The organism is Actinocorallia longicatena (assembly GCF_039534125.1).
In the GTDB taxonomy this organism is placed as follows: Bacteria; Actinomycetota; Actinomycetes; order Streptosporangiales; family Streptosporangiaceae; genus Actinocorallia; species Actinocorallia longicatena.
Genome location: NZ_BAAAUV010000025.1, coordinates 56822 through 104907, shown reverse-complemented (window position 1 = coordinate 104907; position 48086 = coordinate 56822). Strand labels below are relative to the sequence as shown.

At 71.7% G+C, this 48086-nt stretch carries 52 protein-coding genes (1 of these 52 cut by a window edge); 43 read left to right on the top strand and 9 right to left on the bottom strand.

Annotated elements, in window-relative coordinates; translation table 11 throughout:
* Positions 1 to 59: 59 nt before the first annotated feature.
* From ABD785_RS33395 to ABD785_RS33325, 15 genes are all read left to right on the top strand, one after another.
* Positions 60 to 1760, top strand: a complete 1701-nt coding sequence (locus ABD785_RS33395; protein ID WP_486303552.1) for a peptidoglycan D,D-transpeptidase FtsI family protein — start codon at positions 60 to 62, stop codon at positions 1758 to 1760.
* Positions 1761 to 1829: 69 nt separating this feature from the next.
* Positions 1830 to 3326: a UDP-N-acetylmuramoyl-L-alanyl-D-glutamate--2,6-diaminopimelate ligase gene (locus tag ABD785_RS33390; protein ID WP_344836388.1), complete on the top strand. Its 1497-nt coding sequence runs from the start codon at positions 1830 to 1832 to the stop codon at positions 3324 to 3326.
* Complete coding sequence (locus tag ABD785_RS33385; protein WP_344836385.1) at positions 3323 to 4705, top strand: UDP-N-acetylmuramoyl-tripeptide--D-alanyl-D-alanine ligase; 1383 nt, start codon at positions 3323 to 3325, stop codon at positions 4703 to 4705. The genes ABD785_RS33390 and ABD785_RS33385 overlap by 4 nt, the downstream gene beginning before the upstream one ends.
* On the top strand, positions 4702 to 5772 hold the full coding sequence (mraY, locus tag ABD785_RS33380) for a phospho-N-acetylmuramoyl-pentapeptide-transferase (RefSeq protein WP_344836383.1): 1071 nt from the start codon (positions 4702 to 4704) through the stop codon (positions 5770 to 5772). The genes ABD785_RS33385 and mraY overlap by 4 nt, the downstream gene beginning before the upstream one ends.
* Positions 5773 to 5798: 26 nt before the next feature.
* A complete protein-coding gene (murD, locus tag ABD785_RS33375; protein ID WP_344836395.1) occupies positions 5799 to 7142 on the top strand; it encodes a UDP-N-acetylmuramoyl-L-alanine--D-glutamate ligase in 1344 nt (447 codons plus the stop codon).
* On the top strand, positions 7139 to 8398 hold the full coding sequence (ftsW, locus tag ABD785_RS33370; protein WP_344836380.1) for a putative lipid II flippase FtsW: 1260 nt from the start codon (positions 7139 to 7141) through the stop codon (positions 8396 to 8398). Before murD ends, ftsW begins: the two co-directional genes overlap by 4 nt.
* Positions 8399 to 8425: 27 nt before the next feature.
* Positions 8426 to 9514 carry an undecaprenyldiphospho-muramoylpentapeptide beta-N-acetylglucosaminyltransferase gene (murG, locus tag ABD785_RS33365; RefSeq protein ID WP_344836379.1) on the top strand — a complete coding sequence of 363 codons (1089 nt, stop codon included), beginning with the start codon at positions 8426 to 8428 and terminating at the stop codon, positions 9512 to 9514.
* 8 nt (positions 9515 to 9522) lie between these two features.
* Entirely contained in the window at positions 9523 to 10953 is a 1431-nt protein-coding gene (gene murC / locus ABD785_RS33360) for a UDP-N-acetylmuramate--L-alanine ligase (RefSeq protein WP_344836377.1), read from the top strand.
* A 78-nt stretch (positions 10954 to 11031) separates the two neighbouring features.
* Positions 11032 to 11808 (top strand): cell division protein FtsQ/DivIB, encoded by a 777-nt coding sequence (locus tag ABD785_RS33355; RefSeq protein WP_344836374.1) that lies wholly within the window; start codon positions 11032 to 11034, stop codon positions 11806 to 11808.
* A gap of 192 nt (positions 11809 to 12000) precedes the next feature.
* Positions 12001 to 13281, top strand: a complete 1281-nt coding sequence (gene ftsZ, locus ABD785_RS33350) for a cell division protein FtsZ (protein WP_344836371.1) — start codon at positions 12001 to 12003, stop codon at positions 13279 to 13281.
* A gap of 8 nt (positions 13282 to 13289) precedes the next feature.
* Positions 13290 to 14000, top strand: a complete 711-nt coding sequence (locus ABD785_RS33345; protein WP_344836369.1) for a YggS family pyridoxal phosphate-dependent enzyme — start codon at positions 13290 to 13292, stop codon at positions 13998 to 14000.
* Between the two features lie 39 nt (positions 14001 to 14039).
* The gene (locus ABD785_RS33340; protein ID WP_344836367.1) at positions 14040 to 14534 is read left to right on the top strand and encodes a cell division protein SepF; all 495 of its coding nucleotides are present in this window, start codon (positions 14040 to 14042) and stop codon (positions 14532 to 14534) included.
* Between the two features lie 15 nt (positions 14535 to 14549).
* Complete coding sequence (locus ABD785_RS33335) at positions 14550 to 14861, top strand: YggT family protein (RefSeq protein ID WP_344836364.1); 312 nt, start codon at positions 14550 to 14552, stop codon at positions 14859 to 14861.
* A gap of 72 nt (positions 14862 to 14933) precedes the next feature.
* Positions 14934 to 15827, top strand: a complete 894-nt coding sequence (locus ABD785_RS33330) for a DivIVA domain-containing protein (RefSeq protein WP_344836362.1) — start codon at positions 14934 to 14936, stop codon at positions 15825 to 15827.
* A gap of 215 nt (positions 15828 to 16042) precedes the next feature.
* Entirely contained in the window at positions 16043 to 17446 is a 1404-nt protein-coding gene (locus ABD785_RS33325; RefSeq protein ID WP_344836359.1) for an ATP synthase subunit c family protein, read from the top strand.
* A 73-nt stretch (positions 17447 to 17519) separates the two neighbouring features.
* Here ABD785_RS33325 and ABD785_RS33320 read toward each other — a convergent pair whose 3' ends face one another.
* Positions 17520 to 18134, bottom strand: a complete 615-nt coding sequence (locus ABD785_RS33320; RefSeq protein WP_344836356.1) for a DUF1707 SHOCT-like domain-containing protein — start codon at positions 18132 to 18134, stop codon at positions 17520 to 17522.
* A 156-nt stretch (positions 18135 to 18290) separates the two neighbouring features.
* On the opposite strand from ABD785_RS33320, the gene ABD785_RS33315 reads away from it, so the two are divergent.
* Complete coding sequence (locus tag ABD785_RS33315; RefSeq protein WP_344836354.1) at positions 18291 to 18701, top strand: ribonuclease domain-containing protein; 411 nt, start codon at positions 18291 to 18293, stop codon at positions 18699 to 18701.
* A 70-nt stretch (positions 18702 to 18771) separates the two neighbouring features.
* Here ABD785_RS33315 and ileS read toward each other — a convergent pair whose 3' ends face one another.
* The gene (gene ileS / locus ABD785_RS33310; RefSeq protein ID WP_344836351.1) at positions 18772 to 21921 is read right to left on the bottom strand and encodes an isoleucine--tRNA ligase; all 3150 of its coding nucleotides are present in this window, start codon (positions 21919 to 21921) and stop codon (positions 18772 to 18774) included.
* A gap of 265 nt (positions 21922 to 22186) precedes the next feature.
* Between ileS and ABD785_RS33305 the strand changes: the two genes are divergently transcribed.
* The 5 genes from ABD785_RS33305 to ABD785_RS33285 all read left to right on the top strand — a co-directional run bounded on the left by ABD785_RS33305 (position 22187) and on the right by ABD785_RS33285 (position 24850).
* Positions 22187 to 22459: a DUF167 domain-containing protein gene (locus tag ABD785_RS33305; protein ID WP_344836348.1), complete on the top strand. Its 273-nt coding sequence runs from the start codon at positions 22187 to 22189 to the stop codon at positions 22457 to 22459.
* 77 nt (positions 22460 to 22536) lie between these two features.
* Complete coding sequence (locus ABD785_RS33300; protein WP_344836346.1) at positions 22537 to 22956, top strand: TraR/DksA family transcriptional regulator; 420 nt, start codon at positions 22537 to 22539, stop codon at positions 22954 to 22956.
* A gap of 68 nt (positions 22957 to 23024) precedes the next feature.
* Entirely contained in the window at positions 23025 to 23510 is a 486-nt protein-coding gene (gene lspA / locus ABD785_RS33295; protein WP_344836343.1) for a signal peptidase II, read from the top strand.
* Positions 23503 to 24432 carry an RluA family pseudouridine synthase gene (locus tag ABD785_RS33290; RefSeq protein ID WP_344836341.1) on the top strand — a complete coding sequence of 310 codons (930 nt, stop codon included), beginning with the start codon at positions 23503 to 23505 and terminating at the stop codon, positions 24430 to 24432. The genes lspA and ABD785_RS33290 overlap by 8 nt, the downstream gene beginning before the upstream one ends.
* Before the next feature lie 40 nt (positions 24433 to 24472).
* Positions 24473 to 24850, top strand: coding sequence for a GNAT family N-acetyltransferase (locus ABD785_RS33285; RefSeq protein WP_344836338.1), 378 nt, complete (start codon positions 24473 to 24475; stop codon positions 24848 to 24850).
* Here ABD785_RS33285 and ABD785_RS33280 read toward each other — a convergent pair.
* Positions 24806 to 25456: a TetR/AcrR family transcriptional regulator gene (locus ABD785_RS33280; protein WP_344836335.1), complete on the bottom strand. Its 651-nt coding sequence runs from the start codon at positions 25454 to 25456 to the stop codon at positions 24806 to 24808. The two genes, ABD785_RS33285 and ABD785_RS33280, sit on opposite strands and share 45 nt — an antisense overlap.
* Before the next feature lie 67 nt (positions 25457 to 25523).
* Here ABD785_RS33280 and ABD785_RS33275 point away from each other — a divergent pair, with 67 nt between their 5' ends.
* Positions 25524 to 26378 (top strand): MBL fold metallo-hydrolase, encoded by an 855-nt coding sequence (locus tag ABD785_RS33275; protein WP_344836333.1) that lies wholly within the window; start codon positions 25524 to 25526, stop codon positions 26376 to 26378.
* Here the strand turns inward: ABD785_RS33275 and ABD785_RS33270 are convergent.
* Positions 26353 to 26874, bottom strand: coding sequence for a DUF1269 domain-containing protein (locus ABD785_RS33270; protein ID WP_344836330.1), 522 nt, complete (start codon positions 26872 to 26874; stop codon positions 26353 to 26355). The two genes, ABD785_RS33275 and ABD785_RS33270, sit on opposite strands and share 26 nt — an antisense overlap.
* A gap of 28 nt (positions 26875 to 26902) precedes the next feature.
* Between ABD785_RS33270 and ABD785_RS33265 the strand changes: the two genes are divergently transcribed.
* From ABD785_RS33265 to ABD785_RS33215, 11 genes are all read left to right on the top strand, one after another.
* Positions 26903 to 27226 carry a chorismate mutase gene (locus tag ABD785_RS33265; RefSeq protein WP_344836327.1) on the top strand — a complete coding sequence of 108 codons (324 nt, stop codon included), beginning with the start codon at positions 26903 to 26905 and terminating at the stop codon, positions 27224 to 27226.
* Positions 27227 to 27270: 44 nt separating this feature from the next.
* The gene (locus ABD785_RS33260) at positions 27271 to 27558 is read left to right on the top strand and encodes a DUF6401 family natural product biosynthesis protein (protein ID WP_344836324.1); all 288 of its coding nucleotides are present in this window, start codon (positions 27271 to 27273) and stop codon (positions 27556 to 27558) included.
* 9 nt (positions 27559 to 27567) lie between these two features.
* Positions 27568 to 28059: a Cys-tRNA(Pro) deacylase gene (gene ybaK / locus ABD785_RS33255; RefSeq protein ID WP_344836321.1), complete on the top strand. Its 492-nt coding sequence runs from the start codon at positions 27568 to 27570 to the stop codon at positions 28057 to 28059.
* Positions 28060 to 28674: 615 nt separating this feature from the next.
* Positions 28675 to 29370 (top strand): DUF6882 domain-containing protein, encoded by a 696-nt coding sequence (locus ABD785_RS33250; RefSeq protein WP_344836318.1) that lies wholly within the window; start codon positions 28675 to 28677, stop codon positions 29368 to 29370.
* 312 nt (positions 29371 to 29682) lie between these two features.
* On the top strand, positions 29683 to 30990 hold the full coding sequence (gene hisD / locus ABD785_RS33245) for a histidinol dehydrogenase (RefSeq protein WP_344836315.1): 1308 nt from the start codon (positions 29683 to 29685) through the stop codon (positions 30988 to 30990).
* Positions 30987 to 32072 (top strand): histidinol-phosphate transaminase, encoded by a 1086-nt coding sequence (locus ABD785_RS33240; RefSeq protein WP_344836312.1) that lies wholly within the window; start codon positions 30987 to 30989, stop codon positions 32070 to 32072. Before hisD ends, ABD785_RS33240 begins: the two co-directional genes overlap by 4 nt.
* Positions 32069 to 32662 (top strand): imidazoleglycerol-phosphate dehydratase HisB, encoded by a 594-nt coding sequence (gene hisB / locus ABD785_RS33235; RefSeq protein WP_344836310.1) that lies wholly within the window; start codon positions 32069 to 32071, stop codon positions 32660 to 32662. Before ABD785_RS33240 ends, hisB begins: the two co-directional genes overlap by 4 nt.
* 67 nt (positions 32663 to 32729) lie before the next feature.
* Positions 32730 to 32870 (top strand): hypothetical protein, encoded by a 141-nt coding sequence (locus ABD785_RS33230; RefSeq protein WP_344836308.1) that lies wholly within the window; start codon positions 32730 to 32732, stop codon positions 32868 to 32870.
* Between the two features lie 4 nt (positions 32871 to 32874).
* Positions 32875 to 33504, top strand: coding sequence for an imidazole glycerol phosphate synthase subunit HisH (gene hisH, locus ABD785_RS33225; RefSeq protein WP_344836305.1), 630 nt, complete (start codon positions 32875 to 32877; stop codon positions 33502 to 33504).
* Between the two features lie 65 nt (positions 33505 to 33569).
* Complete coding sequence (locus ABD785_RS33220) at positions 33570 to 34343, top strand: polysaccharide deacetylase family protein (protein ID WP_344836304.1); 774 nt, start codon at positions 33570 to 33572, stop codon at positions 34341 to 34343.
* Between the two features lie 22 nt (positions 34344 to 34365).
* Entirely contained in the window at positions 34366 to 34683 is a 318-nt protein-coding gene (locus ABD785_RS33215) for a hypothetical protein (RefSeq protein WP_344836301.1), read from the top strand.
* 48 nt (positions 34684 to 34731) lie between these two features.
* Here ABD785_RS33215 and ABD785_RS33210 read toward each other — a convergent pair whose 3' ends face one another.
* The 3 genes from ABD785_RS33210 to ABD785_RS33200 all read right to left on the bottom strand — a co-directional run bounded on the left by ABD785_RS33210 (position 34732) and on the right by ABD785_RS33200 (position 37950).
* The gene (locus ABD785_RS33210) at positions 34732 to 34986 is read right to left on the bottom strand and encodes a hypothetical protein (RefSeq protein ID WP_344836299.1); all 255 of its coding nucleotides are present in this window, start codon (positions 34984 to 34986) and stop codon (positions 34732 to 34734) included.
* Between the two features lie 35 nt (positions 34987 to 35021).
* Positions 35022 to 36833, bottom strand: coding sequence for a glycoside hydrolase family 15 protein (locus tag ABD785_RS33205; RefSeq protein WP_344836297.1), 1812 nt, complete (start codon positions 36831 to 36833; stop codon positions 35022 to 35024).
* Between the two features lie 76 nt (positions 36834 to 36909).
* Complete coding sequence (locus ABD785_RS33200) at positions 36910 to 37950, bottom strand: NAD(P)-binding domain-containing protein (RefSeq protein ID WP_344836294.1); 1041 nt, start codon at positions 37948 to 37950, stop codon at positions 36910 to 36912.
* 127 nt (positions 37951 to 38077) lie between these two features.
* Between ABD785_RS33200 and priA the strand changes: the two genes are divergently transcribed.
* The 4 genes from priA (at position 38078) to ABD785_RS33180 (ending at position 40848) form a co-directional block, all read left to right on the top strand.
* Entirely contained in the window at positions 38078 to 38797 is a 720-nt protein-coding gene (gene priA, locus ABD785_RS33195; RefSeq protein ID WP_344836291.1) for a bifunctional 1-(5-phosphoribosyl)-5-((5-phosphoribosylamino)methylideneamino)imidazole-4-carboxamide isomerase/phosphoribosylanthranilate isomerase PriA, read from the top strand.
* On the top strand, positions 38794 to 39186 hold the full coding sequence (locus ABD785_RS33190; protein ID WP_344836288.1) for a RidA family protein: 393 nt from the start codon (positions 38794 to 38796) through the stop codon (positions 39184 to 39186). The genes priA and ABD785_RS33190 overlap by 4 nt, the downstream gene beginning before the upstream one ends.
* Positions 39183 to 39953, top strand: coding sequence for an imidazole glycerol phosphate synthase subunit HisF (gene hisF, locus ABD785_RS33185; protein ID WP_344836285.1), 771 nt, complete (start codon positions 39183 to 39185; stop codon positions 39951 to 39953). Before ABD785_RS33190 ends, hisF begins: the two co-directional genes overlap by 4 nt.
* 61 nt (positions 39954 to 40014) lie before the next feature.
* Positions 40015 to 40848: an ATP-grasp domain-containing protein gene (locus ABD785_RS33180; RefSeq protein ID WP_344836283.1), complete on the top strand. Its 834-nt coding sequence runs from the start codon at positions 40015 to 40017 to the stop codon at positions 40846 to 40848.
* Here ABD785_RS33180 and ABD785_RS33175 read toward each other — a convergent pair.
* Together ABD785_RS33175 and ABD785_RS33170 are read right to left on the bottom strand one after the other, a co-directional pair.
* Positions 40835 to 41158 (bottom strand): hypothetical protein, encoded by a 324-nt coding sequence (locus ABD785_RS33175; RefSeq protein ID WP_344836280.1) that lies wholly within the window; start codon positions 41156 to 41158, stop codon positions 40835 to 40837. The two genes, ABD785_RS33180 and ABD785_RS33175, sit on opposite strands and share 14 nt — an antisense overlap.
* Before the next feature lie 95 nt (positions 41159 to 41253).
* Entirely contained in the window at positions 41254 to 42495 is a 1242-nt protein-coding gene (locus ABD785_RS33170) for a hypothetical protein (RefSeq protein ID WP_344836277.1), read from the bottom strand.
* A 212-nt stretch (positions 42496 to 42707) separates the two neighbouring features.
* Between ABD785_RS33170 and ABD785_RS33165 the strand changes: the two genes are divergently transcribed.
* From ABD785_RS33165 to ABD785_RS33140, 6 genes are all read left to right on the top strand, one after another.
* Positions 42708 to 44408 (top strand): ABC transporter ATP-binding protein, encoded by a 1701-nt coding sequence (locus tag ABD785_RS33165; protein WP_344836393.1) that lies wholly within the window; start codon positions 42708 to 42710, stop codon positions 44406 to 44408.
* Positions 44405 to 46195, top strand: a complete 1791-nt coding sequence (locus ABD785_RS33160) for an ABC transporter ATP-binding protein (RefSeq protein ID WP_344836274.1) — start codon at positions 44405 to 44407, stop codon at positions 46193 to 46195. Before ABD785_RS33165 ends, ABD785_RS33160 begins: the two co-directional genes overlap by 4 nt.
* 394 nt (positions 46196 to 46589) lie before the next feature.
* Positions 46590 to 46796, top strand: coding sequence for a cold-shock protein (locus ABD785_RS33155; protein WP_106398542.1), 207 nt, complete (start codon positions 46590 to 46592; stop codon positions 46794 to 46796).
* 79 nt (positions 46797 to 46875) lie between these two features.
* Complete coding sequence (gene hisI, locus ABD785_RS33150; protein ID WP_344836271.1) at positions 46876 to 47268, top strand: phosphoribosyl-AMP cyclohydrolase; 393 nt, start codon at positions 46876 to 46878, stop codon at positions 47266 to 47268.
* Complete coding sequence (locus ABD785_RS33145; protein WP_344836269.1) at positions 47265 to 47903, top strand: Trp biosynthesis-associated membrane protein; 639 nt, start codon at positions 47265 to 47267, stop codon at positions 47901 to 47903. The genes hisI and ABD785_RS33145 overlap by 4 nt, the downstream gene beginning before the upstream one ends.
* Positions 47842 to 48086 carry the 5' portion of a winged helix-turn-helix transcriptional regulator gene (locus ABD785_RS33140; protein WP_344836267.1) on the top strand. The gene runs 535 nt beyond the window's last position, so the window shows 245 of its 780 coding nt (coding positions 1–245); the start codon lies at positions 47842 to 47844; the stop codon falls past the right edge of the window. The genes ABD785_RS33145 and ABD785_RS33140 overlap by 62 nt, the downstream gene beginning before the upstream one ends.

Genomic DNA, 48086 nt, shown 5'->3' with positions numbered 1-48086 from the left:
CCCGCCCGCCCCGCCGCCCCCCGCCCCGGCGCCGCCCGGCGCTGCGGCTGTCGGACCCGATGAAGCGGCTCAACGCCGGGCTGCTGATCATCGCCTTCATCCTCTCGCTGTTCGCCGGACGGCTCGTGCAGCTCCAGGCCATCAAGGGCAAGGAGTACTCCGAGGCGGCGATCAAGATGCGGATGCGCGACATCGACCTGCCCGCCCGCCGCGGAATGATCATCGACGCCACCGGCGCGCCCCTCGCGATGACCCAGGACGCCTTCGGGATCTTCGCCGACCCCACGCGGATCGTGGCGGCCAGGCGCGACGAGATCGCCGCCCGGCTGGCGAGCGTCCTCGGGCTGAACCCCGCGGACGTCCTCAAGAACCTGACCCGCCCGAACACGATGTACGCCGAGCTGGCCCACCGGGTCGCGCCCGAGCAGGCCAAGCTGATCATGTCATTCAAGTACGCGGGGATCGGCACCGTCCCCGAGTCGCGGCGCGTCTACCCCGCCAACGCGGTGGCCTCCAACCTCATCGGCTTCGTCAACCAGGCGGGCGACGGCGGCAGCGGCCTGGAGTACCAGGAGAACAAGCTCCTCAAGGGCGCCGACGGCCACCAGCTCGTCGAGATCGGCCGCGACGGCCAGCACATCCCGATGGGCGACGGGCAGACCAAGAAGGCCGTCGCGGGCCAGGGCATCCAGCTGACGATCAACCAGGACATCCAGTGGAAGGCCGAGGAGCTGCTCGCCGCCGAGGTCAAGAAGGACAAGGCCGACTGGGGCACCGCGGTCGTGATGACGCCGACCGGGCAGGTCCTGGCGATGGCCTCCACCCCGACCTTCGACCCCAACCGCTACTCCAGGGCCTCCCTCGACGCCCTGAAGAACCGGGTGGTCCAGGAGCCGTTCGAACCCGGCAGCACCGGCAAGATCGTCACCGCGGCGGCCCTGCTGGAGCGGGGGCTCGTCACGCCGGAGTCGGTCTTCACCGTGCCCTACTGCCTGTACAAGTTCACCGAGAAGTTCTGCGACTCCCACCCGCACAAGACCCAGCGGCTGACGTTCTCGGGGATCCTCTCGGAGTCCAGCAACACCGGGACGATGCTGGCCAGCGAGCGGCTGTCGCAGGACGACATCTACGGCTTCCTGCGCGCGTTCGGCTTCGGGGAGAAGACCGGTATCGACCTTCCCGGCGAGACCGCCGGGCTGCTCAACCCGCCGGACAAGTGGAGCGGCACCGACCGCTGGCCGATCTCCTTCGGCCAGACGATCTCCGTGTCGTCGCTCCAGATGGCGAGCGTCTACGCGACCATCGCCAACGGCGGGATGCGCGTCCCGCCGACCGTGATCGCCGGGACCTACGACGGCCAGGGCAAGTTCCAGCCGGCGGCGCCCCCCGCGGCCCGCCAGGTGATCAGCCCGACCACCGCCCACGGGCTCACCTCGATGCTGGAGGCCGTGGTCAACCAGGGCACCGGCAAGAGCGCCAAGCTGCCCGGCTACCGGGTGGCGGGGAAGACCGGGACCGCGGAGCGCTACGACGACAAGCTCCACCGCTACCACGGCTACACGGGCATGTTCGCCGGGTTCGCCCCGGCCGACGATCCGCAGGTCGTCGTTCAGGTTGTCGTGCACAACCCGCAGAAGGACTACTACGGTGGCGACGTGGCGGCGCCGGTCTTCAGGGAACTGATGAACTTCGCCCTGCAGACCCAGAAGGTCCCGCCCACGGGGGGCACCGCGCCACCCCTGAAGTTGACCGCCGACTGAATCGGGTAGCCAACCCGGACGCCTCCGGCGGCATCACACACAGCGATGTCGGTTCGAGAAAGTACAACGATGCGTCCTACGAGTAACCCCGCACGGCCTCTGGTGGGGCTCACGGAGCGGATGGGCCTGCCGCCGGCCTTCGGCGAGGTCACCGGGATCACCCACGACTCGCGCAAGGTGCGTCCGGGCGATCTCTACGTGGCGCTGTCCGGAGCGAACTTCCACGGCGCCTCGTTCGCGGGGCAGGCGGCCAGGGACGGCGCGACCGCGATCCTGACCGACGAGCGGGGCAGGGAACTGTCGGAGGCGACCGGCCTGCCGGTGCTGCTCGTCCCGGACGTGCGGGCGGCGATGGGCGAGGCGGCCGCCTACGTCTACGGCGACCCCGCCCGGCGGCTGCTGCTCGTCGGCGTGACCGGGACCAGCGGCAAGACCACCAACGCCTACCTGCTGGAGGCGGGTCTCGCGGGCGCGGGGCTGCCGTCCGGGGTGATCGGGACGGTCGAGACGCGCCTGGCGGGGGAGCGGCTGCCCTCCGCGCTGACCACGCCCGAGGCGACCGACCTGCACGCGATCTTCGCGACGGCCGTGGAACGCGGCGTCGGCGCGATGGCGATGGAGGTCTCCAGCCACGCGCTCTCCCAGCACCGGGTCGACGGGGCGGTCTTCGACGTCGCCCTGTTCACCAACCTGTCGCAGGACCACCTCGACTACCACCCGACGATGCAGGACTATTTCGCGGCGAAGGCGAAGCTGTTCACCGCGGCGCACAGCCGGATCGGCGTGGTCAACCTCGACGACGTCTACGGCAGGCAGCTCACGGAGGTCGCCGAGGTGCCCGTCACGACCTTCTCCGCCGCGGGCGACCGCGGCGCGGACTGGTGGGCCGAGGACGTGCGCCTGGGCGCCGACGGCAGCGTCTTCCGGGTCGTGGGCCCCGGCGGGATAGAGGCCGACGCCTCGGTCGCCATCCCCGGGCCGTTCAACGTCGCCAATGCCCTCGGCGTGATCGTCACCCTGGTCGAGGCCGGGATCCCGCTGCACAAGGCGGCGGCGGGCGTCGCCGGGGCCCCGGGCGTCCCCGGCCGGCTCGAGAAGATCGACGAGGGCCAGGACTTCGTGGCGCTGGTCGACTACGCGCACAAGCCGGGGGCCGTCGAGGCGATTCTCACGACGCTGCGGCCGGTCACCCGTGGGAAGCTGATCATCGTGGTGGGCTGCGGCGGCGATCGGGACAAGGGCAAGCGCCCGCTGATGGGCGAGGCCTCGGCCCGCCTGGCCGACGTGGTGGTGCTCACCAACGACAACCCGCGCTCCGAGGACGGCCTCGCGATCGTCGGCGCGATGATCGACGGGGTGCTCAAGGTGCCCGAGTCCGAGCGCGCCGAGGTGATCGTCCATCTGGACCGGGCCGCGGCGATCCGCGAGGCCGTCTCCCGCGCGGTGCCGGGCGACGTCCTGGTCGTCGCCGGCAAGGGCCATGAGCAGGGCCAGTACGTGCAGGGGAGGGTCATCCCCTTCGACGACCGCGAGAAGCTCGCGCAGACCATCCGGGACCTGTCTTGATCGAAATCAGCCTGAGTGAGATCGCCGATCTCACCGGCGGGATGCTGCACGGGCCCGACGCCCGGATCACGGGACCCGTCGTGATCGACTCGCGGGAGGCGGTCCCCGGGGCGCTGTTCGCCGCGTTCGCCGGGGAGAAGGCCGACGGCCACGACCACGCCCCGGGCGCGGTGGAGCGGGGCGCCGCGGGCGTGCTGGGGCAGCGGCCGCTGCCGGGGCTGTCCGTGGTGGTCGTCGACGACGTCCAGGCGGCCCTCGGGGAGCTGGCCAGGGGAGTGCTGAAGCGGCTGCCGAAGACGACCGTGATCGGGATCACCGGCTCCTCCGGCAAGACCTCGACCAAGGACCTCATCGCCCAGGTCCTGGAGCGGCACGGCGAGACCGTCGCGACCCGCGGGTCGTTCAACAACGAGATCGGCCATCCGCTCACCGCGCTGCGCGCCGAGGCCACCACCCGGCACCTGGTCCTGGAGATGGGCGCCCGTGGCGTCGGTCACATCGCCTATCTCACCAGGATCTCGCCGCCGGACATCGCGGTCGTGCTGAACGTCGGCACCGCCCACCTCGGGGAGTTCGGCAGCCAGGCGGTCGTGGCCGAGGCCAAGGGCGAGCTCGTCGAGGCGCTGACGCTCGAGGGCACGGCGGTCCTCAACGCCGACGATCCGCTGGTGCGCACGATGGCCGCCCGCACGTCCGGGCGGATCGTCCTGTTCGGCCGCAGCCCCGAGGCCGCCGTCAGGGCCGCGGAGGAGTGGTACGACGAGGAGGGCAGGGCCAGGTTCTCCCTGGTCACACCGGAGGGGACGCTTCCGGTGTCGCTGCGCCTGCACGGCGCGCACGCCGTCCTGAACGCCCTGGCCGCCGCGGCCGCCGCCCGCGAGGCGGGGATGCCGCTGCACGAGATCGTGGCGGCGCTGTCGGAGGCCGTCCCGGTCAGCCGGTGGCGGATGGAGGTCACCCGGCGCCCCGACGGCCTGACGGTGATCAACGACGCCTACAACGCGAATCCCGAGTCGATGCGGGCCGCCCTGGACGTCCTCGCCCGCATGTCGGAGGGGCGACGCGCCGTAGCCGTGCTCGGTCACATGGCGGAACTCGGTGCCGCTTCCGTTGCGGAACACGAGAAGATCGGACAACATGCCGCGCGGAGCGGTGTCGCCTGCCTGATCGCGGTCGGGCGGGCCGCGGCGCCCCTACTGGAGGGCGCGAAGCAGGTGGGGTCATGGAACGGAGAGTGCGTGCAGGTGGATGACGTCGGTACGGCGGTGACCGTGCTGGGCGAACGGCTGAGGACGCAGGACGTGGTCCTCCTCAAGGGCTCCCGCGTCGCGGGCCTCGAGCGCGTCGCCCGGGCACTCGTTGAGGAGCCGCAAGCGTGAACAACGTCATCATCGCCAGTGGACTGGCGCTGATCATCGGTCTGCTCGGCACCCCGGTGTGGATCCGGCTCGTGACCCGCCTGGGCTACGGCCAGATGATCCGCGAGGACGGTGTCAGCACCCACCAGAGCAAGCGCGGCACGCCCACCATGGGCGGGACGGTCATCGTGATCGGCTCGCTGCTCGGGTACGGGGCCGCGCATCTGATCACGTGGACGGTCCCGACCATCTCGGCGGGGCTCGTGCTGTTCCTCATGACGGGCCTGGGCGTCGTCGGCTTCGTCGACGACTACATCAAGGTCTTCAAGCAGCGCAGCCTCGGCCTGCGCAGCCGCGCCAAGGCGACGGGCATCGTCATCGTCGGCGTGATCTTCGCGGTCGGGTGCCTCCAGTTCCCGAACAACATGGAGGTCACCCCGGCCGAGCCGAGCCTGTCGTTCCTGCGGGACTTCGGGCCCCCGATCGGCCCGTACCTGTTCGTGCTGTGGGCGCTGATCCTCATCCAGGGCGTGTCCAACGGCGTGAACCTGACCGACGGCCTCGACGGCCTCGCGTCCGGAACCTGCGGCCTGGTCCTGGCCGCGTATGTGATCATCGGCAACTGGCAGTTCCGCCAGGGCTGCGCCGACACCCTCGTGCAGCACTGCTATGAGGTCCGCGACCCCCTCGACCTCGCGGTCGTCGCCGCCTCGGTGCTCGGCGCCTGCTTCGGCTTCCTGTGGTGGAACGCCCCTCCCGCCAAGATCTTCATGGGCGACACCGGCTCGCTGGCCCTCGGCGGCGTCCTGGTCGGCCTGGCCATCACCACCCGGACCCAGTTCCTGCTCGCCATCCTCGGCGGCATGATCGTCCTGATCACGATGTCGGTCATCCTCCAGGTCGGCTTCTTCAAGATCACCAGCCGGATGGGCACCCCCAAGCGCCTGTTCAAGATGGCCCCCCTTCAGCACCACTTCGAGCTGTCGGGGTGGGCGGAGACCACGATCGTGGTCCGGTTCTGGCTGATCTGCGGACTGTGCGTCGCGGCCGGGCTCGGGCTGTTCTACCTGGAGTGGGTGCCGAAGTAGTGGACGTCAAGGGCAAGCACATCGTCATGGCGGGGCTGGCCACGACGGGCCTCCCCATCGCCCGGATCCTGGTCGGGATGGGCGCCCGGGTGACCGGCGTCGACTCCCGGCCGGAGATCGACGGCGCCGGCGAGCTGCGCGCCCTCGGCGTGGAGCTGCTGCTGGGCGAGGGCGCCGTGCTCCCGCCCGACACCGACCTGGTCGTGATCACGCCGGGCTGGCGGCCCGGGACCCCGCTGCCGCTGGCCGCCGAGGCGATGGGCGTGGAGGTCATCGGCGACGCGGAACTGGCGTGGCGGCTGCGCGGCCCCGGCGCCGCCCCCTGGCTGGCGTTGACCGGGACCAACGGCAAGACGACGGTCGTCCGGATGCTCACCTCGATTCTCCGGACGGCCGGATACGACGCCGTCGCCGTCGGGAACGTGGGGGAGTCGCTGGTCGAGGCCGTCGTGGAGGGCCACGACGTCCTCGCGGTGGAGCTGTCGAGCTTCCAGCTCCACTGGTCCTCGACCCTCGCCCCGCACGCCGCGGTGATCCTCAACCTCGCGCCCGACCACCTCGACTGGCACGGGTCCATGGAGTCCTACGGTGAGGCGAAGGCGAAGATCTTCGGCGCGGGGACCGTCCGGATCTGCAACGCCGACGACCCGGCGACGGTCGCGCTCGCGGGGGAGGACGCCATCGGCTTCACGCTGCTGACGCCCGCCCCGGGCGAGTTCGGCGTCGTGGAGGACCTCCTGGTCGACCGGGCGCTCACCGCGGACCCCGTCCGCGAGGCCGACCAGATCGCGGAATTGCGGGACATCGTCCCGTTCGCCCCTCACAACGTCGCCAACGCCCTCGCCGCCGCCGCCCTGGCCCGGGCCTTCGGGGTGCCGTCCGAGGTGATCAGCGACGGCCTGAAGGCCTTCCAGCCCGATCCCCACCGGATCGCCACCGTCGCGACGGTCCGCGAGGTCACCTACGTCGACGACTCCAAGGCCACCAACCCGCACGCCGCAGCCGCCTCCCTCGCGGCCTTCGAGAACATCGTGTGGATCGCCGGCGGCCTGCTCAAGGGGGCCGACATCGACGCGCTCGTCCGCGACGCCGCCCCGCGGCTGCGCGCGGCCGTCCTGCTCGGCGCCGACCGGGCGCAGATCGCCGAAGCACTCGCGCGACACGCGCCGAATGTCCCGGTGGTCGACGTGGCCGCCACTGACACTGGTGCGATGGACCTCGTGGTGACCGAAGCGGCCCGGCTCGCACAGCCGGGTGACACCGTGCTGCTCGCCCCCGCAGGGGCGTCGATGGACATGTTCCGCAACTACGGCGCGCGCGGCGACGCGTTCGCCGCAGCCGTGGGCCGCCTGACCGCCGACGAGCGGTGACCGTCACCGAAGAGGCGGCCGAGGAGACGCGCTTCAGCCCCCGTGCGCAGATCGCCGGGATGCTGAGCCTCCTCGACCGCCCGCTGACCTCGTACTACCTGATCCTCGGCTGCTCGATGCTGCTGCTGGCGCTCGGGCTGACGATGGTGCTGTCGGCGTCGTACGTGATCCAGCTGAACCTGACGGGGTCCCCGTTCACCCTGCTGATCCGCCAGGCGACCTGGGTCGCGATCGGCATCCCGATGATGATCGTCACCGCGATGCTGCCGGTGAAGGCGTTCCGCGTGCTGGCCTACCCGATCCTGCTGCTGTCGGTTCTGGCGCTGGTCCTGGTGCTGGTCCCGGGGCTCGGCACCAACGTCAACGGCGCGACGCGCTGGATCGACTTCGGCGGCGGGCTGCGGCTGCAGCCGTCCGAGCCGGCCAAGCTCGGTCTCGTCCTGTGGGGCGCGGACCTGCTGGCCCGCAAGGAGAAGCTGCGGATGCTGACCGACTGGAAGCAGCTGCTGATCCCGCTGATGCCCGGCACCGCGGTCGTGGTCATGCTCGTCATGCTCGGCAACGACCTGGGCACCACCCTGGTGCTGTTCACGGTCTTCCTGGCGCTGCTGTGGATCGTCGGCACGCCCGGACGCCTGCTGCTCGGCATGACCGGCCTGATCCTGATGCTGACCTCGATCCTCATCGTGGTCGAGCCCTACCGGTTCAAGCGCCTCACCGGCTTCCTCGATCCCTCCGGCGACCCGCTCAACGGGAACTACCAGGGCAACCAGGGCGTCAAGGCGATCGGCTCCGGCGGCATCTTCGGGACGGGCCTCGGCGAGGGCCGCTTCAAGTGGCAGTACCTCCCGCACGGCGACACCGACTTCATCTTCGCGGTCGTCGGTGAGGAGCTCGGCCTCATCGGCACCCTGATGGTCCTCGGGATGTTCGGCCTGCTCGCCTACGCGGGCCTGCGGATCGCCCGGCGCGTCCGGGACCCGTTCATGCGCCTGGCCGCCGCCGGGACCACGGCCTGGATCGTGGTGCAAGCCATCGTGAACATCGGGGCCGTCATCCAAGTCCTACCCATTACCGGCATTCCGCTTCCGCTGGTGTCCTACGGAGGATCCGCGCTCATCCCGACCCTGCTCGGGCTGGGCATGCTCCTGGCTTTCGCCAAGCGCGAACCCGGAGCCCGCCAGGCACTCGCGGCACGCGGTCCCGGACCGGTGGCCCGGGCCCTAAGCTGGCTGGGTCTCGGCCGAGCCCGCTGAACCCCCCTTTCGAAAGGTGTGCGCGCAATGAGGGTTGTCCTAGCCGGTGGTGGTACCGCCGGTCACATCGAGCCGGCGCTCGCTCTCGCGGACGCGCTGCGCCGCCTGGACCCCTCCGTGCAGGTCACCTGCCTGGGAACGGAACGGGGCCTGGAGACCACCCTGGTCCCGCAGCGCGGCTACGAGCTGGCGCTCATCCCGCCGGTGCCGCTGCCCCGCACCCTGACCCCGCGGCTGCTGGCCGTTCCCGGACGGCTGAACGGCGCGATCAACGCCGCCGCGGCCGTCCTCGACCGGTCGGGCGCCGACATCCTCGTCGGCTTCGGCGGCTACGTCGCCACGCCCGGCTACCTCGCCGCCCGCAAGCGGCATGTGCCGATCATCGTCCACGAGGCCAACCCCAAGCCCGGCCTCGCCAACCGGCTCGGCGCGCGCTTCACCCAGCACGTCGCGGTCTCCCACCACGACTCGCCGCTCCCGAACGCCAAGTTCGTCGGCATCCCGATCCGCCAGCAGATCGCCCAGCTCGACCGCCTCGCCATCGGCGACAAGGCGCGCAGCTACTTCGGCCTCGACTCCGACCTGCCGACCCTGCTGGTCTTCGGCGGCTCCCAGGGCGCCCGGTCGATCAACCGCGCCGCCACCGCCGCCGCGCCCGCCTTCCGCGCCGCCGGGATCCAGGTCCTGCACATCGTCGGCCGGAAGAACACCGAGGAGGCCGCGCCCGGCCGTCCCGGAGACCCGCAGTACGTGACCATCCCCTACTGCGACCGGATGGACCTCGCCTACGCCGCCGCCGACATCGCGATGTGCCGCGCGGGCGCCATGACCTGCGCCGAGCTCAGCGCCGTCGGGCTGCCCGCCGTCTACGTGCCGCTGCCGATCGGCAACGGCGAGCAGGCGCTCAACGCCCGGCCCATCGTGGACGCCGGCGGCGGCCTGCTCGTCGACGACGGCGCCCTCACCCCCGAGTGGATCTCCCAGTACCTGCTGCCGATCCTGCGCGACGCCGACTCGGTGGCCCGCATGTCGGAGGCGGCCGCGGGGATGGGACGCCGCGACGCCGACGTCGCCCTCGCCCGTATGGTCTTCGAAGTCGTCCGCGCCGGAAGGTAAGTGTTTTCGTGAGCCTGGTCAGCCCCGTCGAGGTCGTTCCCGCAGCCCAGCTGGGCAGGGTGCATTTCATCGCGATCGGCGGCGCCGGCATGTCCGGCATCGCCCGCATCATGCTCAAGCGGGGCATCGAGGTCTCCGGAAGCGACGCCAAGGACTCCGACCTGCTCGCCCAGCTCGCCGGGCTCGGCGCCAAGGTCCACGTCGGGCACGACGCCGCCCACCTCGGCGACGCCGACACCGTGGTCGTCTCCACGGCGATCCGCGAGTCCAACCCCGAGCTCGCCGCGGCGCGCGCCCGGGGCCTGCGGATCCTGCACCGCTCCGCGGCGCTCGCCGCGCTGATGGCCGGCCGTCGCGCCGTCGCCGTCGCCGGGACGCACGGCAAGACCACGACCACCTCGATGCTGACGGTCGCCCTCCAGGAGGCCGGGCTCGACCCGTCCTACTGCATCGGCGGGCAGCTCGTCACGACCGGCCTCGGCGCCGACGAGGGGACGGGCGACGTCTTCGCGGCCGAGGCCGACGAGAGCGACGGCTCCTTCCTCATGTACGCCCCGCACGTCGCGGTGGTCACCAACATCGAGGCCGACCACCTCGACAACTACAGCGGGTTCGACGAGGTCAAGTCGAACTTCGCGAAGTTCGTCAGCCGGATCGAGCCGGGCGGCACCCTCGTGGCGGGCGTCGACGACCCGGTCGTCAGGGAGCTCGTGGACTCCGCCGGGTCCGCCGGGTCCGCCGGGTCCGTCGAGGATCTGGGAATCCTCACCTACGGAGAGGCCGAGGACGCCGCCGTGCGCGTCTCCGGCTTCGCCGCCAGGGGCCTCGGCTCGACCTTCACCCTCACCGCCGGGGGAACGGAGATCGAGGTCGCGCTGTCGGTGCCCGGCCGGCACAACATGCTCAACGCCGCCGCCGTCGTGGCCGTCGGGATCGCCCTCGGCGTGCCCGCAGCCGCCGTCGCGGAGGGCCTGCGGAAGTTCGGCGGCGCGCGCCGCCGCCTCGAGCTCAAGGGCGAGGCCGGGGGAGTGGAGGTCTTCGACAGCTACGCCCACCACCCGACCGAGCTCACCGCCGACCTCGCCGCCACCCGCGGCTATCTCGAGGAGTCCGGCCGGCGGCGGATCGTCGCGGTCTTCCAGCCGCACCTCTACAGCCGCACCCGCTTCTTCGCCGCCGAGTTCGCCCAGGCGCTGTCCGGAGCCGACGTCGCGATCGTCCTGGACGTCTACGGCGCCCGCGAGGACCCCGAGCCCGGCGTGACCGGCGAGCTCATCTCCTCGGCCGTCCCCGCGGGCCCCGAGGTCCACTACCTCCCCGACTTCGCCACGGCCGCGGAGCGCGTCGCAGGGCTGGCCCGCCCCGGGGACATCGTCATCACCGCGGGCGCGGGCGACGTCACGACCCTCGGGCCCCGGATCCTGGACCTGCTCGCCTGACGCGCCGCCCGACACGCCCGCCCGACACGCCCGCCCGACGTGCGCGGCGAACGGGGAGGGCGGGGGGAGGATCGGGGCATGGCGGAGACTGAGACACCCCCGGTCGTCACGGCGGCGGCGAAGGCCGCGCCCGAGCCCAAGTCCGAGCCCAAGTCAGGGTCCGGATCCCAGCGCGGACGCGACCGGTGGAAGGTCCTCTTCGTCATCCTGCTGATCCTCGGGCTCCTCGGCACGGCCGCCTGGGCCGTGCTCGGCTCCAAGCTCCTCGTCGTGCGCCAGGTCGAGGTGCACGGCACGCACCTGCTCGGGCGCGGGCAGGTGACCGACACCGCGAGGATCACCATCGGGACCCCGCTCGCCCGGATCGACACCGGCGCGGTCGAGCGGAGGGTCGCGGCCATCCGCCAGGTCGCGGACGTGACGGTGCGGCGCGGCTGGCCGACCTCCGTCGTCATCACGATTCGGGAACGGGTTCCGGTGGCCGTCGTGCAGAGCACGGCGGGGTTCTCACACCTCGACACCTCCGGTGTGACAGTTCTCACCTCGAAGAAGAGGGCGCCGGGCCTCCCGCTCCTCCTCGTCGCCCAGGCGGGTCCCGGAGACCCCTCGACGAAGGCGGCCCTCGGCGTCCTGGCGGGCCTCCCGCAGCGGCTGTCGTCACGGCTGGTGACCGTCGAGGCCCTCAGTCCCGAGAACGTCGTCCTGCGGCTGGGCGGGGGGATCAGTGTCGTCTGGGGGGCCGCGGAGCGCTCTCCGGAGAAGGTGAAGCTGCTCGACGCGCTCCTGGCGACCAAGGCCGGGCGCCTGGCCCGTTCCATCGACGTGTCCGCGCCGGGGGTCGTCACTACCAGATGACCTGCAACTTTCGCGAACCAGGGCAACGCGACGTGACTGCGACACGCCGATCCGGTTGCGGCGTTGTTAGTTGACCCTGATGCAGGCCAGCCCTACTGTCCCTAGCAGCCCTCAGGTTTACATAACTGTAAGCCTCAAGTAGAGGGTGAAGCTTTAAACACTCACAGCAAGCGAGCGGAAAGGCCCCTCGTCGTGGCAGCACCGCAGAACTACCTCGCGGTCATCAAAGTCGTCGGCATCGGCGGCGGCGGTGTCAACGCCGTCAACCGGATGATCGAAGAGGGGCTCAAGGGCGTCGAGTTCATCGCGATCAATACGGACGCCCAGGCGCTGTTGATGAGCGATGCAGACGTCAAGCTCGACGTCGGCCGGGAACTCACCCGCGGCCTCGGCGCGGGCGCCAACCCCGATGTCGGCCGGAAGGCCGCCGAAGACCACCGCGAGGAGATCGAGGAGGTCCTCAAGGGGGCCGACATGGTCTTCGTCACCGCGGGCGAAGGCGGCGGCACCGGCACCGGTGGCGCGCCGGTCGTGGCGAACATCGCCCGCGGCCTCGGCGCCCTCACCATCGGTGTGGTCACCCGCCCCTTCAGCTTCGAGGGCAAGCGCCGGGCCATGCAGGCCGAGGCGGGGATAGAGACCCTGCGCGACGAGGTCGACACCCTCATCGTGATCCCCAACGACCGGCTCCTGTCGATCTCCGACCGGCAGGTCAGCGTCCTGGACGCCTTCAAGGCGGCCGACCAGGTGCTCCTGTCCGGTGTCCAGGGCATCACCGACCTCATCACCACGCCCGGCCTGATCAACCTGGACTTCGCCGATGTGAAGTCGGTCATGTCCGGGGCCGGATCGGCCCTCATGGGCATCGGCTCCGCCCGCGGGGACGACCGGTCCGTCGCGGCGGCCGAGATGGCGATCTCCAGCCCGCTGCTGGAGGCCTCGATCGACGGCGCCCACGGTGTGCTGCTGTCGATCTCGGGCGGATCGGACCTCGGCCTGTTCGAGATCAACGAGGCGGCCCAGCTCGTCTCGAACGCCGCGGCCCCCGACGCCAACATCATCTTCGGTGCCGTGATCGACGACGCCCTCGGCGACGAGGTGCGCGTGACGGTCATCGCCGCGGGTTTCGACGAGATGCAGCCCACCGCGCCGGAGCCGGAGGTCAAACGGCTTCCGCCGCCCCCGCCGCCGCAGCGCCCGGTGACCCCGCCCGCCCCGCGCGCGGCGACGATCCAGGCCAGCGTGGTCAGCGAGGCCGCCGCGCCGCACCAGGCCGAGCCGGAGCACGTCGCCGAGGCACCGGAGCCCGAGCCCGCGGCGGAGCCGGTCGAGCACCCTAAGGTGCCGCAGCCGGCCAGCACGCCCGAGCCGTCTGTGGCGCCCCACCGTCTGTTCACCAGCGAGCAGACCCGGCGTCGTCCGGTCGTCTTCGACGAAGACGACGATCTCGACGTGCCCGACTTCCTGAAGTAAATGAGCTAGTGACCCGAGAAGAAGAACTCGCGACCAACCTCAAGGACGTCCGCGAGAAGATCGCCGACGCCTGCGAGCGGGCCGGCCGCGATCCGCAGGAGATCACTCTGGTCGCGGTGACCAAGACCTTCCCCGCTTCCGACGTCCGGCTCCTGGCCGGGCTCGGGATCACGGAGGTCGCCGAGAACCGCGACCAGGAGGCGGGCCCCAAGGCGGCCGAATGCCGTGACCTTCCGCTGAACTGGCATTTCGTGGGCAGGCTGCAGACCAACAAGGTGAAGTCGGCCCTGAAATACGCCGGCGTCGTGCACTCTGTGGACCGTCCGAAGCTGGTCTCCGCCCTGTCGGCGGAGGCCGTCGCGCGCGGCGGTCCGGTGGAGCCGGTGACGTGCCTGGTCCAGGTCTCCCTCGATCCGCCGGAGGCGGACGGGCGGGGCGGGGCGAGGCCGGAGGACGTCCCCGGGATCGCCGCGGAGATCGTCGAGGCTCCCGGCCTGGCGCTCGGCGGGATCATGGCGGTCGCTCCCCTCGGGGAGGACCCGGGTCCCGCCTTCGAACGCCTGGCCGAGCTCACAAAAGAATTGAGGGCCGCCCACCCGGATGCGACGATCATGTCGGCCGGGATGAGCGGTGATCTCGCCGAGGCGATCGCCTGTGGCGCGACACACGTACGGATCGGTACGGCGTTGCTCGGAGGCAGGCGGGCAATCGTCAGGTAATGTCCGAGCGGGCAGCGGACGTCTGGAACGGAGGGGCCCATGGCCAGCGCGATGCGCAAGATGGCGGTCTACCTCGGCCTCGTCGAGGACGACCGTTATGACGACATGTACGACGACTACGAGTACGAGGACGACGTCGTCGACCGTCGCCGTCTCGATCACCCGGACGACGATGGTGATCACCGTGCTTCGGTCCAGACCGTTGAGCCGCCGACGGTTCCGGTTCAGGAACGTCGTGAGATGGTAGTGCCGGATTTGGCGCGTATCACTACGCTTCATCCCAGGACCTACAACGAGGCCAGGACCATCGGAGAGCACTTCCGTGAGGGCACTCCGGTGATCATGAACCTCACCGAGATGGTCGACAGCGACGCCAAGCGTCTCGTCGACTTCGCGGCGGGTCTTGTGTTCGGGCTCCACGGGAGCATCGAGCGTGTTACCAACAAGGTGTTCCTGCTTTCCCCCGCCAACGTCGAGGTCACCGCCGAAGACAAGGCACGGATGGCAGAACGCGGATTCTTCAACCAAAGCTGACAGCCCCATGCGAGAGTGTCTGTGACAGTCGTTGGATCGATTCTGATCGTCGTCCTTTATCTGTTCCTGCTGATCCTGATCGGCAGGCTGATCCTGGACTACCTGAAGATGTACGCGGAGAGCACGTCCCGGCAGCCCTGGAAGCCGAAGGGGGTCGTCCTCGTGTTCGCCGAACCCATCTGGACGGTCACCGAGCCGATCCTGGTGCGGCTGAGGCGTATCTTCAAACCGTTGCGATTGGGTAACGTGAGTCTCGATCTGAGTTTCATGGTGCTCTTTCTGCTGGTCCTGATCTTGATCAGGGTGGTCAGTGGGTTGACATCATGATCACCTTCGTGACGGAGCTCTGATCGGATACCGTCCTTCGGGACAAACTCCAAGCGCGCCAAGGAGACCAACATGCCGCTGACACCCGCGGATGTGCGAAACAAGCAGTTCAGTACGACCAGGCTTCGACCGGGATACGACGAGGAAGAGGTCGACGCCTTCCTCGATGAGGTCGAAGCCGAGCTCGACCGTTTGATCCAGGAGAACGAGGAGCTTCGCGCCAAGCTCGCCGAGACCCTGCGCGGCAAGATCCCGGCCATGGCCGCCCCCATCGTGGAGCCCAAGCCGGAGATGGCCCCCCCGATGCCCGAGCCCATGCGGCCGGAGCCGGTCAGGGAGCCCGAGCCGCAGATGGGCCTGGGCCTGGCTCACGAGGAGCGCATCCAGCCGCGTCCGTCCACCGAGGACAACATGGACACCGCGGCCCGCGTTCTGGCCCTCGCCCAGCAGACCGCCGACCAGGCGATCGCCGACGCCCGCCGGGAGGCCGACGAGACCCTGGGACGGGCCCGTCGCGAGGCCGAGGAGATCCTGGGCAAGGCGCGCCGCCAGGCCGACCAGATCGTCTCCGAGGCCCGTTCGCGCGCCGAGCAGCTCGACCGCGACGCCCAGGAGCGTCACCGCCAGGTCATGGGCTCCCTCGTGCAGCAGCGCGAGGAACTGGAGCGCAAGGTCGACGACCTCCGCGCGTTCGAGCGCGAGTACCGCAGCCGCCTCAAGGCCTACCTCGAGGGCCAGCTGCGCGAGCTCGACGTCAACGCGACCGAGGGCTTCCCGACCGGACCGACCATCACCGGCCCGCAGCCCGTCGCCGTCGTCGCCCACGACAACCGCAACGGCCAGCAGCAGGCGCAGGTGTCCTCGGGCCCGACGCCGTTCCCGCCGCCGGGAGAGCCCGCTCCGCAGCACAGCGGCACGGGTGCCTTCCACTCTGTGGAGCCCCAGCAGCACGAGCGCCGGGTCTGACGGCCGCACCTCGGGCAGCCCGCGTCCTTCCGGGCTTCTCCCGCGAGATCATTTCGTCCTGCGGGACGGGTTTCCGGGCGAAGCATTTGGGATGGCGCGCACCTCGCTGACGACCGGGTCCGGCCGCAAGCGATAGGGTGCTGAATCGGCCGTGACGCCGCTCACCGAGGCGGCGCACAGGCCGGTCTGCTCGAAGCCGGGGAGAGGAAGATTTTGTGATCATCCTGAGTGGCCTGCTCGTAGTCGGCGCGATCGCCCTGCTGGTGGCGGGGATCGTGACGCAGGAGCAGGGAGTACTGGGCCTGACCGGTCTGCAGCTGATCTACGTGTCGATCGCTGTGAGCGTCGTCTCGGCCCTGTGCCTCGCCATCGGGGTGCTCATCCGGCGCAGGGAACTGTTCGGGACCGCCTCGGCGCGTCCGGCGAACAAGACCCGCCAGCCGGGCAGGGCCGCACGGCAGGCCGCGGCGAAGGCCCCGGTCGCACCGGTGGAGGAGTACGAGCCGCCCGCGCAGTTCGCGGAGACCCCGCTCGCCTTCCCGATGCCGTCCGCGCAGGTGCCCGACGACGCGATCGTGCACGTCGTGCCCGGCCGCAAGCGCTACCACATCGACACCTGCCGCCAGCTCGCCGGTCGCCAGACCGAGGAGCTGACCTATGTCGAGGCTCTGGAAGAGGGGTTCAGCCCCTGCACCGCTTGCCTGCCGGACACCGCCCTGGCGGCGCGCGCCATGGCGGCTCCGGCAGGCGAGACCGGGGAAGAGGACGAGGCGGCGGCCCCCGGGGACGCCACCGAGGAGATCCCGCCGTCGGTCACCTCGCCGGACTGGGCGCAGTCCGCGCCGGTGAACGAGCCGGTCGCCGGGTTCACCCCGGCTCCGATCCCCGACACCGTGCACGACTTCCCCGCCAGGGACTGGAACGCGCCGACCGGCTCGACCTCCCCGGACTGGGACAAGCCCGCCACCCCCGAGTGGGAGCGGCCCGCCGCCGAGGAGACCTCGGCGGACTGGAACAAGACCTCCACCGACTGGACGCCGTCGCCGTACGCGCCCGGCCCGCCGGACGCCCCCGAGGCTCCCGAGGCCGAGGCGCCGGCCAGGTCCAGGAGCCCGCTGGACGACCCGGAGTTCTCCGTCCCCGACGAGCCCGAGGCCCGTCACGACGAGGACGTCACCGAGACCGCCGAGTCGCCGGTCGCCCGCGGCTGGGAGAGCCCGGCGGGCGAGACGCTGACCGACCACTTGTGGAAGCCCGAGGACAAGCCCAGCTTCGTCGTGCCGAACCTGGAGCAGGTCCTGGCCGAGGCGATCAAGGAGGAGGAGGCCGAACCGGCCCCCGCCCCCGCGCCGACGGTCGAGGAGGTCCTGCCGCAGCAGATCATCGCGGTCCCCGAGTCCCGGCCCTCCGGGACCGAGGCCGAGCCGGAGCCCGCCACGGGCGGCCCGGTCGTGCGGATCCTCAGCGGCACCAAGCGCTACCACCGCACGGACTGCGCGCTGATCGAGGACATCGGCGAAGAGGACGAGGACCTGGAGTCGCTCCCGCGCGAGGAGGCCAAGGCCCGCGGCTGCACCCCCTGCCTGGTGTGCCAGCCCGACAAGGAGCACGCGCACTGACGCGGTGTCGAGCGAGTAGCGGTGTCGAGCGAGAAGGGGACGTCCGCCCGGCGGACGTCCCCTTCCGCGTTCGTCAGCAGTGCTTCTTCCGGCGTTCCTTGGTGGTCCGCCGCTTGAAGCTGACCCCGCCGAACAGGACGAAGCCGGTGATCCTGATCACGGGCGCCTGCGGGTCGACGGTGTCGTTCTTCGGGTCCTCGCAGGCGCCGAAGATCGCCGAGACGTCGGTCACGACCCGCACGCCCGGCGGCACCGTGATGTCGATCCCGCCGAAGATGCACTTGACGTCGACGACGACCTCGCGCCGGGTCAGCACGGCCTGCCGGTAGTCGAGCTCGACCCCGCCGAACGCGGCCGTGATCGTGGTGTGCGGCTCGGCCAGCCAGCGGCCCTTGCGCTCCGCCCCGCCGAAGATCGCGACGATCGTGTTCGAGGCCTGGACGGGCGTGCCGGACGTCCCGCCGGAGTCCTTGAGCAGGGAGATCTTCGGTTCGCCGGCCGGACCGGGCAGGTCCCTCGTCAGGAGGTCCAGCTCGGCGTAGGTCTTGGCCGCGTACAGCTCGTCGAGGCGCTCGGCGTGCTCTTCGGGCGTCAGACGGCCCTCGGCGAGAGCGTCCCCGAGCCGGTGCGCCACGGCGTCCCGGTCGGCATCGGAGGCGCGCAGGTCGCTCTTCTTCTCCAGATCCACCCGACCATCATCGCAAACACGACACTACGCGTCTACGCCCTCGCCCGGCCCTCCGCCGGTGGGGAGAAGTTCACCCGGAACTTACGGGCCGTCCGGTTCCCGCCGGGGGTCATACGTGTGACGATGAGGCCGCCGACCCCCCGGATGGAGGCCCCTGTGAAGACCGCCCTGTTCTCCTGGACCGCCCGCACCGTCGTCACCCTGACCGCCGCCTCGACCCTGACCGGCGTGGTGGCCGTCTCCCCGGCGCACGCCGCCGTCTACAGCACCTGCACGATCTCCCGCTGCGCCGACGCCCGCTCGGCGAAGTCGATCTGGTCGGGCAAGGGCTACCCCGTCTCCGCCGGCTGGTACGCCTGGACCGGCGGCAAGTACAACTACACCGGCGGGACGTTCCAGAACCGCGAGGGACAGCTCCCCTCGGTCACGCTCGGCACCTACCACGAGTACGACGTCTACGCCCGGGCCCGCGGCGCCGCCCGCGACGCCTACCGGATCGTCGTCAACCGCTCCACCGGAACCGTCTGGTTCTCCCCGAACCACTACACGGACTTCTACAAGCTCTGACCCGGCCCTTCCTCGTAAAGGCGGAGGGCCCCGCCGGAGACGTCTCCGGCGGGGCCCTCCGTGCACTTCGTCAGGCCTTGGCCAGGGCGAAGGACAGGCCGAGCTCGGCGTCGGTGTGGGTGGGGTCGGCCTCGCCCTCGGTGAGGGAGAGGGCCAGGACCTCGGCGGCGATGTCCGTGCCGTGCGTGCGCAGGGACTCGGCCAGGTCGGGGTCGGTGGACCGCCAGACGACCGTGATGCGGTCGGTGACCTCCAGGCCCGAGGTCTTGCGGGCGTCCTGGATCATCCGGATGGCCTCGCGGGCCAGGCCCGCCAGCCGCAGGACCGGGGTGATCTCGAGGTCGAGGGCGAGGGTCTCGCCGTTCGCGGACTCGACGGCCCAGCCGGACTTCGGCCGCTCGGTGACGATCAGGTCGCCCGCGGCCAGGACGGCCTCGCCGACCTCGGGAGCGGTGACGGTGACCGTCCCGCCGGCGCGCAGGGCCGTGACGAGGGCGGCCGGGTCGGCCGAGGTCACCGCCTTGGCGACGAGCGGGGTCTGCTTGCCGTAGCGCTTGCCGAGCTCCCGGAAGTTCGGCTTGACCTCGTAGGTGACCAGGTCGCCGCCGATGGAGGACAGTTCCTCGAACTCCGCGACGTTGAGCTCCTCGGCGATCTGGGCGCGCAGCTCGGCCGGGAGGGCCGACCAGCCGGACGCGCCGATGAGGGCGCGGCCGAGCGGCTGCCGGATCCGGACCGCGCTGGCGGTGCGGGCGGCGCGGCCGAGGTCGACCAGCCGGCGGACCAGGGCCATCTGGGAGGTCAGGCCGGGGTCGAGGCTGGCGGTGTCGACGGCGGGCCACGCGGTGAGGTGGACCGAGCCGGGGGCGCCCACGGGCTTGATGACGTCCCACACCTCGTCGGTGATGAACGGCACCAGCGGCGCCATCAGCTTGGTCAGCGTCTCGAGGCACTGGTAGAGGGTCGCGAACGCGCTGTGGGAGTCGGGAGAGGCGGGGCCCTCCCAGAAGCGGCGGCGCGAGCGGCGGACGTACCAGTTGGACAGGTCGTCGACGAACTCGCCGAGACGGCGGCCCGCCGCCTGGGTGTCGAAGACCTCCAGGGCGGCCGTCACCTCGGCGACGGTCCGGTTCAGCTCGGCCAGCGCCCAGCGGTCCAGCAGCGGCCGGTCGGCGGGGGCGGGCGCCTCGCCGGCGCGCTCGGGGGTCCAGGCGTTGTCCTGCGCGGCGGCGGCGTTGGCGTACAGCACGAAGAAGGACGCGGTGTTCCAGTAGGTCAGCAGGACCTTGCGGACGACCTCCTCCAGTGCGGCGTCGCCGACCCGGCGGGGCGCCCAGGGGGAGCCCGAGCAGGCCATGTACCAGCGCAGGGCGTCGGCGCCGTGCTTGTCCATGAGCGGGATCGGCTGGAGCACGTTGCCGAGGTGCTTGGACATCTTGCGGCCGTCCTCGGCGAGGATCAGGCCGAGGCACAGGACGTTCTCGTAGGACGACTTGTCGAAGACCAGCGTGCCGACCGCCATCAGCGAGTAGAACCAGCCGCGGGTCTGGTCGGTGGCCTCGGCGATGAACTGCGCCGGGTAGGACTTCTCGAACTCCTCCGCTCCGGTCACGGGGTAGCCGTGCTGGGCGAAGGGCATCGAGCCGGAGTCGTACCAGGCGTCGATCACGTCGGGGACGCGGGTCGAGGTCTGGGCGCAGACGGGGCAGGCGAAGGTGACGTCGTCGACGAAGGGGCGGTGCGGGTCGAGCGCCGAGAGGTTCTCACCGGCCAGTTCGCCCAGCTCCTTGAGCGAGCCGACGCAGGTCACGTGCTCGTCGGGGCACAGCCACAGCGGCAGGGGGGTGCCCCAGTAGCGCGAGCGCGACAGCGACCAGTCGACGTTGTTGCGCAGCCACTCGCCGAACCGGCCCTCCTTGATCGTCTCGGGGAACCAGTTCGTCCCGGCGTTCTCCGCCAGCATCCGGTCCTTGATCTCGGTGGTGCGGATGTACCAGGCGGGGAGGGCGTAGTAGAGCAGCGCGGAGTGGCAGCGCCAGCAGTGCGGGTAGCTGTGCTCGAAGTGGCTGCCCCTGAACAGCAGGCCGCGGGCCTCCAGGTCGGCGGTCAGCGCCTCGTCGGCCTCCTTGAACAGCACGCCGCCGACCATGGGGACGTCGCCGAGGAACCGGCCGTCGGGGCCGATGGGGTTGACCGTGGGCAGGCCGTAGCGCTTGCAGGTGGCGAGGTCGTCGGCGCCGAAGGCGGGGGCCTGGTGGACCAGGCCGGTGCCGTCCTCGACGGTCACGTAGTCGGCGAGCAGCACGAAGTGGGCGCCGGGGATCTCGACCAGCTCGAACGGCCGGGCGTAGGGGGTGCGCTCGAGCTCGGTGCCGGAGAACCGCTCGGTGACGGTCCAGCCCTCGCCGAGCGCCGACTCCACCAGGGGCTCGGCGACGATGACGGGCTTCTCGCCGTCCTTCGCCGCGACCACGTAGGTGACGTCGGGGTGGACCGCGACGGCCGTGTTGGACACCAGGGTCCAGGGCGTCGTGGTCCAGATGAGCAGGTCGCTTCCCGCGAAGCGGCCGGACGTCACGGGCATCCGGACGTACACCGAGGGGCTGGAGACGGTCTCGTAGCCGCCGGGCTGGCCCAGCTCGTGGTCGGACAGGCCGGTGCCGCAGCGCGGGCAGTAGGGGGTGATCCGGTAGTCGGAGAAGAGCAGGCCCTTGTCCCAGATGACCTTCAGGGACCACCAGACCGACTCGACGTAGGAGGGGTCCATGGTCCGGTAGGCCTCGCCGAGGTCGACCCAGTAGCCCATGCGCTCGGTGAGCTCCTCGAACGCGTCGGTGTGCCGGGTGACCGACGCGCGGCAGCGCTCGTTGAACTCCTTGATCCCGTAGGCCTCGATCTGGGGCTTGCCCGACAGGCCGAGCTCCTTCTCGACGGCCACCTCGACGGGGAGGCCGTGGCAGTCCCAGCCGGCCTTGCGGGGCACGTTGAAGCCCTGCATGGTCTTGAAGCGGGGGAAGACGTCCTTGAAGACGCGGGCCTCGACGTGGTGGACGCCCGGCATGCCGTTGGCGGTGGGCGGGCCCTCGTAGAAGACCCAGCGCGGGCCGGAGGCGTTGCGCTCGAGGGAGCGCTGGAAGATCTTCTCGTCCTGCCAGCGGCGCAGCATGGCGCGTTCGAGGACGGGCAGGTCGACCTGCGCGGGCAGCGGACGGAAGGACACGGCTTCTCCGTTCAAAGGACTGACGGTCGCTTTGAAGGGACGAAGCCACCGGGCCCCGCGGTACCACCCCTCTTGATCACGAGTGTGATCCACTTCGTTGGTCGCGGCTGCCGGTTCTAGTGCGCCCTGGCGGGCGGTTCTTCCGGCGGCTCCGAGGTGATGGCCTCATCGCTGCCTTGCGCGTCGACTGGAACGATTGTAGGGGTACGGGGTCCCGCTCTTCGACCCGGTTTCGGGTCATGCGATCCCCACGGAAAGGTGAAATATGACGGTTCGGCTGGCCATCCGGGTGGGGCCCGGATCGTCCAGAACCCGCGTGGGGGGCGGGCACGGCGACGCTCTCGTCGTGAAGGTGACCGCCAGGGCGGTCGAGGGAAAGGCGACGGAGGCGGCACTAAAAGCGGTGGCCGAGGCGTTGGGGGTACCACGAAGGGACATCCGATTGGTGAGCGGTGCGAGCGGCCGCGACAAGGTCATCGATGTCGAAGGGGATGTGAGCCAGCTCACATCGAAGATCGACGAACTGCGTGGTTCCTGACGGCACGTCATGGGGCATATGCGGGTGGTGACCGAATGGCGGCTCGCTCAGCGCGCCGCACCCGCGAATGGAGATCTATGCTGACCGCAAGCGAGACCAAGAAGGCAGGGAAACTCCCGGTCCGCGAGGGCGAGGGGAAGTGGACGGCCAAGGAGCTGACGGCCGTCCGCACCCGGCTGTCGGCCGAGATCGAGGAGCTCGCGTCGGAGATCTCAGCCGCCAGGTCGCAGGCCGCGGAGGGCAGCGACGCCGGTGAGGGCGCAGGGGACGACCAGGCCGACGCGGGAGCCAAGACCTACGAGCGTGAGCACGAGCTGGCTCTCACGAACAATTCGCGCGATCTTCTCGAACAGAACGAGCGCGCGATCGCACGGATCGACTCTGGCACGTATGGTGTCTGCGAGAACTGCCACAAGGCCATCGGCAAAGCACGCCTCCAGGCCTTCCCCCGTGCCACCCTGTGTGTGACATGCAAACAAAAGGAAGAACGTCGCTGAGCGACACAGAGACCTCTGAGAACGAAGCCGGGGCCGGCGTGCCCCGGCCTCGTCGCGTTGCCGTCCTCGTGGGCGTCGCGATCCTCGCCTACGTCCTGGACGTGGTCAGCAAGGTGATCGTGGTGGCCAGGCTGGAGGGCCATGCCTCGATCGAGCTGCTGGGCGGCTTCACCACGCTGCGGGTCACCCGCAACAGCGGGGCCGCCTTCTCCATCGGCACCGGGATGACGTGGATCTTCACGATCATCGCGACGTGCGTGGTGATCGCCATCATCAGGACCGCGCGGAACCTGCGCAGCCTGCCCTGGGCCGTCTGCCTGGGCCTGCTGCTGGGCGGCTCCCTCGGCAACCTGACCGACCGGATCCTGCGGTCGCCCGGCGTGTTCAAGGGCCATGTCGTCGACTGGATCGAATGGCCGAACTACCCGGTGTTCAACCTCGCGGACTCCGCGATCGTGTGCGGCGGCGTCCTCGCGGTGTACCTCGCGTGGCGCGGCTTCCAGATCGACGGGACCCGCCAGGTCGCGGCCGGGAAGAACGACGCCGATGAGTGACCACCGCAGCCTCCACGTGCCCGACGGGCTGGAGGGGGAGCGGGTCGACGCCGCCCTCGCCCGGCTGTTCGGGCTCTCCCGCGGCCGTGCCGCCGACATCATCGCCTCCGGTGACGTCCAGGTCGACGGGCGTCAGGTCAGCAAGTCCGACCGTGTGACGGCCGGAGCATGGCTCGAGGTCACCCTCCCGCCGCCGCCCGCCGCCCCCGTCGCGATTCCCGAGCCCGTGCCCGGCATGTCGATCGTCCACGAGGACGACGACATCGTCGTGGTCAACAAGCCCATCGGCGTCGCCGCGCATCCGACCACCGGCTGGACCGGCCCGACCGTGATCGGCGGCCTGCTCGGCACCGGCCACACCGTCGCCACCAGCGGAGCGGCCGAGCGGCAGGGCATCGTGCACCGCCTCGACGCCAACACCACCGGCTGCATGGTCGTGGCCAAGAGCGAGATCGCCTACTCGCGGCTCAAGCACGCCTTCCACGACCGTGAGATCACCAAGCGGTACCACGCGCTGGTCCAGGGCCATCCGGACCCGTTCCGCGGCACCGTGGACGCCCCGATCGACCGCCACCCTTCCGGCAGCGGCAAGTTCGCGGTGATCATGGGCGGCAAGCCCTCGATCACCCACTACGACACGATCGAGGCCTTTCGCGCGGCCACCCTCCTGGACATCAACCTGGAGACCGGCCGCACCCACCAGATCCGCGTCCACATGTCGGCGCTCAAGCACCCGTGCGTGGGCGACATGATGTACGGCGCCGATCCCACGATCGCCGCCCGGCTCGGCCTCACCCGCCAGTGGCTCCACGCGGTGAAGCTCGGCTTCGTGCATCCGACGACGGACGAGTACGTCGAGTTCACCAGCCCCTACCCCGACGATCTGCAGAAGGCCCTGGACATTGTCGGCGCCGAGTCCTGACCTGCGGCTGGCCGTCTCACCGGAAGATCTGGCCGCGGCCATGAGCGTCCGGATCGAGGTCTTCGTCGGGGAGCAGGGCGTCCCGGAGGACCTGGAGCGCGACGCTTCGGACGCCTCCGCCGACCACTTCGTCGCCTACCTCGGCGGCGTCGCGGTCGGCGCGGCCAGGCTCCTGGCCGACCACGACGGCGCGATCCTCGGCCGCCTGGCGGTCCTCAAGGCCGCTCGCGGCACCGGTCTCGGCGCGGCCCTGGTCCGCGCCGTCGAGGCCCGCGCCGCCGAACGCGCCCTCACCTCGGTCCGCCTGCACTCCCAGATCCAGGCCGAGCCCTTCTACCGCGCCCTCGGCTACACCCCCTACGGCGAGATCGAGCTAGAGGCCGGCATCGAGCACATCTGGATGTCCAAGATCCTGTGATCGCGGGGCGGGTCCCCCGCCGAGCAGCCGGGCGAGGGCGCGCAGCCCGCGAGCCGGGGCCCGAGGGTCGCCGTGGACGCGGATCGCCTGGTCGGTGGCGAGGACCGCCCCGGTCAGGTCGAAGGCGAGCTGGTCGAGATCGGTGCCGCGGGGGAGCGCACCGGAGGCGGTCGCGGTCTCCAGCTCGGCGCGCACGTAGCCCGACCACGCGGCCAGCGCGCCGAGGATCGCGTCCCGGACCGGCCCGGGACGCGCGTCGAACTCCGAGGCGGCGGCCGTCAGGAAGCAGCCCGCGTGCTTCTCGGTCATGAAGGCGAACCACTCGGTGTGCGCGCGGAGCAGCCGCTCGGTGCCCGGCGCCGCATCCGCCGCACGGGTCGTGACCCGCTGCCGGAACCGCTCCACCGCGGTCTCGACGACCGCCACCTGCAGGGTCTCCTTGGTGCCGAAATGGCCGATCACCCCCGCCTTGCTCATCCCCAGCTCGGCCGCGAGCGTGCCGATGGTCAGCGCCTCCAGGCCGGTGGAGGTGGCGGTCTCCAGGGCCAGATCGAGGATCCGGGTGCGGGTGGCGGCGGTCTCCAGGACGGACTTGCGCGGGCTCATGGGATCAGCTTAACCTACCGATCGTTCGCTAATCACATACGAACGTTCGTTAGGTAAAGGAGCCGGTATGAAGATCCACCACCTCAACTGCGGGTCGATGCGGGAGATCGAGTCGGAGCTGGGCGCGCTGCCCGCCGTCTGCCACTGCCTGCTGCTCGAGACCGAGAGCGACGGCCTGATCCTGGTCGAGACCGGGCTCGGCACCCCGGACGTGGCCCGCCCCCGCGAGACCCTGAGCGAGGAGTTCCTCGGCAGGGCGCAGCCGGTCCTCGACCCGGAGGAGACCGCGATCCGGCAGATCGAGCGGCTCGGCTTCCGGCCGGAGGACGTCAGGAACATCGTCCTGACCCACCTCGACCTCGACCACGCGGGAGGCCTGCCCGACTTCCCGTGGGCGCGCGTCCATGTGCCGGAGGCCGAGCGGGAGGCGGCGCTCGGGGCGCCGGGACCGCACCCGGAGGACCGTGTCCGCTACCGCCCCGCGCACTGGGCGCACCAGCCGCTGTGGGTGACCTATCCGGGCGTCCGGGGAGAGCCGTGGTTCGGGTTCGACGCCGTCCGCCCGCTCGAGGGGATCGCGGCGGAACTCCTGCTGGTGCCGCTCGGCGGCCACACGGCGGGCCACGCCGGGGTGGCGGTCCGCGACGGCGCGCGCTGGCTGCTGCACTGCGGCGACGCCTACTACTTCCACGGGGAGGTCGACCCCGACGACCCGCGCGGCCACCCCGGCCTGGACCTGCTGGAGCAGATCACCGAGGTGGACCGCCCGCTGAGGCTCGCCAACCAGGCCCGGCTGCGCGAGCTGGCCCGGTTCCACGGCGACGAGGTGACGCTCCTCAGCGCCCACGATCCCTGGGAGCTGGCGCGCCACAGGAACGGTGGGGACGCCGCGGAGATCAGCCGGGCTCCTCGCCGAGGCTGATCCTCACGGCGTGGATGGCGGCGTCGTAGAGGTCGGATTCGACGAGGGTGGCGCCGGGGAAGCGTTCGAGCTCGCGCTGGAGGTCGGCCACCGAGAGGTGGCTGATCAGCAGGGCGAGGGCGGTGCTGCCGGCGGGGACGGCCTCGCGCAGTTCGGCGATCTTCTCGTCCTTGATGCCGGTGTCGACCAGCTTGCCGATCAGGGCGCCGCCGGCGGCGCTCGCCCCGCCGCCGATGAGCCCGCCGATCGGGCCGCCCAGCAGGGTGCCGATCAGCAGTCCCCACATGCCGAGGCCCATGGCCCCCTTGCCGGGGGTGAGGTCCTGGGTCTCGCGGACCACCGACTTGCCGTCCCCGTGCCTCTCGATGAACACGGCGTCGTGCAAACGGATCTGGTCGTTCTTCTGCATGCGGGCGGCGGCCAGCATGAACTCGCTGGCCTTCAGGGGGTCGTCGAAGCCGATGACCAGGAGCTTCTGAGCTGGCTGTTCCGTCATGTCCTGCCCCTTCCCCTACGATGGGCGCATGGAACGTCGCGGCTCTCACGATCATGCGGCGACCCCCGATCCGGAGAAGATCACCACGGTGGCGGAAGCCCGTGAGCTCATCGACGCCGTCGACGCCCAGCTCGCCGTCCTGCTCGAGCGCAGGGCCGCCCTGTCCGCCGCGGTGCAGCGGCTCAAGCCGGTCGGCGGTTACCCGGGCCGCAGTCCCGGGCGGGAACGCGAGATCGTCGAGGCCATGAGCGCCCACGCGCCGCGCCTGGGCCCCGAGCGCCTGGCGCTGATCATGTCGGCCGTCATCGAGGCGGGCCTGGACGCCGCCGCCGAGGACCGCTCCCGCGCCTGAGCCGGGCGGCCGTTCCATCGCCCTCCCTTTGCTAACGTCACCGCATGTCAGCCCCCTCGGACTTCGCCGACCAGGCCCTCGCCGCCCTGGCCTCGCACCCCGCCCTGGTCGCCCCCGTCGACCAGCACGCCGCGACCCTCCGCGCGCTCCTCGCCGCGCAGGGCCCGGTCACCACCGAGACCGTCCGCGCCTACCGGGACGGCCTGGCCACCACCGCCCTGGCCACGGGCTGGCGCCCCCGCCCCGCCCTCCCGCCGGACGAGGAGACCCTCCGCCTCCTCGCCGCCACCTGGCTCCTCACCACCCTGACCCCCGGCCCGGCGAGCCCCTAGGCTTGGCCCATGTCGAAGGGGACGCCGGCGACCGTCGCCGCCACCAAAGCCGGGATCGGGTTCACGCTGCACGCCTACGAGGCGGATCCGTCCGCGGAGTCCTACGGCGAGGCCGCCGCGGACGCCCTCGGGGTGGCGCGGGAGCGGCTGTTCAAGACGCTGCTCGCCGAGGTGGACGGGCGGCTCTCGGTCGGGGTCGTCCCGGTGTCGGGAACGCTGAACCTCAAGGCGCTCGCCGCGGCGCTGGGCGGGAAGAAGGCCGTCATGGCCGACCCGCAGGCCGCCGAGCGGGCCACCGGGTACGTCGTGGGCGGGATCAGCCCGCTGGGTCAGAAGAGGCGCCTGCCGACCGTCGTGGACGCCTCGGCGTTCGGCTCAGGGGGCGAGGGGGCCGGGACCGTCTACGTCTCGGCGGGGCGGCGCGGGCTCCAGATCGAGCTGAGCCCCGCCGATCTCGTCGCCCTCACGGGCGCGAAGGTCGCCGACATCGGACGGGGCTGACCTGCGGGCCACGTCCAGCGACTCCAGCAGCCCGAAGACGATCAGCGCGGCCAGCGGCCACAGCAGGACGACCCCGTGCGCGCCGAGCGACAGCGCGCCGTCGACCCGGGTGCCGTCGGGGGCGGTCCTGACCGCCTCCTCGAAGGCCGCCAGCCCGAACCGGTGGCCGATCGCCCAGCCGACCAGCGAGCCCGCGGCGCCGCCCGTGGCCAGGCCCGTGATGAGGGCCAGGTCGTTGCGGCGCCCCGCCAGCAGGTAGGCCACGCCCCCCGACAGCAGGCCCAGAATCACGACGATCACCGCGAGATGGCCGTCGGCGCTGATCAGGCTCTCGCCGTCGGGCTCGGCCATCCACGCCTTGTGCTGGTAGATCAGATAGGGGGAGCGCGGGGCGGTCCAGGCCCACAGGAGGCCGGCGACGACGCCCAGCAGGGCGAGTGCCCCCGTGGCGGCCGCCCAGATCCGAAGTTGCCGGGCCAAGTGCGCTCCTGTACTTCCCGCTTTTAACATCGGTCCCACACCGGAAACGGCGTGATCTCTCGCAGCGTAGCCGCATCGAAGAGGTGGCCGAACGGGGGGAAGCGCGAAGTCCTTCGCCCAGGTAGTGTTCCGGTCATGTCAGGATTCAGCTCGGCGTTCGAACGCCTCGGTGCCGCGCTGTCCGCCCTGGTCCTCCAGCAGCAGGAGACCCTGGCCGAATACCTGCCCAGGGCCGACTGGAGCGCCGACCTGACCGCCCGCACCTACAGCAGCGGCGGGGTGAGCGTCCAGGTGGCGCTGCTCGGAAGCTACGCCTCGCGCGAGCGCACCTGGCTGTGGGGCTGGGCCAACGACCAGTTCGGGCCAGACCATCCGGCCGTGCAGTCCACCCTGGCGATCAAGCAGCTGGGGGAGCGGCTCGGGATCCCCGAGTTCACCCAGCCCGAGGTCGACCTGTCCTGGTACACCGGGCCCGCCGCGCACGGCGGGGAGCTGCTGGCCGTCGCGGCCTCCGGCGTCCTCGGCCAGCACGGCTACATCGGCGCGGGATACGACGGCGGCTGCGCCTACCTGCTCGTCGACGACTCCCGGGTGCCGCGGGCCGCCTGGGACCCGATCCCCGTACCGCGGCTGATCATGAACGCGGTGGCCCTGTTCCCCGGCGACCCGCAGCTCACCCTGACCCGGTACCTGTCCCACCACCGGATCCCGTTCCGCCAGCAGGGCAGGATGACCGAGGCCAGGCTCCCCGGCGGCGGCACCGCCCGGGCGATGTTCGACAGGGCCGGGCGGTTCGCCAACTGGGAGGCCGGCATCTCCATCGCCGGATAGGCCGGACAGCCGGATGGAGGGACACCGGGTGAGGAACCACTAACCCCGTAGTCAATTGAGGCCCATCGCCGTCGTCCGGGCGCGTCGCGGCCGGACCGGGGCTTAGCTTCGGGAAATGTGGCTCAACCTTCTGATCGTCTGCATGGCCAGCCTCGTGACCGGGTTCATCATCGGCTGGGTGTTCGGGTGCCCGCGCCGGTGGGATGCCCGCACGGTCGCCTCGCCGCGCGTACCGGCGGCTGAGACCGATCCGTCTCAGCACCTGGTATTCGAATTCCCGGGACGGGGACCTCTGTCCGTAGACTGACCTGTGTGATCTCCACAATCGACCTGCGCGGCGGCCTTCCGGCCGATCTGCGCGCCACGCTGCCACGCGCCGACTTCGACGTCGAGGCCGCCCTGGAGAAGGTGCGGCCGATCTGCGAGGACGTGCGCCATCACGGGGTCGAGGCGGTCATCCGTTACACGCGGGACTTCGACGGCGTCGAGCTGACCTCGACGCGCGTCCCGGCCGAGGCGATCGCCGCCGCCCTGGAGGCGCTCGATCCGGCCGTCCGCGACGCCCTCGAAGAGGCCATCCGGCGGACCAGGATCGTCCACCGCGAGCAGCGCCGCACCGACGTCGCCACCCAGGTCGTGCCGGGCGGCACCGTCACCGAGCGGTGGATCCCGGTCGACCGGGTCGGCCTGTACGTGCCGGGCGGACGGGCCGTCTACCCCTCCAGCGTGGTCATGAACGTGGTCCCCGCCCAGGAGGCCGGGGTTCCGTCTCTGGCCGTGACCTCGCCCGCCCAGAAGGACTTCGGCGGCCTCCCGCACCCGACGATCCTGGCCGCCTGCGCGCTGCTGGGCGTCGACGAGGTCTACGCGGCGGGCGGCGCCCAGGCGATCGCGATGTTCGCCTACGGCACGCGGGAGTGCGCGCCGGTCGACCTGGTCACCGGGCCGGGGAACATCTACGTCGCCGCCGCGAAGCGCACGCTGAAGGGCGTCATCGGCATCGACGCCGAGGCGGGGCCGACCGAGATCGCCGTCCTCGCCGACGCGACCGCCGACGCGGCCTACGTCGCCGCCGACCTGATCAGCCAGGCCGAGCACGACACCCTCGCCGCGTCCGTGCTGGTCACCGACTCGCCCGAGCTCGCCGCCGCGGTCGGGGACGAGCTGGCCGTCCAGGTCGCGGCGACCCGGCACGTCGAGCGGGTCACCGAGGCCCTGGCCGGACGCCAGTCCGCGATCGTGCTGGTCGCCTCGATCGAGGACGGCCTCAGGGTCGTCAACGCCTACGGCGCCGAGCACCTCGAGATCCACACCGCCGACGCCCCCGCCGTCGCCGCCCGGGTCCGCAACGCCGGGGCGGTCTTCGTCGGCGCCTACTCGCCGGTCTCGCTCGGCGACTACCTCGCCGGCTCCAACCACGTGCTGCCGACCGGCGGCTGCGCCTGCCACTCCTCGGGCCTGTCGGTCCAGTCGTTCCTGCGCGGCGTCCACTTCGTGGAGTACGACAGGGCCGCGCTGGCCGAGGCGACGGCGCGGGTCGTCGCCCTGGCCGAGTCCGAGGACCTGCCCGCCCACGGCGCCGCGCTCAAGGCCCGCTTCGACGGGGGGATCCCCGCATGACCTCCCTCGGCGACCTGCCGATCCGCGACGATCTGCGCGGCCAGAAGGCCTACGGTGCCCCGCAGATCGACGTGCCCGTTCAGCTCAACACCAACGAGAACCCCTACGGACCGTCCGAGGCGCTGGTCAGGGCGCTGGGGGAGGGCGTGGCGGCCACGGCCGGAACGCTCAACCGCTATCCCGACCGCGACGCCGTGGACCTGCGGGCCGGGCTCGCCGCCTACCTGAACCACGAGGCGGGGGTGCGGCTCGACACCGGCCGGGTGTGGGCCGCCAACGGCTCCAACGAGATCATCCTGCAGATCCTCCAGGCGTTCGGCGGCCCCGGGCGCAGCGCGCTCGGGTTCGAGCCGTCCTACGCGATGCACCCGACCATCTCGATGGTCGCCAACACCCGCTGGATCGACGCCTTCCGGGACGAGGACTTCGGGCTCGAGGCGCAGCGGGCCGTCGCCGCCATCGAGGAGCACCGCCCCGACGTCGTCTTCCTGACCTCGCCGAACAACCCGACCGGCACCGCGCTCGACCACGAGGCGATCAAGGCGGTGCTGAGCGTCGCGCCCGGCATGGTCGTCGTCGACGAGGCCTACGGGGAGTTCCGCAGGTCGGGCACCCCCTCGGCGCTGGAGCTGCTGCCCGGCAACCCGCGGCTGATCGTGACCCGGACGATGTCGAAGGCGTTCGCGCTGGCCGGGGCCCGGCTGGGCTACCTGGCCGCCGACCCGGCCGTCCTGGAAGCCCTGCTGCTGGTCAGGCTGCCCTACCACCTGTCGTCGGTGACGCAGGCCGTCGCCCGGACGGCCCTGTCGTTCCGTGAGGAGCTGCTCGGCTACGTCCAGGAGCTGCGCGCGACCCGGGACGAGACCGTCGAGTGGCTGCGCGGGGAGGGCTTCAGGGTCGCCGACTCCGACGCCAACTTCATCCTGTTCGGCACCTTCGACGACCGCGACGCGGTGTGGCGGAGGATGCTCGACCGCGGCGTCCTGATCCGGGCGGTCGGACCGCCCCAGTGGCTGCGCGTCTCGGTGGGCACCCCCGCCGAGATGGCGGCCTTCCGTAGTGCACTTAAGGAGTCTGTGTGAGCCGCATCGGCCGCGTCGAGCGGGGGACCAAGGAGACGACGGTCCTCGTCGAGATCGATCTCGACGGGACGGGCGTCGTCGACGTCTCCACCGGCGTCGGGTTCTACGACCACATGCTCGCCCAGCTCGGCAAGCACGGATCGTTCGACCTGACCGTCAAGACCACCGGCGACCTGCACATCGACAGCCACCACACGATCGAGGACACCGCGATCGCCCTGGGCGCGGCGTTCAAGCAGGCCCTCGGCGACAAGTCGGGCATCCGCCGGTTCGCCGACGCCTCGATCCCGCTCGACGAGGCGCTCGCGCAGGTGACCGTCGACCTGTCGGGCCGGCCCTACCTGGTGCACACCGAGCCCGAGGGCATGGCCCCCATGATCGGCCCGGAGTACGACACCACGATGACCCGGCACATCTTCGAGTCGTTCGTCGCGAGCGCCTCGATCTGCCTGCACATCCACGTGCCCTACGGCCGCAACGCCCACCACATCGTCGAGGCCCAGTTCAAGGCGCTCGCCCGGGCATTGCGCTACGCCTCCGAGCTCGACCCGCGCGTGCACGGCATCCCCTCGACCAAGGGCGCCCTGTGACCGAACGGAGTGAGGGCACCGGAAGGCACAGTGCCCTGAGCGTCATCGCGCCGCAGGAGGCGGCGCGATGACGCTCCTGCTCTTCGCGGTGGCCGGGTTCCTCGCGGCGGGCGTCTACAGCCTCGCCAAGCAGGGGCTGAAGGCCGGAGCGGTCGTCGTGGGCCTGCTCGCCGTCCTGGCCGCGGTCGCGGCCGTCCTGTGGAGGTAGGGGTATGAAGAACGTCGTCGTCCTCGACTACGGGTCGGGGAACCTGCGCTCGGCCGAACGGGCCGTCGCCCGGATCGGCGCGGACGTCACCGTGACATCGGACTTCGAGGCGGCGCTCAACGCCGACGGCCTCGTCGTGCCGGGCGTCGGCGCGTTCGCGGCCTGCATGGAGGGGCTGCGCGCGGTCAAGGGGGACCGGCTGATCGGCCGCCGCCTCGCCGGCGGCCGTCCGGTGCTCGGCATCTGCGTCGGGATGCAGATCCTGTTCGGCAAGGGCGTCGAGCACGGCATCACCACCGACGGCTGCGACGAGTGGCCCGGCACCGTCGAGCGGCTCGAGGCGCCGGTCCTGCCGCACATGGGCTGGAACACCGTGCGGGCGGCCGAGGGCTCGAAGCTGTTCGACGGCCTCGACGCCGGGACCCGCTTCTACTTCGTCCACTCCTACGGGGTGCGGCGCTGGGAGATGGAGCCGTCGGAGCGGTTCGCCGCGCCGCTGGTCACCTGGGCCGAGCACGGTGAGCCGTTCGTCGCCGCCGTCGAGAACGGGCCGCTGTGGGCGACCCAGTTCCATCCGGAGAAGTCCGGCGACGCCGGGGCCCACATCCTGGAGAACTGGCTCCGGTCCCTCTGAACCCGAACCGCCGCGCGCACGGCCGCATCTCACAGGGCTGAAGGCACGGTGAGGGGGACGGGACGTTGGAGCGCAGGCGGCTGCTCGGCATGCTGGCGGCAGGGGTGGGCGGGCTCGCGGTGGGCGCGGGCCCGGAGCTGTGGCACCGGGCGGGCCACGGCCCCGCCCAGGCCAGGGCGGCGACGCCGACGCCGTCCGGGCGGCCCGATCCGGGGTACGCGCCGAAGCTCACCGCACTCAACCGGCCGGTGCGCGGCCTGTCCGACCTCAGCCCCGCGGCGCCGCCCGCGGCCGTCGCGCTGACGATCGACGACGGCCCGCACCCGTACTGGACGCCCAAGGTCCTGGACGTGCTGGCCGAGTTCGGGGTCGTCGCGACCTTCAACATGATCGGCGAGCAGGTGACCGAGCAGCCGAGGATCGTCCAGCGGATCGCGGACGCCGGGCATCAGGTCGCCGACCACACCGTCACCCATCCGCTGAACCTGCCGCGCCTGTCCGCCGCGAAGATCACCGAGGAGATCGTCGGTGGTCACGACCGGATCGCCCAGGTGGCGGGGCTTGCCCCGAAGACCTTCCGGGCGCCCGGCGGCGCCTGGTCGCAGCAGATCTACGACATCGCCGCCGAGCACCACATGGTGTGCGTCGACTGGAAGATCGATCCGCGGGACTGGGCCCGTCCGGGGACGTCGCGGATCACCCGCACCCTGCTCGACGCCCAGGCGGGCGACATCCTGCTCATCCACGACGGCGGCGGCGACCGCTCGCAGACCGTCGAGGCGCTCCGGCAGGTCCTGCCCGCCCTGAAACAGCGCGGTCTCCAGTTCGTCGCGCTGTAGCCGGGCCCTGCATACTGGCGCCGTGAGCAAGGAACGGGCCCGGCGCAGGGCCGAACGCGAGGCCGAAGCCGCCCGCCTGGCCGAACGCCGGTCGGCGCTGCGGGCCAGGGCCGCCCGCAGGAGGGCGCTGCTGGCCCCGGTCAGGGCGCTGCTGCCCGGCCCGGCCGCGGGCCCCGCCGCACGCCGCCGCCGCAGGCGTGCGATCACCGTCACCGTTCTGTTCCTCGCGGTCCAGGCGGCGGCGTGGATCCTGCCGCTGTCGGGCGCGGAGCAGTTCGGCGTGCTGGTCGTCTCGCTCCTGGTCACGCCGGTCGCCGCGGCCGTGACGTTCGGCCGCTGAACCGCCCCGGGCGCACCGGATCATGATCTAGGTGTACCGAGTCACGATCTAGGTGACGAAGAGCCAGCTCTCGCCGAGGAACTTGCAGGTGAGGGCGCCCATGCCCAGGTAGCCCCACCAGGGGACGCGGGTGCCCGCGCTCTCGACGCGGTAGAGGGCGACGGGGGTCAGGATCACTCCGAGCAGCCCGACCACGAGTGCGGGCCAGGCCGCCCAGAGGGTTCCCTGCCAGAACGTCAGCACGACGGCCGCGGGAAGGACCAGGAACATCCCCGAATATTCGAGTCCTTCTACTTCCTCCACGAATGCCGTGTTACCCGCGCCGGACGGCTTTCAAATCAGGGCCTGTCGAGGGCCCGGTCGAGGTTGACGGCGGAGCTGATGAGGGCCAGGTGCGTGAACGCCTGCGGGAAGTTCCCCAGCGCCTCGCCGGACGAGCCGATCTCCTCGGCGTACAGGCCCACGTGGTTGGCGTAGGTCAGCATCTTCTCGAAGATCATCCGCGACTCCTTGACGCGCCCGGCGGCCGTCAGGGCGTCGACGTACCAGAAGGAGCAGAGGTTGAAGGTCCCCTCCTCACCGGTCAGGCCGTCGTGGCCGGTGTTGGCGTAGCGGTGGACGAGGGAGTCCGAGACCAGCTCCGAGCCCATCCGGTCCAGGGTCATCAGGAAGCGGGGGTCGGTCGGGCCGGAGAACTTCACCATCGGCATGCACAGCAGCGAGGCGTCCAGGTGCTTGCTGCCCGGGTGCATCACGTAGGCGCCGAGGTCGGGGTCCCAGCACTCCTGCTGGACGAACCGGTAGGCGCGGGCGGCCAGCCGCTGCCACTTGTTGAGCGTCGCGGGCAGGCCCCTGTCGCGGGCCAGGCGCGAGGCCCGCTCATAGGCGACCCAGGTCATGACGCCGGAGTAGGTGAACCTCTGACGTCCGCCGCGCACCTCCCAGATGCCCTCGTCCGGCTCGTCCCAGTGGCGCGAGAGCCAGTCCAGCCGCTTGGAGAGGCCCGACCACAGGTCGTAGGAGATCGGCACCTCCCGGTTGTAGAGGTAGACGGCGTCCATGAGCTCGCCGTAGACGTCGAGCTGGCGGTGGCCGACCGCGCCGTTGCCGATCCGGACCGGCCGGGACCCCCGGTAGCCCTCCAGATGGTCGAGGGTCTGCTCGGGGAGCTTGTCGCTGCCGTCCACCGAGTACATGATCATGAGGTCGCGTTCCAGGGTGGCCTGCTCGCAGCGCTGCTGGAGCCACTCCATGAACGCCGAGGCCTCCTCCAGGAAGCCGAGCGTCATGAGGGAGTGGATGGTGAAGGCCGAGTCGCGCAGCCAGGTGTAGCGGTAGTCCCAGTTGCGCTCGCCGCCCAGGCACTCGGGCAGCGAGGTGGTCGGGGCCGCGACGAGCGCGCCGGTGGGGTGGTAGACCAGCAGCTTCAGTGCGAGCGCGCTGCGGTGCACCATCTCCCGCCAGCGGCCCTGGTAGCGGGACTGGCCGATCCACTTCTGCCAGTACTCGGTGGTTCTGGCCAGCAGGATGTCGGTCTCGCCCTCGATCAGCGGCGCGATGAGACCGTTCCACTCCAGCACGATGTCGGCGCTCTCGCCCTGCTCCAGGGAGAACCGCGCGACGACGCCGTCACCGTCGTGCACCAGAGGCACGCTGCTGCGCAGCACGAACCGGCCGCCGGCCGAGTCGAACACCGCGCCGACGCCGTCGACGATCTCCACGGTGTGCGGCACCCGGGCGTAGTCGAAGGCGGGATAGCACTGGAGGTCGAAGGTCGCCCGGCCCCTGACGGCCGTCGCCCGGCGCACGAGCAGGTCGCGGGGGAGGGCGGTCCCGGAGGTGTCGGGGACCATGAAGTCGATGACCTCGCCGACCGCCTCGGCCGCCAGGAAGCGGGTCATGAGGATGTTGGTGTCCGGCAGGTAGAGCTGCTTGGGCCTGCTGGAGGTCGGGCACGAGAGGGAGTAGAACCCGCCCTTCTTCGCGTCGAGGAGCGAGCCGAACAGGGAGGGCGCGTCGAACCGCCCGGGACAGAACCAGTCGATGGTCCCGTCGGTGCCGACGAGCGCGACGGTGCGCAGATCGCCGACGATGGCGTGTTCTTCGATGGGGAGGTAGCGGCCGTACTGGACCGATCCATTGAGAGGCACACCTCTGATGGTCCGCGCTCAGGTTTCCGCCGTGTCTCCTGCGCGTAAACTCCGCCCACCCGGCGGGGGCGCGGGGTCAGGCGGCCGCCCGGGCGAGCAGGTCCCTGAGGTCGAGGGCGGCGGCGCGTCCCGCCCTGTTGGCGCCGATGGTGCTGGCGGAGGGCCCGTATCCGACCAGGTGGACGCGGGGGTCGGCGAGGGCGCGGGTGCCCTCCAGCCGGATGCCGCCGCCGGGCTCGCGGAGCCGCAGCGGGGCGAGATGGCGGATCGCGCTCCGGAAGCCGGTGGCCCAGATGACCGCGTCGGCGGCCCACGCCGAGCCGTCCGGCCAGAGCGCGCCGTCCGCGGTGAGCCGGGCGAACATCGGGTGCCGCTCCAGCGCGCCCTTGGCGAGCGCGTCGCGGACGATGCGGCTGGAGCCGAGCCCGGTGACGCTGACCACGCTCTGCGGCGGGAGCCCGGCGCGGACCCTCCGCTCGACCCTCGCGACGGCCTCGCGGCGGGCCGCCTCGCCGAACTCTCCGTCGTGGAAGACCGGCTCGCGGCGCGTCACCCAGCGGGTCTCGGCGACGTCCGCCAGCTCGGACAGGACGTGCGCGGCCGAGGCGCCGCCGCCCACCACGATCACCCGCCGACCCGCGAAGGCCCCGGGGCCGCGGTAGCCCGCGTAGTGGAGCTGCTCGCCCCGGAAGTCCGCCATGCCCGGATAGGACGGCCAGTGCGGGCGGGTCCAGGTTCCGGTGGCGTTGACGATCGCCCGTGCCGCCCAGAGGCCCCGCGAGGTCTCGACGAGCAGCCCCCCGCCGTCCGGCCTGACCGCGGTGACCTCGACGGGTCGCAGGACCCCGGCGTCGAGGGACTCCTCGTACCGTGCGTAGTACTCCGGGACGGCCACCCGGGCGGGCAGGGCGCCGTCCACCGGCGTCCGCGCCATGCCGGGCAGGTCGAAGACGCCGTGGATCCCGTCCATGGTCAGGGAGGGCGACCGCTCGCGCCAGGCGCCGCCGGGGCCCTCCGAGGCGTCCAGCACAATGTGGTCCAGGCCGTAGCGGTCCAGGAAGTGCGCGGCCGACAGGCCGGCCTGCCCCGCGCCGATCACCACCACGTCCGTCTCCATGCCTTCCCTCCCGGATGAGCGCCCCTCCGGACGGGCCAACGCCGCCCGCCGGCTCCTTCTTCCCGGGGCTTCCCACGTGCTGAGACCGTTTCGGCCGGTGGGACCGTGGCCCGATAGGGTTCGGCCCATGAGCCTGACGCTGCTTCCCGCCGTTGACGTCGCCGACGGGCAGGCCGTGCGCCTGGTCCAGGGCGCGGCCGGCACCGAGACCTCCTACGGCAAGCCCCTCGACGCCGCCCTCGCGTGGCAGAGCGCGGGCGCCGAGTGGCTCCATCTGGTGGACCTGGACGCGGCGTTCGGCCGGGGCTCCAACCGGGAACTGCTGCGCGAGGTCACCGGCACCCTCGACATCAAGGTCGAGCTGTCGGGCGGGATCCGCGACGACGCGTCCCTGGTGGCGGCCCTGGAGACCGGCTGCGCGCGGGTCAACATCGGCACCGCCGCCCTGGAGAACCCCGAGTGGTGCCGCAAGATCATCGGCGAGTACGGGGACAAGATCGCGGTCGGCCTCGACGTGCGCGGCACCACCCTCGCCGCCCGCGGCTGGACCGAGGACGCCGGCGATCTCTGGGACGTCCTGGAGCGCCTGGAGCGCGACGGCTGCCCGCGCTACGTCGTCACCGACGTCACCAAGGACGGCACCCTGACCGGCCCGAACGTCGACCTGCTCCGCGAGTTCTGCACCCGCACCGCCAAGCCCGTGGTCGCCTCCGGCGGCGTCTCCTCCCTCGACGACCTGCGCGTGCTGAAGACCCTCGTCCCCGACGGCGTCGAGGCCGCGATCGTCGGCAAGGCCCTGTACGCGGGCGCCTTCACCCTCGAAGAGGCGCTGGAGGTCTCCCGATGACCGTGGAACGGATCTCCTCCGGCGGGCCGTGGGAGGACGTGATCGGCTACTCGCGGGCCGTGCTCGCAGGCGACACCGCCTACGTCTCCGGCTGCACCTCGGTGGTCGACGGCCAGATCGTCCACAAGGGCGACCCCTACGAGCAGACCCGCACCGCCTTCCAGGTGGCGCTGTGGTCGCTGGAGCGGCTCGGGCTCTCGGCCGGTGACGTCGTCCGCACCCGGATGTACATCACCGACCGCGCCCACGCCGACCTCGTCGGCAGGGCCCACGGCTCGCTGTTCGGCGAGGTCCGCCCCGCCGCCACGATGATCATCGTCTCCGGCTTCCTCGACGAGGACATGCTGGTCGAGGTGGAGGTCGACGCCTACCGGGGGGCGGGCCAGTGACCGTCGCCGTCCGGGTCATCCCCTGCCTCGACGTCGACGCGGGGCGCGTCGTCAAGGGCGTCAACTTCCAGAACCTGCGCGACGCGGGCGATCCCGTCGAGCTCGCCCGGCGCTACGACGCCGAGGGCGCCGACGAGCTGACCTTCCTCGACATCACCGCCTCCAGCGGCGACCGCTCGACGACCTACGACGTCGTCCGGCGGACCGCCGAGGAGGTGTTCATCCCGCTGACCGTCGGCGGCGGGATCCGCGCCGTCGAGGACGTCGACAGGCTGCTGCGCTCCGGCGCCGACAAGGTCTCGATCAACACGGCCGCGATCGCGCGGCCGGAGTTCCTGCGCGAGGCCGCCCACCGGTTCGGTTCCCAGTGCGTCGTGCTGTCGGTCGACGCGCGGCGCGTCCAGGACGGCCCGCCCACCCCCTCGGGGTTCGAGGTGACCACCCACGGCGGGCGCAGGGGCACCGGCATCGACGCCGTCGAGTGGGCCGCACGCGCCCAGGAGCTGGGCGTCGGGGAGATCCTGCTCAACTCGATGGACGCCGACGGCACCAAGAACGGCTTCGACCTGGAGCTGCTGAGGCTCGTCCGGACGGCCGTGACCGTCCCGGTCATCGCCAGCGGCGGGGCGGGCTCGCTGGAGCACTTCGCGCCGGCCGTCGACGCGGGCGCCGACGCGGTCCTGGCCGCGAGCGTCTTCCACTTCGGCGACCTCAAGATCTCCGAGGTCAAGCAGGCGATCAGGGCGTCGGGGCACCCCGTCCGCTGAGCCCCGGCGGCTTCGGCCGCCGGGCTCGCGAAACCCCCGTCATACGCATAACCTGGACATCGTGAAGATCGCGATTGCCACGTTTCAGGGACTGCCCGACGGCGACGAAGACGCCCCCGCCCTCATCGCCGAGCTGGCCGCCAGGGGCGTGGAGGCCCGGACGGTCCCCTGGGACGACGCCGACGCGGACTGGGACGGTTTCGACCTGGTCGTCGCCCGCAACACCTGGGACTACACCGAGCGCCTCGCGGAGTTCCTCGCCTGGGCCGGGAAGCTGCCGCGCCTGGCCAACCGGGCCGAGGTCCTGGCCTGGAACACCGACAAGCGTTACCTGCGCGAGCTGGCCGAGGCGGGCGTCCCGGTCGTCCCGACGCTGTGGGACCCCGCGGAGCTGCCCGAGTGGCCCGACTACGTGATCAAGCCCGCGGTCTCGGCCGGGGCCCGCGACACCGCCCGCTGGTCGGCGGCCGAGGCCGTCCCGGCCAGGGCCCATCTCGACCGGCTGCTCGCCGAGGGCCGCACCGTCATGGTCCAGCCCTACCTCGACGCCATCGACACCGCGGGCGAGAGCGCGCTGGTCTTCATCGACGGCGAGTTCAGCCACGCCGCCCGCAAGGAGCCGATCCTGCGGCCCGGCGCGGGCGTCTCCGAGCTCAACGGCGGCACCATCTCGCCGCGCGAGCCGTCGCAGGCCGAGCTGGCGATCGCCCGCCGGGTGCTCCAGGCGGCCCCGGACGGCCTGCTCTACGCCCGGGTGGACCTCATCCCGGGCCCGGACGGCGCGCCCGTCCTGCTGGAACTGGAGCTCAGCGAGCCCTATCTGTTCCTCCACCAGGCGCCGGGGGCGGCGGGCCGCCTCGCCGACGCCATCGTCCGCCGGTCTAGTTCAGGCTGATCTTCACGACGACCTGGTCCTTGGTGACCGACTGGACGTCGACGTCGAAGTTGCCGGAGGGCTGCGGGTCGGCGTCCACCGGGACGGTCAGGGTCTGGCCGCCGATCTTGAGGGTGACCTGGTCGCCGTTGGCGCTGACGAGCTCGGCGTCCACGCCGAGGACGCTCGCCTTGGCGTCGACGCCCCGGTCGAAGGTCACGGTGCAGGAGGTCGTGCTGCAGTTGGCGTTGTCGCTGCTGCAGGAGGTCGCGAGGAAGGCCACCGCGAGCAGGGGAGTGGCGAGCAGGACGCGGGTCTTCGGGGAGATCATGTTCAGGATTCTAGGCGGGTCCGGGCGGGGCGGACATCGCGCTGGGGGACGATCCGGGACCCCTCCCTCATGGAGGAGGCCCGCGGTTCCGTGATTCAGGTCTCAGTCCGGTCGACGGCCACCGAGACGACCCCCGGCTCCTCGGCGGCGCACGAGGCCAGGCGGCGCAGGCGCAGGCGGTTGTCCTCGGTCAGCGGGGCCGCGGCGGCGGCGATCCGGCGGGCCTCGTCCTCGCAGTCCCACAACGCCTCGGCGGCGAAGGTCTCCGAGGTGTGCGGGGCCGTGCGCAGCAGCGCGGTGAGCAGCCGGGGCCGCAGGTAGGCGTACTCGGTCTCGATCCACGCCTCCTTGAGCAGCGGGACCGCGGCACCGGCCCGGAGCCGTCCGAGACCCTCTATGGGGCCGGCGGCGCCTCCCCAGCATCGGTTGGCCAGGTCCTCGGAGAAGGCCTTGAGCAGCAGCGGGACGTCCTGGCTCGTGCCATGCCTGGAGAGGATCATGATGCCGACGTCGGCGCAGGGGCCGCCCGCCGACGCCCACTGCCGCGCCCGCGGCACCGCCTCGGCGCTGTACTCGCGCAGGGCCCGGCAGATCACCCCGCGCCAGCGGCTCGCGCCCTCGGGCAGGACCTCCTCGGCCAGGTCGAACAGGGCGGGGCTGCGCCGTCGTCCCAGTTCCATGATCGCTTCGATGGAGGCGTCGCTGCGCTGGTGGGCGAGGGCGAGCAGGTCGCCGTCGCTGCCGTCGGGGCGGTGGTGCTCACGGGGGCGCGGCGGGGGGCTGCCGCGCCGCTTGGCCACGGCGTCGGCGATCGCGGGGTGCTCGACGGCCCACTGGCGGATCACCGGATTGCCCGGGTCGTCGACCAGCCAGTGCAGGTCGTCGTCGTCGCAGCGGGCGGCCGCGACCGGGCCGAGCCCGTGGACGAGCGCCGGGTCGCCGAGGGAGACCAGGGCGTCGAGGGCCTCGAACCAGTGCGTGCCCTCCTCGGCGTAGCGCCGCAGTGGCCGGGCGGCCTCGCGGCGGCTCAGCCGGACGAGGTCGGTGAGGGTGTCGATGGCCAGGGAGGCGCGCCAGTCGTCGGGGTCGGTGGCGTCCGCTGGGTCGAACAGATGTTCGGTGATGGGGTGTACGGGGAGTTCGAGGTCCACGACGAGGCGCGCGTAGTAGAGGCTGCGGGACTCGACCTGCCGGTCCCAGCGCGGATCCCTGCGGACGCAGTCATAGACGAACTCGCCTGCGCCGCGTGTCTGCGCGGCTTTCCGGGCGGCTCTGCCCAGCCCTCGCTGGAGCTGCCCGTGCAGCGTGTTGACGGGTTGAATCACGTTGGCGTCCACCCAGCCAGCATGCGCAGCAGGACCGATGCGGGGCAAGTGCCTTTTGGGTCGGGCTGCGTGACCTTGGGGAATAAGTGTCGTCGGCGGATGGTAGGCATGTGTGCCGAATATTCGTTAACAGAGGGAGATTTTGCGTGCCTGAGCGGATCAACCCCCAGATCCTGCGGGCGGGGTTCCGGGTCCTGGGCGTGGCGGTGCGCACCGAGCCCCTCATGTTCGGCCTGTCCGTCGCGGCCAGCGCGGTGTACGGAGTGACCACGGTCGCCAGCGCCTGGGTGCTGGGCCGGGTCACCCAGGAGGTGATCCTCCCGGCCTTCGACTCCGGCGACGCCGAGGCCGGCGCCCTGGCGGCGGGAGCGGCCGCGATCCTCGGGGTCGCGGTGTTCAAGGCCCTCGGGGTCGCCGGACGCCGGTTCTTCGCCGGCCTGATGCAGTACAACCTCCAGGCCGAGTACCGGAGGGCGGTCACCCGGCAGTACCTGAGGCTGCCGCTGTCCTGGCACCACCGGCACCCGACCGGGCAGCTGCTGTCGAACGCCAGCGCCGACGTCGAGGCCGTCTGGGCGCCGATCGCGCCGCTGCCGATGGCCGTCGGCGTCGTGTTCATGCTGGTGATCGCGGCCGTGGCGATGCTGCTGGTCGACCTCCCGCTGGCCGCCGTCGGATTCCTGATCTTCCCGGCGGTCTTCGGGCTCAACGTGGTCTACCAGCGGCTGCTCGGGCCGCGCGCCGCCCTCGCCCAGCAGCTCAAGGCCGAGGTCAGCGAGGTCGCCCACGAGAGCTTCGAGGGCGGGCTCGTCGTCAAGACCCTCGGCCGCGAGGACGCCGAGACCGAGCGGTTCGCCGAGCGGGCGCACAGGCTGCGCGACGCCAACATCGCCGTCGGCCGGATCCGCGGCCTGTTCGACCCCATGCTCGAGGCGCTGCCGGGGCTCGGCGTGCTCGCCGTGCTGTGGGTCGGCTCGATACGGCTCGACGCCGGCGCGATCGAGTCCGGCGACCTCGTCCAGGTCTGCTACCTGTTCACGCTGCTGGCCTGGCCGATCCGGGCGCTCGGCTGGGTCCTGGCCGAGCTGCCCCGCAGCGTCGTCGGCTGGGAGCGGGTCAGGGCCGTCCTGGACGCCGACGGCTCGCTGCCGTTCGGAACCTCCACCCTGGACTCCAACGAAGCGGCCTCCGTCGAGGTCGGGAACCTGCGGTTCGGCTACGAGGCGGGCGAGGTCCTCAGCGACGTGTCCTTCACCGTGCGGCCCGGCAGCACCGTGGCGATCGTCGGCCCGACCGGCTCGGGCAAGTCGACCCTCACCTCGCTGCTCGTGCGGCTGGTCGACCCGGCCGGCGGCACGGTCCTGCTGGACGGGGTGGACGTCCGCGAGCTCGGCCCCGGCGCCGTGTCGGGGGCGGCGGCCCTGGTCCCGCAGGAGACCTTCCTGTTCGACGACTCCGTGCGCGGCAACGTCGTGCTCGGCTCCCCGGTCCCCGACGAGGAGGTCTGGGCGGCGCTGCGGCTGGCCCAGGCCGACGGGTTCGTCGCCGCCCTGCCCGAGGGGCTCGACACCAGGATCGGGGAGCGCGGCACGACCCTGTCCGGCGGCCAGCGCCAGCGGCTCGCCCTGGCCAGGGCCCTGGCCCGCAGGCCCCGCCTGCTCGTGCTCGACGACTCCACCTCCAGCGTCGACCCCCAGGTCGAGGCCAGGATCCTGCACGGCCTGCGGGAGACGGCGGCCAGCGTGGTCGTCGTGGCCTACCGCAAGGCCACCATCTCCCTGGCCGACGAGGTCGTCTACCTCGACCGGGGCCGCGTCCAGGACGTCGGCACCCACCGGGAGCTGCTCGACCGCTCGGACGGCTACCGCGACCTCGTGAACGCCTACGACGACGAGATCGCGATCGAAGAGGACGTGACGGCATGACCGCGACGACGCTGAGCGAGACCGCCATGAAGGAGGGCGCCGTCGCGACCCTGCGGCGGGGCCTGCGGCTCACCCCCGAGTTCCGCCGGGGCATCGGGGTCACCCTGCTGCTCGCCGCCCTGGCCACCGCCGGGCGGATCGTCGTGCCGATCGCCGTCCAGCAGACCCTCGACCACGGCCTGCGCTCCGGCGGGCGGGGACCCGACCTCGCCTTCGTCCGGAACGCCGTGCTGGCCTGCGCGGCGGCGGTCGTGGTGACGTTCCTGGCGGGCTATGTGATGAACGTCCGGCTCTACCGGACGTCCGAGACGGGCCTGGCGGCGTTGCGCGTCAAGGCCTTCCGGCACGTCCACGACCTGTCGATGCTGACCCAGAGCGGGGAGCGGCGCGGGGCGCTGGTGTCGCGGGTCACCGGCGACGTCGACCAGATCTCGCAGTTCATGCAGTGGGGCGGGCTGATGATCATCATCTCGCTCGGCCAGGTGGTCGTGGCCACCGCGCTCATGCTCGTCTACTCCTGGCAGCTCGCGCTGATCGTCTGGGTCTCGTTCGTTCCGATGGCCTTCGGGCTGCGGATCTTCCAGAGGAAGATCTCCGCCGCCTACCTCGTGGTGCGCGAGCGGATGGGCGACCTGCTGTCGGCCGTCTCGGAGTCCGTCGTGGGCGCCTCGGTGATCAAGGCCTACGGCGCGGAGCACCGCATCGCCGAGCGGGTCGACACCGCCGTCGACCGGGGGCGGGCGGCCCAGGCCAGGGCCCAGGCGCTGGTCGCCACGACCTTCCCGCTGAGCGAGGTCGTCGCGGCGCTGGCCACCGCGCTCGTCGTGATCGTCGGGGTGCTGCTGGGCGTCGGCGGGAACCTGACGGCCGGGGAGCTGGTGGCGTTCATGTTCCTGGTCACCCTGTTCGTCGGGCCGATGCAGGCCGCCACGGAGATGCTGAACGAGGCCCAGAACGCCGTCGCGGGCTGGCGGCGGGTGCTCGGCGTCCTCGACACCGACCCCGACGTCGCCGACCCGGGCGAGGAGGGCGTCACGCTGCCGCGCGGCCCGATCTCGGTCCGGTTCGACGACGTGTCGTTCGCCTATCCGGCGGGCCCGCCGGTGCTGCGCGGGGTCTCGGCCGAGATCCCGGCCCGGCGCAGGGTCGCGGTCGTCGGCGAGACGGGCTCGGGCAAGACCACCTTCGCCAAGCTGCTCACCCGGCTCATGGACCCGGTGGAGGGCCGGATCCTCGTCGACGGGGTGCCGCTGGCGGACGTCCGGTTCTCCTCGCTGCGCGAGCGGATCGTCATCGTCCCGCAGGACGGCTTCCTGTTCGACGCCACCCTCGGCGACAACATCCGCTACGGGCGTCCCGGGGCGTCCGACGAGGAGATCCTCGCGGCCCTCGCCGAGTTGGGCCTCACCGACTGGCTGGAGGGGCTCCCGCGCGGCCTGGAGACCCCGGTGGGGCAGCGCGGGGAGTCGCTGTCGGCGGGGGAGCGCCAGCTCGCCGCCCTCGCCCGCGCCTACATGGCCGATCCCGACCTGCTGGTGCTCGACGAGGCCACCTCGGCCGTCGACCCGGCGACCGAGGTCCGCATCCAGCGCGCCCTGGACAGCGCCACCCGGGGCCGCACCGCCGTGGCGATCGCCCACCGGCTGTCGACCGCGGAGGCCGCCGACGAGGTCGTCGTCTTCGACAAGGGCGAGATCGTGCAGCGCGGCCCGCACGAGCGGCTGGTCGAGGAGGAGGGCGTGTACAAGGCGCTCTATGCGTCGTGGGCCGCGCAGAAGGCGCTCTGATTAATTCAACCTTCAATTGATGTGCCGCCGGACCGTGATGTGGTCAGACCCGCGTTCTCGGCGGCGGGTCGCCGTTGTTCCGTCAGGCAACCCGGTTAATGCACCCCGGATCGAAATGGCCACCGGGACGGCCGTGAGCAGGGCGGAATCCCTTACTGTGCAGGGGTTTCCGCCCTCGCGGATCTTGGTCCCTCGGTGATACTCTCGGGACAACGGTTGCAGTCGTGGTTCGTTCATGTGTTACCAGCTAGTCAGCATGAGAACGCCCGCACGGAACATGACAGCGGGTGTTTTGGCTCATCCGGGGACGGTACCCGGGGGCGAGAATTCTCCGCGCAGGCCGCCCAAGGGGCCACGAGGTGTGGCGCCTAGTTTTGCCGCAAGGAGTAAGACCATGCCCCAGCAGGGCACCGTGAAGTGGTTCAACGCCGAGAAGGGTTACGGCTTCATCGCCGTCGACGGCGGCGGACCCGACGTCTTCGTCCACTACTCGGCCATCCAGTCCTCCGGCTACCGCAGCCTGGACGAAGCCCAGCGCGTCGAGTTCGAGGTGACCCAGGGCACCCGGGGCCCGCAGGCCGACCAGGTCCGCCCCCTGTAAGCCACATCGTCGCAGGAAGGCCCACTCCGATGCCCGCGGGGTGGGCCTTCTGCGTTGCGGGCTGCGGCAGAATGGAAGCATGTCTGCCGCAGGGCCCGCCGCCCCGAACTCCACCGACCTCGACCCGAAGATCGCCGCTCGGCTGAAGCGCACCGCCGACGGCCTGGTGCCCGCCATCGCCCAGCAGTACGACACGGGCGAGGTGCTGATGATGGGCTGGATGGACGACGAGGCCCTGCACCGCACCCTCACCACCGGCCGCTGCACCTACTGGTCGCGCAGCCGCTCGGAGTACTGGGTGAAGGGCGACACCTCGGGCCACCAGCAGTGGATCAAGTCGGTAGCGCTCGACTGCGACGGCGACGTCGTCCTGGTGCGGGTCGACCAGGTCGGAGCCGCCTGCCACACCGGCGACCGCACCTGCTGGGACTCCGACGATCTCGGCGCCGTCGTGGGGAACCGGCCCGCATGACCCCCAGGCGCGAGCTGACCGCCGTCGCCGCGACCGCGGCGGCCGGATCCCTGCTGGCCGTGTACGCGGCCGGGCGGGTCTGGGCCACCGCGGCCTCGGGCGCGGTCGGCACGGCCGCGCAGAAGGTCGAGGGCTCCGGCCTGACCCCGGGCAGGGCGCTCGGCTGGGCAGCGCTGGCCGCCGTGTTCGCGGTCTTCGCCACCCGGGGCCGGGCCAGGATCCCCGTCGGGGCGCTCATGGTGCTGCTGGGCGCGGGCATCGCCGGCTCCGCCGTCCTCTCCCACGGCCGCTCCGACGTGCTGTCGGCCGTCCGGAACTCCTCGGTGCTGCTGTCGGCCCAGCCCGATCTGGCGATCTCCGTGAACGCCTGGTGGAGCGTCTCCCTGGTGGGCGGGCTGCTGGTCGCCGCCGCCGGGCTGGCGACCGTCGTGCGCGGCCGGGCCTGGCCCGGCATGTCCGCCCGGTACGACCGCAAGCCCGCCGAGGCCGCGCCCGCGGCCGCCGACGACCCCGCGAGCCTGTGGAAGTCCCTCGACCGCGGGGAGGACCCCACGAGCACGGGCGCCGGCCCGCATGATCCGGGTACGCTGCCGGACGGCCCGCAGCTCCGGGCCGCCCCCGGCCGGGAGCGCTGAGCCGCCCCCGGCCGCGCCGACCGACAGGGAGCCCGCGATCGTCACCCCCCGGACCAGCGCCACCGACAAGCCCGTGGTCGTGCTCCTGATCGAGCACGATCCCGCGGTCGCCGAGCTGGAACGCCTCTACCTCTCCCGCGAGGGCTACCAGGTGGAAGTCGAGCCCGACCGGGCCGGCGCCGT

Bases quoted from the DNA above. Each gene is read 5' to 3' on its own strand.
- ABD785_RS33250 (WP_344836318.1), top strand. From the start codon at position 28,675: ATGTCAGGATTCAGCTCGGCGTTCGAACGCCTCGGTGCCGCGCTGTCC.
- ybaK (WP_344836321.1), top strand. From the start codon at position 27,568: ATGTCGAAGGGGACGCCGGCGACCGTCGCCGCCACCAAAGCCGGGATC.
- ABD785_RS33300 (WP_344836346.1), top strand. From the start codon at position 22,537: ATGCTGACCGCAAGCGAGACCAAGAAGGCAGGGAAACTCCCGGTCCGC.
- ABD785_RS33240 (WP_344836312.1), top strand. From the start codon at position 30,987: ATGACCTCCCTCGGCGACCTGCCGATCCGCGACGATCTGCGCGGCCAG.
- ABD785_RS33190 (WP_344836288.1), top strand. From the start codon at position 38,794: ATGACCGTGGAACGGATCTCCTCCGGCGGGCCGTGGGAGGACGTGATC.
- ABD785_RS33200 (WP_344836294.1), bottom strand. From the start codon at position 37,950: ATGGAGACGGACGTGGTGGTGATCGGCGCGGGGCAGGCCGGCCTGTCG.
- hisH (WP_344836305.1), top strand. From the start codon at position 32,875: ATGAAGAACGTCGTCGTCCTCGACTACGGGTCGGGGAACCTGCGCTCG.
- ABD785_RS33340 (WP_344836367.1), top strand. From the start codon at position 14,040: ATGGCCAGCGCGATGCGCAAGATGGCGGTCTACCTCGGCCTCGTCGAG.
- ABD785_RS33155 (WP_106398542.1), top strand. From the start codon at position 46,590: ATGCCCCAGCAGGGCACCGTGAAGTGGTTCAACGCCGAGAAGGGTTAC.
- murG (WP_344836379.1), top strand. From the start codon at position 8,426: ATGAGGGTTGTCCTAGCCGGTGGTGGTACCGCCGGTCACATCGAGCCG.
- ABD785_RS33390 (WP_344836388.1), top strand. From the start codon at position 1,830: ATGCGTCCTACGAGTAACCCCGCACGGCCTCTGGTGGGGCTCACGGAG.
- ABD785_RS33265 (WP_344836327.1), top strand. From the start codon at position 26,903: ATGGAACGTCGCGGCTCTCACGATCATGCGGCGACCCCCGATCCGGAG.
- ABD785_RS33280 (WP_344836335.1), bottom strand. From the start codon at position 25,456: ATGAGCCCGCGCAAGTCCGTCCTGGAGACCGCCGCCACCCGCACCCGG.
- ABD785_RS33230 (WP_344836308.1), top strand. From the start codon at position 32,730: ATGACGCTCCTGCTCTTCGCGGTGGCCGGGTTCCTCGCGGCGGGCGTC.
- ABD785_RS33330 (WP_344836362.1), top strand. From the start codon at position 14,934: ATGCCGCTGACACCCGCGGATGTGCGAAACAAGCAGTTCAGTACGACC.
- ABD785_RS33275 (WP_344836333.1), top strand. From the start codon at position 25,524: ATGAAGATCCACCACCTCAACTGCGGGTCGATGCGGGAGATCGAGTCG.
- priA (WP_344836291.1), top strand. From the start codon at position 38,078: ATGAGCCTGACGCTGCTTCCCGCCGTTGACGTCGCCGACGGGCAGGCC.
- ABD785_RS33305 (WP_344836348.1), top strand. From the start codon at position 22,187: ATGACGGTTCGGCTGGCCATCCGGGTGGGGCCCGGATCGTCCAGAACC.
- murD (WP_344836395.1), top strand. From the start codon at position 5,799: ATGGCGGGGCTGGCCACGACGGGCCTCCCCATCGCCCGGATCCTGGTC.
- ABD785_RS33270 (WP_344836330.1), bottom strand. From the start codon at position 26,874: ATGACGGAACAGCCAGCTCAGAAGCTCCTGGTCATCGGCTTCGACGAC.
- ABD785_RS33160 (WP_344836274.1), top strand. From the start codon at position 44,405: ATGACCGCGACGACGCTGAGCGAGACCGCCATGAAGGAGGGCGCCGTC.
- ABD785_RS33355 (WP_344836374.1), top strand. From the start codon at position 11,032: ATGGCGGAGACTGAGACACCCCCGGTCGTCACGGCGGCGGCGAAGGCC.
- ABD785_RS33145 (WP_344836269.1), top strand. From the start codon at position 47,265: ATGACCCCCAGGCGCGAGCTGACCGCCGTCGCCGCGACCGCGGCGGCC.
- ABD785_RS33175 (WP_344836280.1), bottom strand. From the start codon at position 41,158: ATGATCTCCCCGAAGACCCGCGTCCTGCTCGCCACTCCCCTGCTCGCG.
- ABD785_RS33165 (WP_344836393.1), top strand. From the start codon at position 42,708: ATGTTCGGCCTGTCCGTCGCGGCCAGCGCGGTGTACGGAGTGACCACG.
- ABD785_RS33290 (WP_344836341.1), top strand. From the start codon at position 23,503: ATGAGTGACCACCGCAGCCTCCACGTGCCCGACGGGCTGGAGGGGGAG.
- ABD785_RS33260 (WP_344836324.1), top strand. From the start codon at position 27,271: ATGTCAGCCCCCTCGGACTTCGCCGACCAGGCCCTCGCCGCCCTGGCC.
- ABD785_RS33395 (WP_486303552.1), top strand. From the start codon at position 60: ATGAAGCGGCTCAACGCCGGGCTGCTGATCATCGCCTTCATCCTCTCG.
- hisI (WP_344836271.1), top strand. From the start codon at position 46,876: ATGTCTGCCGCAGGGCCCGCCGCCCCGAACTCCACCGACCTCGACCCG.
- ABD785_RS33285 (WP_344836338.1), top strand. From the start codon at position 24,473: ATGAGCGTCCGGATCGAGGTCTTCGTCGGGGAGCAGGGCGTCCCGGAG.